Annotated in this window: 47 protein-coding genes and 1 pseudogene (2 of these 48 only partly in view); 28 read left to right on the top strand and 20 right to left on the bottom strand. The window is 69.3% G+C overall.

Annotation, left to right across the window (positions count from 1 at the left end; translation table 11 throughout):
* Nucleotides 1–1,282, top strand: partial view of a S9 family peptidase gene (locus tag G406_RS53200; protein WP_051343407.1) — the 3' portion only. The gene continues 716 nt to the left of window position 1, outside the view; 1,282 of the gene's 1,998 nt are visible here — the last part of the coding sequence; the start codon falls outside the window, past its left edge; the stop codon is at nt 1,280–1,282.
* Between the two features lie 311 nt (nt 1,283–1,593).
* On the opposite strand, the gene G406_RS53195 is transcribed toward G406_RS53200, so the two are convergent.
* On the bottom strand, nt 1,594–2,247 hold the full coding sequence (locus G406_RS53195; protein WP_051343406.1) for a TetR/AcrR family transcriptional regulator: 654 nt from the start codon (nt 2,245–2,247) through the stop codon (nt 1,594–1,596).
* Nucleotides 2,248–2,327: 80 nt separating this feature from the next.
* Here G406_RS53195 and G406_RS53190 point away from each other — a divergent pair, with 80 nt between their 5' ends.
* Nucleotides 2,328–3,803 carry an FAD-dependent monooxygenase gene (locus G406_RS53190; protein ID WP_245607422.1) on the top strand — a complete coding sequence of 492 codons (1,476 nt, stop codon included), beginning with the start codon at nt 2,328–2,330 and terminating at the stop codon, nt 3,801–3,803.
* On the opposite strand, the gene G406_RS53185 is transcribed toward G406_RS53190, so the two are convergent.
* The 3 genes and pseudogenes from G406_RS53185 to G406_RS58075 all read right to left on the bottom strand — a co-directional run.
* Complete coding sequence (locus tag G406_RS53185) at nt 3,759–5,318, bottom strand: glycosyltransferase family 87 protein (protein ID WP_084216835.1); 1,560 nt, start codon at nt 5,316–5,318, stop codon at nt 3,759–3,761. The two genes, G406_RS53190 and G406_RS53185, sit on opposite strands and share 45 nt — an antisense overlap.
* A gap of 360 nt (nt 5,319–5,678) precedes the next feature.
* Nucleotides 5,679–8,162: a transglycosylase domain-containing protein gene (locus G406_RS53180; protein ID WP_245607421.1), complete on the bottom strand. Its 2,484-nt coding sequence runs from the start codon at nt 8,160–8,162 to the stop codon at nt 5,679–5,681.
* 172 nt (nt 8,163–8,334) lie between these two features.
* A pseudogene (locus G406_RS58075) lies at nt 8,335–8,733 on the bottom strand (DUF5318 family protein); the annotation flags it as partial.
* A 214-nt stretch (nt 8,734–8,947) separates the two neighbouring features.
* Here G406_RS58075 and G406_RS53170 point away from each other — a divergent pair.
* The 5 genes from G406_RS53170 to G406_RS0142175 all read left to right on the top strand — a co-directional run bounded on the left by G406_RS53170 (nt 8,948) and on the right by G406_RS0142175 (nt 15,424).
* Nucleotides 8,948–9,541 (top strand): PadR family transcriptional regulator, encoded by a 594-nt coding sequence (locus G406_RS53170; protein WP_037081256.1) that lies wholly within the window; start codon nt 8,948–8,950, stop codon nt 9,539–9,541.
* Nucleotides 9,538–10,644, top strand: a complete 1,107-nt coding sequence (locus tag G406_RS0142190) for an inositol-3-phosphate synthase (protein WP_051343402.1) — start codon at nt 9,538–9,540, stop codon at nt 10,642–10,644. The genes G406_RS53170 and G406_RS0142190 overlap by 4 nt, the downstream gene beginning before the upstream one ends.
* A gap of 608 nt (nt 10,645–11,252) precedes the next feature.
* Nucleotides 11,253–12,008 (top strand): C40 family peptidase, encoded by a 756-nt coding sequence (locus G406_RS59920; RefSeq protein ID WP_051343401.1) that lies wholly within the window; start codon nt 11,253–11,255, stop codon nt 12,006–12,008.
* 652 nt (nt 12,009–12,660) lie between these two features.
* Nucleotides 12,661–13,410, top strand: coding sequence for an SAM-dependent methyltransferase (locus G406_RS0142180; protein ID WP_211241430.1), 750 nt, complete (start codon nt 12,661–12,663; stop codon nt 13,408–13,410).
* A 112-nt stretch (nt 13,411–13,522) separates the two neighbouring features.
* A complete protein-coding gene (locus G406_RS0142175; protein WP_051343400.1) occupies nt 13,523–15,424 on the top strand; it encodes a PhoX family protein in 1,902 nt (633 codons plus the stop codon).
* 54 nt (nt 15,425–15,478) lie between these two features.
* Here the strand turns inward: G406_RS0142175 and leuS are convergent, their stop codons facing one another.
* The gene (leuS, locus tag G406_RS0142170; RefSeq protein ID WP_028938564.1) at nt 15,479–18,370 is read right to left on the bottom strand and encodes a leucine--tRNA ligase; all 2,892 of its coding nucleotides are present in this window, start codon (nt 18,368–18,370) and stop codon (nt 15,479–15,481) included.
* 512 nt (nt 18,371–18,882) lie between these two features.
* Between leuS and G406_RS0142165 the strand changes: the two genes are divergently transcribed.
* Entirely contained in the window at nt 18,883–19,197 is a 315-nt protein-coding gene (locus G406_RS0142165; RefSeq protein WP_028938563.1) for a hypothetical protein, read from the top strand.
* Between the two features lie 319 nt (nt 19,198–19,516).
* Complete coding sequence (locus tag G406_RS53165) at nt 19,517–19,987, top strand: SdpI family protein (RefSeq protein WP_064743179.1); 471 nt, start codon at nt 19,517–19,519, stop codon at nt 19,985–19,987.
* A gap of 14 nt (nt 19,988–20,001) precedes the next feature.
* Here the strand turns inward: G406_RS53165 and G406_RS53160 are convergent, their stop codons facing one another.
* Together G406_RS53160 and G406_RS0142150 are read right to left on the bottom strand one after the other, a co-directional pair.
* Nucleotides 20,002–20,337: a hypothetical protein gene (locus G406_RS53160; RefSeq protein ID WP_037081254.1), complete on the bottom strand. Its 336-nt coding sequence runs from the start codon at nt 20,335–20,337 to the stop codon at nt 20,002–20,004.
* Nucleotides 20,338–20,369: 32 nt separating this feature from the next.
* Complete coding sequence (locus tag G406_RS0142150; RefSeq protein WP_037081252.1) at nt 20,370–20,969, bottom strand: YqgE/AlgH family protein; 600 nt, start codon at nt 20,967–20,969, stop codon at nt 20,370–20,372.
* Between the two features lie 136 nt (nt 20,970–21,105).
* Between G406_RS0142150 and G406_RS0142145 the strand changes: the two genes are divergently transcribed.
* Entirely contained in the window at nt 21,106–22,461 is a 1,356-nt protein-coding gene (locus G406_RS0142145; RefSeq protein ID WP_245607420.1) for an MFS transporter, read from the top strand.
* A gap of 199 nt (nt 22,462–22,660) precedes the next feature.
* Here G406_RS0142145 and G406_RS0142140 read toward each other — a convergent pair whose 3' ends face one another.
* Nucleotides 22,661–24,229, bottom strand: a complete 1,569-nt coding sequence (locus tag G406_RS0142140) for a CCA tRNA nucleotidyltransferase (protein ID WP_084216859.1) — start codon at nt 24,227–24,229, stop codon at nt 22,661–22,663.
* Nucleotides 24,230–24,431: 202 nt separating this feature from the next.
* On the opposite strand from G406_RS0142140, the gene G406_RS0142135 reads away from it, so the two are divergent.
* From G406_RS0142135 to G406_RS53150, 4 genes are all read left to right on the top strand, one after another.
* Complete coding sequence (locus G406_RS0142135; protein WP_028938559.1) at nt 24,432–24,923, top strand: NUDIX hydrolase; 492 nt, start codon at nt 24,432–24,434, stop codon at nt 24,921–24,923.
* Between the two features lie 32 nt (nt 24,924–24,955).
* A complete protein-coding gene (locus tag G406_RS0142130) occupies nt 24,956–27,946 on the top strand; it encodes a DUF6049 family protein (RefSeq protein ID WP_028938558.1) in 2,991 nt (996 codons plus the stop codon).
* The gene (gene murJ / locus G406_RS53155; protein WP_051343398.1) at nt 27,943–29,607 is read left to right on the top strand and encodes a murein biosynthesis integral membrane protein MurJ; all 1,665 of its coding nucleotides are present in this window, start codon (nt 27,943–27,945) and stop codon (nt 29,605–29,607) included. Before G406_RS0142130 ends, murJ begins: the two co-directional genes overlap by 4 nt.
* A 230-nt stretch (nt 29,608–29,837) precedes the next feature.
* Nucleotides 29,838–31,649, top strand: a complete 1,812-nt coding sequence (locus G406_RS53150) for a protein kinase family protein (RefSeq protein WP_051343397.1) — start codon at nt 29,838–29,840, stop codon at nt 31,647–31,649.
* Between the two features lie 105 nt (nt 31,650–31,754).
* On the opposite strand, the gene G406_RS0142115 is transcribed toward G406_RS53150, so the two are convergent.
* From G406_RS0142115 to G406_RS0142105, 3 genes are read right to left on the bottom strand one after another with little or no spacing between them, the layout of a single operon-like run.
* Nucleotides 31,755–32,978 (bottom strand): alpha/beta hydrolase family protein, encoded by a 1,224-nt coding sequence (locus G406_RS0142115; protein ID WP_028938557.1) that lies wholly within the window; start codon nt 32,976–32,978, stop codon nt 31,755–31,757.
* Entirely contained in the window at nt 32,978–33,796 is an 819-nt protein-coding gene (locus tag G406_RS0142110) for an NAD(P)H-binding protein (protein ID WP_028938556.1), read from the bottom strand. The genes G406_RS0142115 and G406_RS0142110 overlap by 1 nt, the downstream gene beginning before the upstream one ends.
* The gene (locus G406_RS0142105; protein ID WP_028938555.1) at nt 33,793–34,221 is read right to left on the bottom strand and encodes a nuclear transport factor 2 family protein; all 429 of its coding nucleotides are present in this window, start codon (nt 34,219–34,221) and stop codon (nt 33,793–33,795) included. The genes G406_RS0142110 and G406_RS0142105 overlap by 4 nt, the downstream gene beginning before the upstream one ends.
* Before the next feature lie 98 nt (nt 34,222–34,319).
* On the opposite strand from G406_RS0142105, the gene G406_RS0142100 reads away from it, so the two are divergent.
* The 6 genes from G406_RS0142100 (at nt 34,320) to G406_RS0142075 (ending at nt 39,219) form a co-directional block, all read left to right on the top strand.
* Nucleotides 34,320–34,931 (top strand): TetR/AcrR family transcriptional regulator, encoded by a 612-nt coding sequence (locus G406_RS0142100; protein WP_028938554.1) that lies wholly within the window; start codon nt 34,320–34,322, stop codon nt 34,929–34,931.
* A gap of 75 nt (nt 34,932–35,006) precedes the next feature.
* A complete protein-coding gene (sigM, locus tag G406_RS53145) occupies nt 35,007–35,561 on the top strand; it encodes an RNA polymerase sigma factor SigM (protein ID WP_064743178.1) in 555 nt (184 codons plus the stop codon).
* A gap of 496 nt (nt 35,562–36,057) precedes the next feature.
* A complete protein-coding gene (locus tag G406_RS0142090) occupies nt 36,058–36,363 on the top strand; it encodes a hypothetical protein (protein WP_028938553.1) in 306 nt (101 codons plus the stop codon).
* 106 nt (nt 36,364–36,469) lie between these two features.
* Entirely contained in the window at nt 36,470–37,465 is a 996-nt protein-coding gene (gene trxB / locus G406_RS0142085) for a thioredoxin-disulfide reductase (protein WP_028938552.1), read from the top strand.
* A 45-nt stretch (nt 37,466–37,510) separates the two neighbouring features.
* The gene (gene trxA, locus G406_RS0142080) at nt 37,511–37,840 is read left to right on the top strand and encodes a thioredoxin (protein WP_028938551.1); all 330 of its coding nucleotides are present in this window, start codon (nt 37,511–37,513) and stop codon (nt 37,838–37,840) included.
* Nucleotides 37,841–38,046: 206 nt separating this feature from the next.
* A complete protein-coding gene (locus G406_RS0142075; RefSeq protein ID WP_028938550.1) occupies nt 38,047–39,219 on the top strand; it encodes an N-acetylmuramoyl-L-alanine amidase in 1,173 nt (390 codons plus the stop codon).
* Here the strand turns inward: G406_RS0142075 and G406_RS53140 are convergent.
* Nucleotides 39,146–39,850, bottom strand: coding sequence for a GNAT family N-acetyltransferase (locus G406_RS53140; protein ID WP_245607419.1), 705 nt, complete (start codon nt 39,848–39,850; stop codon nt 39,146–39,148). The genes G406_RS0142075 and G406_RS53140 overlap by 74 nt on opposite strands.
* 291 nt (nt 39,851–40,141) lie before the next feature.
* On the opposite strand from G406_RS53140, the gene G406_RS0142065 reads away from it, so the two are divergent.
* Both G406_RS0142065 and G406_RS0142060 read left to right on the top strand, forming a co-directional pair.
* On the top strand, nt 40,142–41,452 hold the full coding sequence (locus G406_RS0142065) for an aminotransferase-like domain-containing protein (protein WP_051343396.1): 1,311 nt from the start codon (nt 40,142–40,144) through the stop codon (nt 41,450–41,452).
* A gap of 13 nt (nt 41,453–41,465) precedes the next feature.
* Complete coding sequence (locus G406_RS0142060; protein ID WP_028938548.1) at nt 41,466–42,410, top strand: D-alanine--D-alanine ligase family protein; 945 nt, start codon at nt 41,466–41,468, stop codon at nt 42,408–42,410.
* An 80-nt stretch (nt 42,411–42,490) separates the two neighbouring features.
* Here the strand turns inward: G406_RS0142060 and G406_RS0142055 are convergent, their stop codons facing one another.
* From G406_RS0142055 to rpmH, 8 genes are all read right to left on the bottom strand, one after another.
* Nucleotides 42,491–43,477 (bottom strand): ParB/RepB/Spo0J family partition protein, encoded by a 987-nt coding sequence (locus tag G406_RS0142055; protein ID WP_028938547.1) that lies wholly within the window; start codon nt 43,475–43,477, stop codon nt 42,491–42,493.
* Nucleotides 43,474–44,346 carry a ParA family protein gene (locus G406_RS0142050; protein WP_028938546.1) on the bottom strand — a complete coding sequence of 291 codons (873 nt, stop codon included), beginning with the start codon at nt 44,344–44,346 and terminating at the stop codon, nt 43,474–43,476. The genes G406_RS0142055 and G406_RS0142050 overlap by 4 nt, the downstream gene beginning before the upstream one ends.
* A gap of 197 nt (nt 44,347–44,543) precedes the next feature.
* Complete coding sequence (rsmG, locus tag G406_RS53135; RefSeq protein WP_211241428.1) at nt 44,544–45,254, bottom strand: 16S rRNA (guanine(527)-N(7))-methyltransferase RsmG; 711 nt, start codon at nt 45,252–45,254, stop codon at nt 44,544–44,546.
* 1,404 nt (nt 45,255–46,658) lie between these two features.
* Complete coding sequence (locus tag G406_RS0142040) at nt 46,659–47,201, bottom strand: Jag family protein (RefSeq protein WP_028938545.1); 543 nt, start codon at nt 47,199–47,201, stop codon at nt 46,659–46,661.
* 86 nt (nt 47,202–47,287) lie between these two features.
* Entirely contained in the window at nt 47,288–48,403 is a 1,116-nt protein-coding gene (gene yidC, locus G406_RS0142035) for a membrane protein insertase YidC (protein WP_028938544.1), read from the bottom strand.
* On the bottom strand, nt 48,397–48,708 hold the full coding sequence (yidD, locus tag G406_RS56405) for a membrane protein insertion efficiency factor YidD (protein ID WP_084216829.1): 312 nt from the start codon (nt 48,706–48,708) through the stop codon (nt 48,397–48,399). The genes yidC and yidD overlap by 7 nt, the downstream gene beginning before the upstream one ends.
* Nucleotides 48,705–49,097 carry a ribonuclease P protein component gene (gene rnpA, locus G406_RS53130; RefSeq protein WP_037081250.1) on the bottom strand — a complete coding sequence of 131 codons (393 nt, stop codon included), beginning with the start codon at nt 49,095–49,097 and terminating at the stop codon, nt 48,705–48,707. Before rnpA ends, yidD begins: the two co-directional genes overlap by 4 nt.
* A 16-nt stretch (nt 49,098–49,113) precedes the next feature.
* Nucleotides 49,114–49,257: a 50S ribosomal protein L34 gene (rpmH, locus tag G406_RS0142025; protein WP_028938543.1), complete on the bottom strand. Its 144-nt coding sequence runs from the start codon at nt 49,255–49,257 to the stop codon at nt 49,114–49,116.
* Nucleotides 49,258–49,751: 494 nt separating this feature from the next.
* On the opposite strand from rpmH, the gene dnaA reads away from it, so the two are divergent.
* From dnaA to gyrB, 6 genes are all read left to right on the top strand, one after another.
* Entirely contained in the window at nt 49,752–51,506 is a 1,755-nt protein-coding gene (gene dnaA, locus G406_RS0142020) for a chromosomal replication initiator protein DnaA (RefSeq protein ID WP_028938542.1), read from the top strand.
* A 953-nt stretch (nt 51,507–52,459) separates the two neighbouring features.
* The gene (dnaN, locus tag G406_RS0142015) at nt 52,460–53,623 is read left to right on the top strand and encodes a DNA polymerase III subunit beta (protein WP_028938541.1); all 1,164 of its coding nucleotides are present in this window, start codon (nt 52,460–52,462) and stop codon (nt 53,621–53,623) included.
* Nucleotides 53,624–53,699: 76 nt separating this feature from the next.
* A complete protein-coding gene (gnd, locus tag G406_RS0142010; RefSeq protein ID WP_028938540.1) occupies nt 53,700–54,611 on the top strand; it encodes a phosphogluconate dehydrogenase (NAD(+)-dependent, decarboxylating) in 912 nt (303 codons plus the stop codon).
* 138 nt (nt 54,612–54,749) lie between these two features.
* Nucleotides 54,750–55,904 (top strand): DNA replication/repair protein RecF, encoded by a 1,155-nt coding sequence (recF, locus tag G406_RS0142005; protein ID WP_028938539.1) that lies wholly within the window; start codon nt 54,750–54,752, stop codon nt 55,902–55,904.
* A gap of 38 nt (nt 55,905–55,942) precedes the next feature.
* Entirely contained in the window at nt 55,943–56,626 is a 684-nt protein-coding gene (locus G406_RS0142000; protein ID WP_425414684.1) for a DciA family protein, read from the top strand.
* Nucleotides 56,627–57,212: 586 nt separating this feature from the next.
* On the top strand, nt 57,213–57,671 hold the beginning of the coding sequence (gyrB, locus tag G406_RS0141995; RefSeq protein ID WP_028938537.1) for a DNA topoisomerase (ATP-hydrolyzing) subunit B. Its footprint extends 1,536 nt past the window's final position; the window shows 459 of its 1,995 coding nt (coding positions 1–459); it begins with the start codon at nt 57,213–57,215; its stop codon lies beyond the right edge, outside the window.

Here is a 57,671-nt window from a genome sequence, read left to right as displayed (position 1 = left end):
GTTTCTCTCCGACCGGAGCGGGTGGTGGAACCTCTACCGTGCCCGTTCCGGCTCGGACGTCGAGCCGATGGTGCTCATGGACGCCGAGATCGGCGTTCCCGCCTGGGTGCTCGGCTCCGCCCGCTACGCCCTGCTGCCCGACGGGCGGGTGGTGTTCGCGCGTCAGAGCAACGGCTACGACACGCTGCTGGTGCGCGGCACCGACGGCACACTGACCGAGCTGGACCTGCCGTACTCGTACTACTCCTCGGTGGCGCCGGACCCGGGCAGCGACTCGGTCCTGGTCGTCGCGGGCAGCCCGACGTCCGAGCTGGAAGCCGCCCGCGTGTTGCTGGGCACGGAGCCGGTCGTGACGAGCCTGCGGCCACCACGCGACCTGGCCGCGCTCGGCGGTCTCGACCAGTCCTACCTCTCGGCACCCGAGCACGTGTCGTTCCCGAGCACCTGGCCGGACGGTTCACCGCGCACCGCGCACGCGCTGTTCTACCCGCCGGCCAACCCCGGGCACCACGCGCCGGACGGTGAGCTCCCACCGCTGCTGGTGGTGATCCACGGCGGTCCGACCGCGGCGGCCGTGCCGGTCCTGCAGCTGGGACTGCAGTACTGGACCAGCCGCGGCTTCGCGGTCGTCGACGTCAACTACGGCGGATCGACCGGATACGGCCGCGCCTACCGTGAACAGCTGCTCGGCAACTGGGGCCTGATCGACGTGGCCGACTGTGTCGCCGCGGCGCGGTGGCTGGCCGAGGACAACCGGGTCGACCCCGCCAGGCTGTGCATCCGAGGCGGGTCGGCCGGCGGCTACACGACACTCGCCGCGCTGGTCCTCGACGACACCCCGTTCGCGGCGGGCGCCGACCACTACGGCGTCTCCGACCTGGAAGCGCTCGCCGCCGACACGCACAAGTTCGAGAGCCGCTACCTGGACCGGCTGATCGGCCCGTACCCCGAGGCGCGGGACGTGTACGTGGAACGCTCGCCGCTCACCCACGTGGACAGGTTCCGCACGCCACTGATCGTGCTGCAGGGCAGCGAGGACCGGGTGGTGCCGCCGAACCAGTCGTCGATGATCGTGGACGCGTTGCGCGCGAAGGGAGTCCCCGTCGCCTACCTGCTGTTCGAGGGCGAGGAGCACGGCTTCCGCAGAGCGGAGAACATCCGCCGAGCCTGCGACGGCGAACTCTCCTTCTACTCCCAAATCTTCAACTTCCCGGTGGAAGGAATCCCCCCGGTCCACGTGAGTGGCAAGGGCGTCTACCCCGGAGGGGCGCCGAAGGCGTAGGCGCTCGGAGCACTCACGACAGCTTTTCCGTCGTGAGTGCTCCGGGCGCCTATAGGCGGCCTTGCCACTCACGAGTCGACGGCGAAGCCGAGATGCCTTGGACTCAGCCACAGCGTCTGTGAACTCAGCCACAGCGTCTGTGAACTCAGCCACCGCGTCAGTGGTCCCGACCGCGTGCAGAGAGTGCACTGCCTCTGGGTCCTCGTGAGTGCTGAGGCCGCCTATAGCCGGTCTACGCACTCACGACGGAAGAGCTGTCGTGAGTGCGTAGACCGGCTACGCTTCGCGCCCCTTCGGGGTAGACGGCCTCATCACTCACGAGGTGCGGATGCGTCCTCATCACTCGCGAGGGGGCGGTAGGCGCGGACTATCAGGTCTGCCGCTGATGCCGCGATGCTGCGCAGCAGGGGGCCGGCCAGCTGGTGCGCGCCGTACGCGGTGGCCACCCTGGCCTCGGTGATCATCAGGTAGGTGAACTGCCGGGCGGCGCGCCCCGCGTCGGGAACGTCGAGCAGTCCGGCGCGGTGGCAGCGCTGCAGGTAGGCGGCGATGACGTTGTCCAGTACCGGCTCGGACCCCTCCCGCCAGGCGCGCTGCAGCTCGGGATGGTGGGGAAGCTCGGCGATCGTCAGCCGGTGCAGCGCCGAGACCTTCGGCGACAGGACCACGTTCAGGATTTCCTCGCCGGCGGCCTGGAGATCCGCGCGCGGGTCGCCGGTGTCCGGGACGAGGTTGCCGCCGCCCTTCGGGAAGTACGCCCGCGCATCGTCGACCGCCGCGAGGAACAGCCGCTCCTTGTCGCCGAAGTGTCCGTAGATCGTCTGCTTGCCCACGCCGGCCGCGGCCGCGATGGAGTCCACGCTGGTCCGCGCGTAACCGAGCGCGCAGAACACCTCGACCGCGGCGTCCAGTATCTGCCGCCGCTTGAGCGGGGAGCGGCGGGAGTCCTGCTGATCATCAACCACGATCGCAGTTTAATCACTTCTCAAGACTGGCCAGTCTCGTTTAGGTTAAAGACTAGACCGTCTAGTCTTATAGGAGCGCCGTGAACACCTCGACGGACACAGATGTGCTGGTCATCGGCGCCGGCCCGGTCGGCATGCTGCTCGCGGCGGAGCTGGCACTGGCCGGAGCCAGGGCTCTGGTCGTCGAACGACTCGCCGAACCGAACCCGGACCGCAAGGCCCGCACGATCGGCCCGCTGGCCACCGAAGCATTGCGCCGCCGAGGCCTCGGCCCCGAAATCGCCAAGTTCCACGAACAGGGCACCGCCGACCTACGTCGCGACCACGGCAGCGAACGAGGACACTTCGCCCACATCCACAAGGTCGACCTCACGCCGACCGACGAACCGGACCGGACCCGAGCACTGATCTGGCAGCCCGATCTGGAGCGGGTGCTCACCAAGCACGCCGAGGCTCTCGGCGTCACCGTGCGGCGCGGCTCGACCTTGACCGAGCTGCACACCGGGGACGACTCGGTGACCGCCCTCGTCGACGGCAGCGAGATCAGCGCCCGCTACCTGGTCGGCTGTGACGGCGGCCGGTCCACGGTCCGCAAGCTCGCCGGGTTCGAGTTCCCCGGTACACCCCCGCTGAGCATCACCAGGGCCGGTGAGGTCGAGCTCGCCGACTGGACCGTGCTGCCTCCGCCGGGACGCCTGGCCGACGGACAGCTGATGTACGGCGGTTCGCTGATGGGCACCACCGAGTACGGCCCGGCGGTCGCGGCGCTCGAGTCGAAGGACGCACCGCTGACCGTCGACGAGCTGACCGCGAGCGTCCGGCGGGTCTGCGGCGTGGACGTCACGATCACCTCACTGCGCAACCCTCGACGGTTCCTCGACCATGCCCGGCAGGCGTCGACCTATCGGCGCGGCCGGGTCCTGCTCGCCGGGGACGCGGCACACGTGCACTCACCCAACGGCGGCCAAGGGCTGAACCTGGGCCTCATGGACGCGCTGAACCTCGGCTGGAAGCTCGCCGCCACCGTGCTCGGCCGGGCGCCGGACACCCTGCTGGACAGCTACACAGCCGAACGTCACCCGGTCGGCGAGGCCGTGCTGAACAACACCCGGGCGCAGTCCGCGCTGCTGGCACCGGGTCCGCACACCGATGCGCTGCGCGACATCATGTCCGACCTGATGGACCTGCCGAGTGTCAACGCCTACTTCGGTCAGCTGATGACCGGCCTGCACACGCGCTATGCGCTGCCCTACCCGGACGCGGCGCACCCGGACACCGGCCGGCACCTGGCCGACTTCGCGGTGGACGACACCACGCTGTACGAGCTGGCCGGACAGGGCCACCCGCTGCTGGTGCACACCGATCCGGCCATCGCCCGCATCGCCGCGCCCTGGGCCTCGGCGGTCGACGTGATCGGGGCGACCACCCTCGGGCGCGACGACCTGTCCGCCGCGCTGGTCCGGCCGGACGGCGTGCTCGCCTGGGCGGCGCTCGGTCCCGCGGAGCCGGAGCTACTCCGCGGGGCTCTTCGTTGCTGGTTCGGTCCGGGCCGATGAGTCCTCGGGGGCTGCCTCCCCTGATTTCTCGGGCGCCGGCTCCTCGGCCGCCGGCTCCTCGGGCCACTCGGGATCGTCGGCGCCGAGCCTGCGGACCGGGTCGTCGGCCGGGCGCAGGATCGACCGAACCACCTCGACCATGATCAGCACGATCAGGGCGTCGCGCACCAGGACGAACGCCAGGAAGTAGTCGGCGGGCAGACCTTTGTTGTCGGTGCCCAGGTAGAAGAACATCCGGGGCACCCAGACCAGCGCGTCCGCCGTCATCCAGGCGAACAGCAGCCGCCAGCGGGGCAGCGCCAGCACCGCGAGCGGCACCAGCCACAGCGAGAACTGCGGGCTCCATGCCTTGTTGACCACCAGGACCGCCGCCACCGCCAGGAAACACAGCGACGCGAGCCTCGGTGGTTGCGGCGCGATCCGGACCAGCACGAACAGCCCCACTGCAGCCGCAAGGAGCAGGCCGAGAACGACCAGGTTCAACCGCCACGGGACAGCGCCGGGCGCGAGCGTGCCGTCGAAGCCCAGCCAGCCGGTGAAATAGCTGACCACGTAGTACAGCGAGTCCGGCTCGGCACCGCTGCCGATGCCCACCCGGAAGAACTCCTGCCAGCCCGGCGTGAAGAACACGATCACCGGGGTGTTGATGATCAGCCAGGTCAACACCGCGGCAGGCAACAGCTCACGGTGCGGCGAGCCACCCCGGCGCAGCCCGAGCAGGATCAGCGGGACCAACAGGACCACCACGTACAGCTTCGCGGCGACCCCGAGGCCGAGCAGGATGCCCGCCACCGTGGAGCGGCCCCGACTGAACGCGTACAACGCGACGGTCGACGCGGCCACCGCCAGCGCGTCCAGACCGGTGAACACGTGCACCAGCACCAGCGGGGACAACGCGACGAGCGCCGCATCCCACGGGCGGACCGGCCGCAACCGGCGGACCGCCCACACCACGCACAGCCAGGCGATCGCCAGGAACACCGCGGTGACGTCGAAGAACAGCACCTCCGGCAACCCGGTCGGCAGCCACGACGACGTCGCCGACACGGCCTCGTAGCGCACCGCGACCCGCGCCATCTCCCACAGGAAGAAGCCGGTGAACACCGGATAGTCCATGTAGTGCGGGTTCACCGCCGCCGAGCCACCGTCGGGCTGCGGGTCGGTCCAGTTCTCCCGGTACGGCAGCCCGCCCTGCGCGAGCCGATGATCGCCGTACAGCGTGACGATGTCGGTGTAGCACATGGCGACGTACTGTCGGCCGTTCTGCCAGTCCAGCGCGAGCCCGCCGTTGCCGTCCGGGGTCTGCTGCAGACACGGCGCCTTGCCCAGCCACCCCATGGCCAACACCAGGATCGAGCCGAGCAGCACCACCCGCAGCGGAGTCCAGAACCGCGACCGCCCCACCACCGCATGCCTGCCGAGCGGGCCGCCGATCACCGCGCTGGCGGCCGCGACCGCGGGTTCGGTCCAGGTCGGGATCACTCGGGCCGGTGGAGACATCCGAGCTCTGGTCACCAGCTGTCCTTTTGGGCCTGTTCCGCGCGGAGTTTTTCTGTGACCACCCCGGCTCGCGCAAGCGCTCGCTGGGGTACTCCCAGAAAAACAAGCTCCTTCGTCGCCGGGCGCGCGCTTGTTGTCACCATGGGAGCCGCCCTGGTCGTCGGCGAGGTTGGTTGCGGACATTCACTACGCCGGCCTTCGCCGGAACTCCTTCGGAGACTTGCGGAGCCGGGTTAGCCGTTGCTGGGTTGGGTTGCTCCACCGGGCCTTGCTGCTCGATCGGGCTTTGCTGCTCGATCGGGCTTTGCTGCTCGATCGGGCTTTGCTGCTCGACCGGGGCTCGCTGCTCGACCGGGGCTCGCTGCCCTTCCTTCATCACCAGTCATCGTCGTCGTCGTCATTGTTGTTGTTGCGTCGGTCGTCGCCGTCCACCGGGTCGCCGTTGTCGTCGCATTGGACGAAGTCGCAGGCCTCGCCGTCCTCGCCTCGATGCCTGCGGTGGTGGCGGCCGTCCTCGTCGTCGGCGTCCTCGCTCTCCGACGAGTCCTCGCTGTCGCTGGGCGCCTGGCCGATCGCGTCGAACTTGCTGAACTGCTCGGTCGGCTTGCCGCCCATGCCGGCGTTCATCACGCCCTGCCAGATCTGGCCGGGCACCATGCGCCCGTAGATGGGCCGGCCGGCGGAGGTCTTGATCGGCGAGTTGTCGTCGGTGCCGACCCACACGGCGGTGGACAGCTGCGGCGTGAAGCCGACCGTCCAGGCGTCCTTGTTCTGGCCCTGGATGTTGCTCTGCGTGGTGCCGGTCTTGACCGCGACCGGGCGGCTGCCGGCCAGCGGGATGAGCGAGGAACGGGCGACGTCCATCATCGACTCGGTGACGTTGCGCGCCACCTGCGGATCGATCCGCGACACCGCGGCGGTGTCGTCGGAGCGCAACGGGAACCGCTCGTCACCACTGGAGTCCTCGACCTTGGCGATCATGTGCGGCAGGTGGTAGGTGCCCTCGGCGGCGAAGGTCGCGTAGGCCGAGGCCATGTCGCCGACGTGGACCTCCTGGTCACCCAGCGCGATACCGGCCGTCGGGCTCGCCTTCAGCTCGTCGTCCGGGATTCCGGCCTGGTGCGCGGCGTTGACCACCGCGCCCGGGCCGATGTCCACGGCCAGCTGGTAGAAGATCGTGTTGATCGACTTGGTCATCGCGGTCTTCAGCGAGCACTCGTCACAGCTGTCGCCGTCGGAGTTGGTCACGGTGTGCCCGGCGATGGTCTGCGGTGAGCTGCCGTTGTACTTCTTGCCGAGACCGATCGGCGGGTCCTGCTGCAACGCGGCCGCCATCACGAACGGCTTGAACGAGGAGCCCGGCTGCTTGTCCGCCTGCGCGTAGTCCAGGCCGACACCGTTCTCGCCGCCGTAGTAGGCCTTGATCTCCCCGGTCTTCGGGTCCACCGAGACGAGCGAGGTGCGCAGGTTCGCCGGATTCTGCTTCATGATCTTGACGGCGGTGTCGGCCGCCTTCTTCTCCAGCACCGGGTCGATCGTCGTGGTGACGATCAGGCCGTCCTGGGTCAGGTCGCTCTCGCCGAGGCCGTAGCGGTCCTTCAGCTCGGCTTTCACCTGGCTGTACACGTGGCCGAGATGGTCACCGGGGATACCGACACCCTGCGGACGGGACGCCAGCGTCTCGGGCAGCGTGAGACCGGCCCGGTCGGCCCTGCTGAGCCAGCCCTGGGCGACCATGCCGTCGAGCACGTAGTTCACCCGCTCGGCGGCCTTCGACGGGTTGACCTTCGGGTCCCACCGCGACGGCGACTGGATCACGCCGGCCAGCAGGGCGCCCTGGGCGACGTTCAGGTCCTGGACGCTCTTGCCGAAGTAGGCCTTGGCCGCCGCACCGATCCCGTTGGCGCCCCGACCGAAGTAGATCGCGTTCAGGTAGTCCTCGAGGATCTGGTCCTTGGTATAGGCCTTCGAGACCTTCGCCGCGCCGATGACCTCTTTGAACTTGCGCCACAGCGTGTGCTGGTCACTGCTCGTGGTGATCTTGATGTACTGCTGGGTGATCGTCGAGCCACCGCCGACACCACCGGTGAGCTGGTTCCACACCGCGCGACCGATGCCGGTGATCGAGAAGCCGGGGTTGGTCTTGAACGAGCGGTCCTCGGCCGAGAGCACCGCATCCTGAACCTGCTGCGGGACCTCGGACAACTTGACGTTGATCCGGTTCTGGGTGCCTTCCGGCTTGATCGTCGCCAGCGGCTTGCCGTCGCTGAAGTTGACCGTGGCGACCTGCGCCTTGAACGCGGCGTCGGGTGTCGGCATCGGCACGATGAACCAGCCGATGGCAAACGCCAGGATCGGACCGAACACGAAGAGGCCGATCAGCCAGAACAGGATCCGTCTCACTCGTCGTCCTGTCGGTTTACCCGGCTGCCGGCCTCGACCACCGGGTCCGCCGGGGCCACCCGGGCCACCGCCACGCGGAGGTGGTGGGCCGGGGGGAGCGGAGTGGTGTGCGGGCTCGTCGATCGGTCTCGGTTCGACACGGGTCGGCGCGATGCGCCGGGGCGGCGCGGCCGGCTGTCCGACCGGGCCGACCGAGCGCATCGGGCCGGAGTCGTAATGGGTCAGGAGTTCGGGCTCGCGGCCCGGGTCGCGGTTGGCCGGAGCGCCGTCGTTGTACGCGAGATCCGGATCGACCGGCGGCCTGCCGGGGGCCGCCCCGCCGGGAATGTAGCCACGCCGGTCGACACCACCGGGCGGGACCACCGGCCGCCGCCTCGGCGGCGGGGGCGGTGGACCCGGCGGACCGGCCGGGCGGGGTGGGGGTACCCGTCGGCGGGGATCGCGCTGGTCGTTCACGTCGACTCCATTCAGCGGCGACCGCTCGTTCGGGGACTCGGTCGTCGCTCTGGGTCTCGATCGTGGCACACGATCGGGTGGCACCACGTGTCGGTATCGGTCACTGTGTCCGATCCGAAAACATGTGCGGCTCGTCCGTTGGTCTGCCGTAACTCGGTGGGTAGCCCGCCGCGGAGGCAGTCCGGCGCCGCGTCCTCGACCTGGACACCTCGGGGGTGCCCAACACATAGGACTGGATCAGATGGTTCCAGTTGCAGGTGCGACACACCTCGACCACGTAGACCGAGAACTCCGAGTGCGTGGCACCCATCTCGGTCAGCTCATCCGGTGTCCTGGCCGACCCGGACACCTGCTTGAGGTGCTCGCCGAACACCCAGGACACCTCGGTGACCTTCTCCTTGCGGCAGACCGGGCAGGTCACCTCGGAGGGCGTGCCGTGGAACCGGGCTGCTCGCAGCAGGTACGGACTGGCGTCGCAGACCTGCGCGGTCGCGACCCGACCGGCGTGGACGTCGGCCAGCAGCGATCGCCGCTGCAGCGCGTAGTCGACGACCTGTCGGGGGTTTCGCACGAGCCCAGGGTACGCGGAAGCACCGACAGGGCCTGTCCGGCTGCTCGGTAGCCGTGCGCTATTAGCGCTGGTTGGTGCATTCGAGCGTGACCCACGCCACGGATCTGGTGCCACGATGTATCGGATCGATACAGTGGTGGCGACCATCGTTGCTCAGTACTTGCTCAGTGAACACGGGCCCAACTCAGGGCGAACGACAGGCGGGAGGCATCGCATGCTCGACTTCGCGGTGCTCGGCCTGCTCTACGAGGCGCCGATGCACGGCTACGAACTGCGCAAGCAGCTCGGTGCCCGGCTCGGCGGCTTCCGGGCGTTCTCCTACGGCTCGCTGTATCCCGCACTGCGCCGCCTGGTTCGGGACGGACTCATCGTCGAGGAGACCGAACCACCGCCCGCCGCGACCACCGGTTCCTGGTCACGGCGCAGCAGACGCCGCACCTACCGCATCACCGCGGAAGGTAAGGAGCGGTTCGCCGAGATGCTGGCCGACGCGGGCCCGCAGACCTGGGAGGACGACAGCTTCGGGATTCATCTCACGTTCTTCTCCCGGACGCCGGCCGAGGTCAGGATGCGAATCCTGGAAGGTCGTCGGCGCCGGGTCGAGGAGCGCAGGGAGGGCCTGCGGCACGCACTCGGGCGGGCGGGCGAACAGATCGACCGCTACACCCGCGAACTGCACCAGCTGGGCCTCGACGCCAGCGAACGCGAGGTCCGCTGGCTCAACGAGCTGATCGCTCACGAGCAGGCCGCCAACACCGAACACGAAGCAGACACACGCTCCATCGACGAGAAAACGGACACGCCATGACGCACGAGGAGGACCGGGCCGTGAACTCAGCCGCCCACGAGGTACGAGTCGCCGTTGTCGGCGTCGGCAACTGTGCCGCGTCGCTGGTGCAGGGGGTCCAGTACTACGCCGACGCCGACCCGAACACCCGGGTCCCCGGCCTGATGCACGTCGACTTCGGCGGCTACCACGTGCGCGACGTGCGCTTCGTGGCCGCGTTCGACGTCGACGCCAAGAAGGTCGGCAGGGACCTGTCCGAGGCCATCTCGGCGTCGGAGAACAACACCATCAAGATCGCCGACGTGCCGCCGCTCGGCGTGACGGTGCAGCGCGGGCCGACACTCGACGGTCTCGGCCGGTTCTACCGGGAGACCATCACCGAGTCGGACGAGCAGCCGGTCGACGTGGCGGCCGCGCTGCGCGAAGCACGCGTCGACGTCCTCGTGTCCTACCTCCCGGTGGGTAGCGAGGCGGCCGACCGCTTCTACGCGCAGTGCGCGATCGACGCGGGCGTGGCCTTCGTCAACGCACTGCCGGTGTTCATCGCCTCCGACCCGGAATGGGCGGAGAAGTTCCGCACGGCGGGCGTGCCGATCATCGGTGACGACATCAAGTCCCAGGTCGGCGCCACCATCACCCACCGGGTGCTGGCGAAGCTGTTCGAGGACCGTGGCGTCCAGCTCGACCGCACGATGCAGCTCAACGTCGGCGGCAACATGGACTTCCTGAACATGAAGGAACTGGAGCGCCTGGAGTCGAAGAAGGTCTCCAAGACCCAGTCCGTCACCTCGCAGCTGTCGAACGACATCGGCAAGGACAACGTGCACATCGGCCCGTCGGACTTCGTGTCCTGGCTGGACGACCGCAAGTGGGCCTACGTCCGGCTCGAGGGCCGCGCGTTCGGCGACGTGCCGCTGAACATGGAGTACAAGCTCGAGGTGTGGGACTCGCCGAACTCGGCCGGCATCATCATCGACGCGGTCCGCGCGGCGAAGATCGCGCTGGACCGGGGCCAGGGCGGCCCGGTGCTGTCCGCGTCCAGCTACTTCATGAAGTCGCCGCCGGAGCAGTACTCCGACTCGGTGGCCCGCGACGCGGTGGAGTCCTTCATCAAGGGCGAGTAATTCACCGCGCGCCAAGGTTCTTCCGGTGACTTCGCAGAGCCTCGTGTCGTGTCGCAGACGCTGCAGTGTCTGCGACACAACGCGACGCTCTGCGAAGTAGTCGCTACGCTGCGGAGTTGGCGATCGACAGCGCGTGACGTCTTCGGGCTCCGACTTCCACGGAACATCCGCTAGCGGATGTTCCGTTTTATTTACAAAGGATCCCGTCCGGAAATTTCGGACAGTTGGTTTTAAGTCACTGACGTGGGGAAATACAGTCATGTCAGATTTATCTTAAGAGAACGATCCGTTTCTATTGCAGAGTGAAACAGTTCAAGTGAGCGCGATCACGGAAATATAACGGGATACTGAGATCTCCGTCATAACGAATCGTGTTTGCCGATTCGTAACTTCTTCGAGGCCTTGCGGTGATTTGCCCTTCCGACCTGGAAAGGCACGCAACGGTCGCCGTCGGATCGAACCTGCACGGGTGCCCCCAGCACACGCGCCGGGGGGAGCCGATCGACGGCCGTATCGAAGGAGCCAACCCCGTGACGTACTACCCGTCCGCCCCCGCTGCCCGATTAACTCGAGCGCCCAGACCCATCGCGGTCCCTCGCCCCCGGGCGATGAGCACCGCCACCAAGGCGACCGCGGCCGCCGCGCTCGCCGCCGCGACCCTGTTCGCCAGCTACTCGGCCACCCCGGCCGCCGCGCACCGCGCACCTCAGCCGTCCGCGCTGCCCACCGCCCCCTCGGCGCCGGCCGACTCGGTGCCCGCGCTGGCACCGCCCGCCACGGCGCACCTCCCCGGCATCCCGGCACCGAGGGTGTCGCCGGAGTCCCTCGGCGGCCCGATCGCCGCCGCTCCCGCCGTGCTCTCCTCGCAGCTGCCGTTCGCGGCGCGCTTCACACTGCCGGTCGTTCCCCTGCCACAGCAGAGCAAGGCGCTCAGCGAGGCGATCACCGGTAAGCCGGTCGCGGTCGCCGTCCCCGCTCCGGTGGCCGTGCCGCCGCCGGCGCCCGCCGTCATCGCGCCGTCCACCGGTGCGGTCGCCCTCACCGCCGCGATGACCGCGAAGGGCACGCCCTACGTGTGGGGCGGCACCAGCACCAAGGGCTTCGACTGCTCCGGTCTGATGCTGTGGGCGTTCAAGAAGGCCGGTGTCACGCTGCCGCGCAGCAGCAGCGCACAGAGCAGCGCGGGCCACGCCGTCTCGAAGGCCGACCTGCAGCCCGGCGACCTGGTGTTCTTCTACAGCCCGGTCAGCCACGTCGGCATCTACGTCGGCAACGGCCAGGTCCTGCACGCACCACAGTCCGGCGACGTGGTCAAGATCAGCCCCCTGGCCCGGATGCCCTTCCACAACGCACGGCGGGTCTAGTTCGGCTGGTCTTTTGGTCCTGCTCCGCGCGGACATTCACGACGCAGTGCTTCGCACTGAACCCCCTTCGGGGAGACTCGCGGAGCCCACTTCGCAGACCTTCTAGCCCCACCTCGCAGACCCTCGCGTCGTGTCGCAGACACTGCAGCATCTGCGACGCGACATGAAGCTCTGCGAAGTCACCCAGCCCCCTCCGGGGCGCCCTGAACCCGGTGGGACGCGGCGCAGCCGTGGCTACCCTGGGCGCCACACACCTCCGCCATCCCCGCGATTCTGGCCTGCACTTGGCGTGGGCGGGTGGTGTCAACCCTGAAACCTCGCCCCCGAACGAGCTGCACCAGGAACGCGTGCGAGGCCGGCGTCAGCCGGGGGTTGATACCACCCGCCCACGCCAAGACACTGGATGGCCAGCGGGGACACCCCTACAACAACGCCTGCCCCTGAACTGCCTTCGACCGGTCACCCGACCGAGACCGGCACCGCGACACCTGAGAGCTGCTAATCTCGTCTGGTCGAGCACGCTGCTCGAGAAGCATCTTCTGGAGGACGCCATGGCTGCCCGGGCCATTCACCGGGCGGGGAGCTGACGCTCCTCAGGCTCGGTGACACGACGTCTTGTTTCGTGTTGCACCGCTCCAGGAGAGTGTTCACCTTGATCAACAGTCCGTCTCGCGACTGGCACCACCACTTCTTCACCGAACTGCCCAACGAGTTCTGGCGTCGCGTCGTCCCTCCGGAGGCGACGCTCGCCGAGGTCGACTTCGTCGAGCACCGGCTGGGGCTCGCGCCCGGCTCGCGGGTGCTCGACGTGCCGTGCGGCAGCGGCCGCCACACCCTCGAACTGGCTCGCCGAGGCCATCGGGTCACCGGCATCGACATCTCCACCGAGGCGATCGACCACGCACGCCGGATCACCGCCGGCTTCGAGGTCGAGCTGTCGGTTGGCGAGATGACCGACGTCCCGGCCGACGGCCGGTTCGACGCGGCGATCTGTCTCGGCAACAGCTTCGGCTACTTCCCGCTCGCCGAGACCCGACGGCTGATCTCCGCGCTGGCCGCCGCGCTGCGGCCGGGAGGGGGGTTGGTGATCGACCTCGGCACCACGGCCGAATCGCTGCTACCCGGGTTCACCGCCGGGGCCGAGGTCATGGAGACCGGCGACATCCGGGTGTCCGCGTCCCGCGAGTACGACGTGATCACCGGACTGCTGGTCACCGAGTACGAGTTCAGCCGAGGCCCGCAGCGGCGCCGGGCGAGCGCGCCGTACTACATCCGGACCACGGCGCACCTGATCGAGCTGCTCACCGACGGCGGGTTCGCCGACGTGCGCTGCTTCGGTGACCCGGACGGCTCGCCGTACGAGCTGGGCGATCGCCGGCTGCTGTTGACCGCGGCCAGGTAGCCGACACGGGTGGTGGACTCGCATTCACCTGTTGTTCATGCTGAGATTCTTCTCAGGTCAACCAGGTGCGGGTTAGCTCGCTTCGTCGGTCCACCACCCGTTCGGAGGCGCAGTGCCGATCGTTCCTCTCACCACCACCGGGCGCTCCGCGCTCACCTGCCGCTTTCGCTGCGGCTCCGCGTGCGCGCATCCCGCGCCCAACACCAGTGACAATCCGTACTTCGCCGAGCTGACCCGCCGGGGCGTGCTGCGCGCGGGCGCACTGCTCACCCTGGTCGGGGCGGCCGGTACGGCACTGGCCGGCTGCGCGGACCAGTCGCCGCCCGCTCCGGCGGGGCCGCCGGTCCCCGGCACGAACTTCAGTCCGGTCGCGCCGAACACCGCCGACGCGATCACCGTGCCCGCCGGCTACCGCAGCTCGGTGGTGCTGCGCTGGGGCGACCCGATCCTCGCCGGGGCGCCCGCGTTCGACTTCGCCGCCCAGACCCCCGAGGCGCAGGCCGGGCAGTTCGGGTTCAACAACGACTTCTGCGGTCTCGTGCCACTCGGCGACGGCCGGTGGGCGATGTGGAGCAACCACGAGTACGTCACGCCGATCTTCATGTTCGCCGGCTACGACGAGGCCAACCCCACCGAGACCCAGGTGCGGATCAGCTGGAACGCCGTCGGTGGCAGTGTGGTCGCCGTCCGACGCGACCCGGGCGGAGCGCTCGTCGCGGTGCCGGGTGACCGGCTGAACCGGCGCATCACCGCGCTCACCCCGTTCCGGTTGAGCGGTCCGGCGGCGGGCGGTCCGCTGCTGCGCACGTCCGCCGATCCGACCGGCACGACCGTGCTCGGCATGCACAGCAACTGCTCGGGTGGCGTCACGCCGTGGGGCACGATCCTGTCCGGCGAGGAGAACTTCAACAACTACTTCGCGGGCGCCTCGGCGGTGACCGACCCGACGGCGGCGGCGCGGCTCGCGCGCTACGGCATCACGAAGGGCGAGAGCGAGACGAAGTGGGAACGCTTCGACCCGAGCTCCACCCCCGTCAAGCACACCGCGCTCGGCCGGTTCAAGCACGAGGGCGCCAACATCCGACTGGCCCCGGACGGTCGCGCGGTCGCGTACATGGGTGACGACGAGCGCTTCGACTACCTGTACAAGTTCGTCTCCAGGGACCGGTTCACCCCTGGCGACACCCCGGAGGCGCGGGCGGCGAACAAGCGGTTGCTGGAGATCGGCACGCTGTACGTGGCGACGGTCAGCGGCCCGGCGACCGACCCGCCGGACGGGCTGTTCCACGGCTCCGGCAGCTGGATTCCGCTGGTCATCGACAACACCAGCCAGGTGCCCGGAATGAGCGTCGAGGAAGTGCTCGTGCTGACCCGGGTCGCGGCGGACAAGGTCGGCGCCACGAAGATGGACCGGCCGGAGGACGTGCAGCCGCACCCCAAGACCGGCCGGGTGTACGTCGCGCTGACCAACAACACCGACCGGGGCGCGGCGGGCAAGGCCGCGCCGGACGGACCGAACCCTCGGCCGCGCAACAAACACGGCCAGGTGCTCGAACTGGTGGAACGGGGTGACGACCCGACCGGGCGGGAGTTCGACTGGTCGCTGGTGCTGATCTGTGGTGATCCCGCCGCGCCGGACACCTACTTCGCCGGGTTCGACAAGACGAAGGTCAGCCCGATCTCGTGCCCGGACAACCTGGACTTCGACTCGCACGGCAACCTGTGGATCGCCACCGACGGCAACGCGCTCAAGTCCAACGACGGGCTGTTCGCGGTACCCCTCGACGGTCCGGAGCGTGGCCGGGTCAAGCAGTTCCTGACCGTGCCGGTCGGCGCCGAGACCTGCGGCCCGGTCGTGACGGACGACTTCGTGCTGGTCTCGGTGCAGCATCCCGGCGAGGTCGACGGCGCGTCGGCGGACAAGCCCGCGTCGCACTGGCCGGACGGCGGGACCAGCCAGCCGCGCCCGTCCGTCGTGTGCGTGACCCGCGATTCCGGCCAGATCGGCGTCTAGAACCCGTGAGTGGCGAGTGGTCCTATAGGACCACTCGCCACTCACGGGTTGTTCTTACAGGACGATGTTCACCAGGCGACCCGGGACGACGATCACCTTGCGCGGGGTGCCGCCACCGGTCAGCGCGACGATCTTCTCGTCGGTCAGCGCCGCCGCCTGCACGGCCTCGCGGTCGGCGTCCGCCGCGACGGTGATGCGCGATCGGACCTTGCCGTTGACCTGGATCGGGTACTCGACCGTGTCCGCGACCAGGTAGGCCGGATCGGCCACCGGGAACGGCGCGTAGGCGAGCGTCTCGTCGTGACCGAGCAGCGACCACAGCTCCTCGGCGACGTGCGGGCACAGCGGCGCGAGCAGCAGCACCAGCGGCTCGGCGACCGCGCGCGGCACCGAACCGGGACCGTACTGCTTGGTCAGGTGGTTGTTCAGCTCGATGAGCTTCGCGGCGGCGGTGTTGTAGTGCAGCGCCGTGTAGTCGGTGTGCACGCCGTCGATGGTGCGGTGCAGCAGCCGCAGCGTGTCCGTGCTGAGCTCACCGTCTACGACGATCGCCTCGCCGGTCTGCTCGTCGACCAGGTTGCGCCACAGCCGCTGCAGGAACCGGTACGAGCCGACGACGTCGCGGGTGGACCACGGGCGGGACACGTCGAGCGGGCCGGTCGACATCTCGTACAGCCGGAACGTGTCCGCCCCGTACTGCTCGCACATGTCGTCCGGGGTCACCACGTTGCGCAGCGACTTGCCCATCTTCCCGTACTCGCGCCGCACCGGTTCGCCGTTGTACTGGTAGCCGGTCTTGCCGTTCTCCAGCGTGACCTCGACGACCTCTTCGGCCGGGACGTAGGTGCCGCGCGCGTCGGTGTAGGCGTACGCCTGGATGTAGCCCTGGTTCAGCAGCCTGCGGAACGGCTCCTCGGAGCTGACGTAGCCGAGGTCGAACAGCACCTTGTGCCAGAACCGGGAGTACAGCAGGTGCAGCACCGCGTGCTCGACGCCGCCGACGTACAGGTCCACACCCCCCGGGTCGCCGGGACGCGCGTCGTCCTTGCCCATCCAGTACTGCTCGACGGCCGGGTCGCAGAACGTGTCGCTGTTGGTCGGGTCCAGGTAGCGCAGCGGGTACCAGCAGGAACCGGCCCACTGCGGCATCGTGTTGGTCTCGCGGCTGTAGTGCTTGAGCCCGTCGCCCAGGTCCAGCTCGACGTTGACCCAGTCCTGCGCGCGCGACAGTGGCGGCTCCGGCTGGGTGTCCGCCGCGTCCGGGGGGTAGCTGCGCGGGGAGTAGTCGTCGATCTCCGGCAGCACGACCGGCAGCTGGTCCTCGGGCAGCGGCAGCGGGCCGATCTCGTCGTGCACGATCGGGAACGGCTCGCCCCAGTAGCGCTGCCGGGAGAACAGCCAGTCGCGCAGCTTGTACTGCACGACGGACTCACCGGCGCCGCGCGCGGACAGCCAGTCGATGATCGTGCGCTTCGCCTCGTCGACCTCAAGGCCGTCGAGGCTGATCTCGTCGTTCGCCGAGTTGATCGCAGGGCCGGCGCCGGTGTACGCCTCGCCGTCGAAACCCTCGGACGGCTGCACGGTCCGGATGATCGGCAGGCCGAACCTCGTGGCGAAGTCCCAGTCGCGCTGGTCCTGGCCGGGGACGGCCATGATCGCGCCGGTGCCGTAGCCCATCAGGACGTAGTCGGCGACGAACACCGGGATGGAGCGGCCATCGACCGGGTTGGTCGCATAGCCACCGGTGAAGACGCCGGTCTTCTCCTTGTTCTCCTGTCGGTCCAGCTCCGACTTGCGCCCGGCGGCCGCGCGGTAGCCGGCCACGGCCTCGGCCGGGGTGGCCGCGCCGGCGGTCCAGCGCTCGTCGACGTCGGCGGGCCATTGACCGGCGGCCAGCTTCTCGACCAGCGGGTGCTCAGGGGCCAGCACCATGTAGGTGGCGCCGAACAGCGTGTCCGGCCGGGTCGTGAAGACCTCGATCTCGTCGCCGGTGCCGACGACCGGGAAACGGACCTGCGCACCCTGCGAGCGGCCGATCCAGTTGCGCTGCATCGACTTGATCGAGTCCGGCCAGTCCAGCCGGTCCAGGTCCTCGATGAGACGGTCGGAGTACGCGGTGATCCGCATCATCCACTGCTTGAGGTTGCGGCGGAACACCGGGAAGTTGCCGCGTTCGCTGCGCCCGTCGGCGGTGACCTCTTCGTTGGCCAGCACGGTGCCCAGCCCCGGGCACCAGTTGACCGGAGCCTGGGACAGGTAGGCCAGCCGGTAGGAGTCGACGAGCGCGCGCCTGCCCGCCTCGTCACGCTCGGCCCAGGCGGTCTCGCCCGCCGGGACCGGACGGGCACCGGAGGCGAACTCGGCCTCCAGCTCGGCGATCGGCCGGGCTCGCTTAGCGGCGGTGTCGTACCAGGAGTTGTAGACCTTCAGGAAGATCCACTGGGTCCATGTGTAGAACTCGACGTCGGTGGTGGCCACCGAGCGGCGGTCGTCGTGGGCCAGCCCGAGGCGGCGCAGCTGCGACCGGTAGCGCGCGATGTTCTCCTCGGTCGTCTTGCGCGGGTGCGTCCCGGTCTGCACGGCGTACTGCTCGGCGGGCAGCCCGAACGCGTCGAAGCCCATCGTGTGCAACACGTTGCGACCGGTCATGCGCAGATAACGGCCGAGGACGTCGGTACCGATGAAGCCCAGCGGGTGGCCGACGTGCAGGCCGGAGCCGGACGGGTACGGGAACATGTCCATCAGGTAGGCCTTCGGACCCCTGGCCTCGGCCAGTTCCGGATCGGCCAACGCACCGGCCGTGTTCGGCGACTCGAAGGTGCGGTGGGCGGCCCAGTGGTCCTGCCACCGAAGCTCGATCCGGCCTGCCAGCTCGGCCGTGTACCGATACGGCGGTACCTCGTCCGTGGCCCGCGCGGGGGCGGCCTGGGTCGTGTCGGTGCTCATGTCTCTCCTGGGATGACTCTCGCTAGTTCGGACGGCCGTTTGTCTCCTGGAACCAACTCTGCCCTTAAAACAAAAGGGGCCCTCAGCCATGTCAGGCGTGAGGGTCAGCCGCGCCGGCGTCCACGAAGGGGCTCAGCGCGGCTCGGTAAGCACTAGGCGGGCCGTCCGCATACGTCAAGGGTAGCTCGGTGAACGGATCGAGCCCGAGTGGGTTCACGACGCAAGCACTCCGAGTCGTTGACTTTGGTCCGGGCGCCCGCTAACTTCCCCTCTGCAGGTCTGAAGTCCTCGGTGTGAACACGTCCACCGACGACGGACACCCTGCCCCGGCAGTACCAGCAAGACCCAGTAGGTCTCGGTGTGAATTCGACCGCGGAGATCAGGTGTTTTCCTCCCTGTATTGTTTGCTGCGCTCATTTCGCACCCTCTGACCTGTTCGTCCTCCCTCGCGTTACCGACGCTGAGGTCGAGGTGACAGCGCTTCAGGTGCACCGGGCGCGGCAGCCCCGCACATGAAACGGCTGAATCCGATGAACATCTGCATGCGCTTCATCTCCGACGGCATCCGCGACGCGGTCGCCCACTACCGCCGCGACGACCTCCCGCTGCACCGACTGTCCTGGGAGCTGCACACCAGGATCGACACCCTGGTGCCGCACGCCCCCGCTGTCTGGATCGACCAACTGCGCGACCTCCAGCGTCGCGTCGCCGAGGTCGCCACGACCGGGTCGGGCACTGCCGCGACCGAGCTGACCGAGCTCGAGCACCGCACCCTCGACGAGTCGCTGAGCAAGCTCCAGGACGTCCTGGAACTCGCCAGGGGCTGACCCGAACCGACCTTCCGGCCATCCGGCCAACGAGGTCCACCGGCCACAGCGCGAGCGCGAACTCCACCCGCTCGGCCGGCCACCTGGACCCGGCCAGATGACCGCCCGGCCGCCGGCTCGGTGGCCACCGGCCACGGGCGCGAACTCCACCCGCCCGGCCATGGCCACCACGACCGGCCACACGGCCATGACCGCACAGGTGGCCACGGCCAACACCTCACGGCACCCGGCGCGAACCCCACCCGCCAGGGAGGCCGTGAGTGTTGCGGCCGCCCCCGGGCGGCCTTGCCACTCACGGCCCCGAGCTACCCTGAAACCCATGGTGGGTTCGGCGAGTCAGGTAGCGGCTGTTGTCGTGGCGGCCGGTGGGCTGGCGCTGGTGTCGGTCGGGGTGCTCGGCGCGCGTCGTCGGCTGCCGCGCAACCGGTTCGCCGGTGTCCGGACGGTCAACACCCTGCGCGACGACGAGACCTTCGCGGTCGGCAATCAGGTCAGTGCTCCGCTGACGATCGGTGGCGGTGCGGTCGCGGTGCTGGGTGGTCTGGCGACGCTCGCCGCGAACTCGACCGCCCTGGCGATCACACTGCTGGCACTGACGGTGCTCGGCACGCTCGGGCTGATGGTGGCCGGCGGTGTTCTCGGCGACCGGGCCGCGAAGCAGGTTCCGATGCCGACCCTCGGTGGGTGCAGCGGAGTGTGCACCGGCTGCAGTCTGGTCGAGGGCTGCGGTGGTGGCACCGCATCGAACACCGAACAGGCGGGCACCGAACAGGCCGCCGCGCAGAGCTGACCCGGCCGCTCAGCTCACGGGCCTACCGGTGCACCGGGGCCCTGGACCAGTGGGTCGGGGTTGATGCCCTGCAGCCGCAGTGAGTTGTCGCGGTACATCTCGCAGCCGTTGGTGAGCCTGCCGGAGTCGCACGCGTCCTTGTACTGCTGCTGCCACGCGGTCATCGGCCGGCCGGGGATCGGCTTGGCGTCGAGCGCGACCGGGGGACCCGCCGGGGGCGCGGCGGCCGCTGACGACGGCGGCGGCGCCGGGGGTGCGGTGCTGTCGTCCTGCGTGCTCGAGCTGTTGCAACCGGCCAACGCAAGCGCCAGGCCGGCCGCGCAGATCGGCCACAGCGTCCGGGACCTCATACCTGAAACTGTGCCACAGCCACGCCGCCGGCTCAGTTCCGCGCCACGTCGGCGGGGAACGTGGACAGCAGCGCCAACGGCATCCCCTGGCGGCGCAGCACCCGGCCCCACAGGTCGCCGGTCGCGGTCACCAGTACGTCGTCGGGCAGGGCCGGCACCAGAATCCAGTCGCCCCGGCTGATCTCGCCGTCCAGCTGGCCTGAGTTCCACCCGGCGTAACCGGCGAAGACCCTCAGGCCGCGCATGCGGGGAGCCAGCTCGCCGGGGTCCGCGTCCAGGTCGATCAACGCGACCGGGCCGCGCACCGGAACGACCCCGCCGATCGCGGACGGGTCGTGTCCGGGAAGGAACGCGGCGAGGCACAGCGCTGTCTTCTCGTCGACCGGGCCGCCGACGAACACGGCCTTCGGCGTGCTCGTGTGCGGCGCCCACACCGGCAGCACGTCCTGGACCGCGACGTCACTGGGCCGGTTCAGCACAACGCCCAGCGTGCCTTCGCCTCGATGCTCGATGACGTAGACGACGGTGCGTCGAAAGTTCGGGTCCAGCAGGCCGGGTGCCGCCACGAGAAGCGTTCCCGGCTCGACGTCGCGGTCGGATTCCGCCCGCTCATGCGCCGCCACGTCCCACATCGTTGCATCTTCTCTCGCCGTCGCAACGCTCCGCTAATCAGGTCACTCATAGCGTGTCGCGGTGTGGTGCGGAGTTAACTGGGCCTTTGGGGAATTGCTGTCGGGTCGCCGAGTCGCAGACGTTAGCCTTGGGCAAGTGAGTTCAGCACAGCAGCGATCGACCGACCTTGCCTCCGAGGAGCCCACCGGTAAGTCCACCGGCGAGGCGACCGGGGAGCACGGGCGGGAACGCCTCGGCCTGCGTGCGTTGCTCGGGAACTCCGGATTCTTCCGGTTGCTGCTGGTCCGCTTCACCGCCCAGTGGGGCGACGGCATGTTCCAGGCCGCTCTCGGCGGTGCGGTGCTGTTCAACCCGGAGCGTCAGGCCGACCCGATGGCGGTCGCCGTCGGGGTCGCCGTGCTGTTCCTCCCGTACTCGATCATCGGCCCGTTCGCGGGTGCACTGCTCGACCGGTGGGACCGGCGCCGGGTCCTGTGGGCGGCGAACCTGGTGCGCGCCGTCTGCACGGTCGGTGTCGCCGTACTGGTGGCGACCGGGGTGGCCGGCGCGCCGCTCTATCTCGGCGCGCTGGCTGTGACCGGTGTCACGCGGTTCGTGCTGGCCGGGCTGTCGGCCGCGCTGCCGCACGTGGTGAAGGACAAGCACCTCGTCGAGGCCAACGTGGTCGCCGCGACGGCGGGCGCCGCGATCGCCGCCATCGGCGCGGGATGCGCCATCGCGCTGCGTGGTCTGTGCGGTACCGGCAACTTCGGTTCGGCGATCATCACCGTGATCGCCTCGGCCGGCGGGATCGTCGCCGCACTGATCGCGGTCGGCTTCGGCAAGGGCGCGCTCGGCCCGGACGAGCCGAACGAGGCGCGCCGCGCACTGGTCGCCATCGCACGTGGGCTGGCCGACGGGGCACGCGCCACCGTCGCCGCGCGGACCGTCGCGTCGTCGTTCATCGCGCTCATCTGCCACCGCCTGGCGTTCGGTGTGTGCATGCTGCTGATGCTGCTGCTGTTCCGGCACGAGTTCACCGCGCACGGCTTCCTGCTCAGCGGCATGGGCGGCATCGGCGAGATGGTCGGCGCGGGCGCCGCCGGGCTGGGCGCGGCCGCGCTCGTCACCCCGTGGCTCGCACATCGGCTGGGCCGCCCGGGAGCGATCCGGGTCGCGCTGCTGCTGTGTGCTCTGACGTCACTGGTGCTGGCGTTCAACATCAAGGCGGAGATGGCGCTCGTCGGCGCGTTCGTGCTGACCGGAGCAGGTCAGATCGTGAAGCTGTGCGCCGACTCGTCCGTGCAGAGCGAGGTGCACGACGACGCCAGAGGCCGGGTGTTCGCCCTCTACGACGCGGTCTTCAACATGGCGTACGTGATCGCCGTGATCGCCGCGGCACTCCTGTCCCCGCCAGAGGGCCACTCACCACTCCTGCTGGCGGCAGCCGGCGCTTGCTACCTAGTCGGGCTGACCGGACACGAGCTCGTCCGCAGGGTAAGCAGGCGGTAAAAGCCGGCTCCGCAAGTCTCCGAAGGAGTTCCGGCGAAGGCCGGGTAGTGAATGTCCGCAACCAGGCTCCCAAGCCGAACGGCGGCTCCCAGGGTGACAACAAGCGCGCGCTCGGCCGACGAAGTCGGCTTGTTTTTCTGGGAGTACCCCCGAAGCGAAGCGAGGGGGTGGTCACAGAAAAACTCCGCGCGGAACAGGCCTAAAGAGACGAGTACCAGGCGCGTAGTTCGGCTTCTGCCTGCTCGTGGGTGAGGGGGCCCTTCTCCATGCGGACCGCCAGGAGGTGCTTGTAGGCCTTGCCGACGAGCGGGCCCGGCTTGAGGTCCAGCAGGCGCATGATCTCGTTGCCGTCCAGGTCGGGACGGATCGCGTCGAGCTCCTCCTGCTCACGCAGGGTGGCGATGCGGTCTTCGAGCGAGTCGTAGCTGCGCTGCAGCGCGGTGGCGCGGCGACGGTTGCGGGTCGTGCAGTCGGACCGGACCAGCTTGTGCAGCCGGTCGAGCAGCGGACCCGCGTCGGTGACGTAGCGGCGCACGGCGGAGTCGGTCCATTCGCCGGTGCCGTAGCCGTGGAACCGCAGGTGCAGGTACACCAGGCGGGACACCTCGTCGACGATCACCTTCGAGTAGCGCAGCGCGCGCAGCCGCGTCCTGGTCATCTTCGCGCCGACCACCTCGTGGTGGTGGAAGCTGACCCGGCCGTCGTCCTCGAGCCGCCGCGTCTTCGGCTTGCCGATGTCGTGCAGCAGCGCGGCGAGGCGCAGCACCAGGTCGGGGCCGTCGGTCTCCCGGTCGATGGCCTGCTCCATCACGACCAGCGAGTGCTCGAACACGTCCTTGTGCTGCATGTGCTCGTCGGTCGCCAGGCGCATCGCCGGGACCTCGGGCAGCACGTACTCGGCGAGGCCGGTGTCGACGAGCAGCTCCAGCCCGGCACGCGGGTGGGCGCCCAGGATCAGCTTGCTCAGCTCGGCCTGGACGCGTTCGGCGGTGATCCGGGTGATCTGCTCGGCCATCTCGGTCATCGCGACGCGCACCCTGGGCGCGACGTCGAAACCGAGCTGGGAGACGAAGCGCGCGGCGCGCAGCATGCGCAGCGGGTCGTCGGCGAACGAGTCCTCGGGTGCGGCGGGGGTGTCGAGCATGCGCTTGGCCAGCGCGGCCAGTCCGTCGTGCGGGTCGACGAAACGGTGCACCGGCAGCTCGACGGCCATCGCGTTGACCGTGAAGTCGCGGCGCAGCAGGTCACCTTCGACCGTGCTACCGAACACCACCTCGGGATTGCGGGTCTGCCGGTCGTAGCTGTCCGCGCGGAACGTGGTGATCTCGACGGTCTGGCCGCGCTTCGTGGCGCCGACCGTGCCGAACGCGATCCCGGTGTCCCACTGGCGGTCAGCCCAGTCGCCCAGCAGCCGCTGGACGACGTCGGGGGTGGCGTCGGTGGTGAAGTCCAGGTCGCTTGCCTTGGTCTCCAGGCGTCCGAGCAGCGCGTCGCGCACACTGCCGCCGACGAGGTACAGCCGGTGACCGGCGTCGACGAACCGCTGAGCCAGGTCGTCGGCCAGCGGCGATACGCGCAGCAACTCCACCACAGCATTCTCTCGCGCACGGGTCAGTGCGGTGGACTCCGCGGTTGGCGACACAGCGGCTGGCAAGACAACAGAAGGCACGGCGAGCCAGTCTAGATGAACGGTGCGCAACGCCGCGTTGACGTATCGCTCCACGTATGGGACCGGGTTCCGCCATATGGCCCCTTCGAGCAGTTCCATGATCACCACCGCGTCACGGCTGTTTTTGGGCCGCAAAACAGCCACCAGACGGTGATGATCATGAAAAGCGGTCAACGGGGGGCGATCTTCACCCGTACAGTCCAGCACGGCGCCGCTCCCGCTGTTCGGGAAACGGCGGAACCGGACAGAGCGACACGGCCTAACGACGGCGCATCGTTTGCCACCTCGTTACCATCTCGGCATGTCCCCTTCCCGCGGTCGCTCGGATGGGCGCCGCGGCCGCGGCTCCGATCGTCGCCGCCGGCTGCGTACCGTCGACGAGACCTCGGCCGGTGGGTTGGTCGTCGACCATGCCCTGTCCATTGCCGCGGTGATCGGTCGGCTGGACCGGCGCGGGCGGTTGTTGTGGTCTCTGCCAAAGGGGCACATCGAGGCGGGCGAGACGCCGGAGATGGCGGCGATCCGCGAGGTACAGGAGGAGACCGGCATCCTCGGTGAGGTGCTGGCGCCGCTCGGCACGATCGACTTCTGGTTCGTCGCGGAGGACCGGCGGGTCCACAAGACGGTCCACCATTTCCTGCTCAGGATGCTCAGTGGTGAGTTGTCCGACACCGACATCGAGGTGACCGAGGTCGCCTGGGTACCGTTGGATGAACTCGAGGCCAGGTTGGCCTATGCCGATGAGCGACGGCTGGTACGAAGAGCGACCGCCATGCTGGAGGAATCCGCGTGACACCGGGCCGGCGGCATTGGGGCGCGACCACTGTGTCCACCCTGATTGCGCTGGCCGTTCTCACCGTCGGCCTGCTCAGTCTCACCGCCTCGGGGCACCTGTCCGGGTCGGTGGCCGACGCCGCTCCTTCGCCGGACGCCACGGCCCGGCCCCGCGCGCCGGTGGCCCCGGTGGGAAGCAACCCCATCCAGCTGCGCATCGACTCGATGAGCCCCCGCGTGGTCACCTCGACCGGTCCCGGGGAGCTCACCGTGACCGGGATGCTGACCAACGCCGGCGACCAGCCGGTCGGTGACGTCGAGGTTCGCGCGCAGCGCAGCGACCGGCTGCGGACCGACGGTGACCTGCGCACCGCGTTGAGCGGCGACGCCGCTGATGACGCCATCACTCCCAGCTTCACCCGGCTCGCCGACGAGCTGGCGCCCGGTCAGCAGGTACCGATCGAGCTGACCGTGCCGTTGCGCGGAACCGAGACGGCGTCGCTGGCGCTGCAGCGCACCGGAATCTACGACCTGCTGATCAACGTCAACGGGGTGCCGGCGGGCGGTGACCAGGCCCGCCTCGCGGGTGTGCACGCGCTGCTGCCGGTCCTCGGCCTCCCCGCTGTCGGTGGCCGCGCCGCCGAGACCACCCCGGCCGAGCCGGCGGGCGCCGCCCAGCCGGTCAGCGTCCTGTACCCGATCGCGGACCAGCCGAGACGCCTGCCGACCGGACCCGCCGAGCCGGTGCTGCTCGGTGACGACCAGCTCGGGACGGACCTGGCGAAGGGCGGTCGGCTCGACGGGCTGCTCGACGCTCTCGAGGCGGGCGCCCCGGCCGGTTCGCCGATGCACCAGGCGGTGTGCCTGGCGATCGACCCGGACCTGCTGCGCACCGTGTCCGACATGGCCGGTCCCAACGGCTACCGGGTCCGGGGCCCGAACGGCGCGGAGGTCGACGGCAGGGGCGCGACCGCGGCGAACACCTGGCTGAACCGGCTGCGCACCGACGCCGCCGGTCGGTGTGTGATGGCGTTGCCGTACGCGGACGCCGACATCGTCGCGCTGTCCCGCGCCGGGCTGGGCGACATGACCGCCTACGCCACCCGGGGCGGGGCCCGGATCGTCGCCGACGTCCTGCGCACCCAGGTCCGCACCGACGCCACCTGGCCGGCCGACGGGCTCCTCGACGAACGCTCACTGACCGACTTCGCGCGCGCCGGCGGACGCACCGTCGTGCTGTCCGCCGACGCTGTGTCGTCCGGCAAGGCCGCCCGGGGCGCCACCGGCGGCACCGTCCGGCTCTCCGCGCCGGGCAGCACGACGGTGGGCCTGCTCACCGACCCGCTGGTCAGCCTCGCCGCGTCCGGCCCGCCGAGCAGCGAGGACCGCACGCTGACCAGCAGGCTCAGCTCGGTGACCGGGTCGGACCCGGTCAACCCGACGGGCAGCGGCGGCACGCTGTCCGACCAGAACACCATCGGCGCCGTCGCCTACCGAGCGCTCGGTACCGCCTCGGCGAGCACGCCGCTGCTGGTCGCGCCGCCGCATCAGTGGCACACGACCGGCGCGGACGCGAAGGAGCTGCTCGGCTCGATCGCCACGCTGGTGACCTCGGGCCGGCTCGTGGCCGCCCCGCTCGGCGGCGCCGCGACCGAGGGCGCCGAACCGGCCGGGACGGCCGCGAGCCTGGTCTATCCGCTGCGTGCCGGAGCGCGCGAGGTCCCCACCTCGGTCACCACCCGGCTGCGCGACGACCGCAACGCCACCGAACAGCTGCGCGCGGCCGCGGTCGCGCTGCCCGGCGTCGGTTCCACCCCGGACCAGGTGTTCAACCCGGTCACCGAAGGCATCCTGCGGGCCGGTTCGGCGGTGTGGCGCGGTCGCGGTGAGCTGTCCGAGGCCGCGACCAAGGTGATCACCGACCGGGTCCGGCTGTTGCGTTCGCTGGTGCGGGTGCTCGAACCGCCCAGCCCGTACGCGCTCGGCGACAAGGAGGCGCCGCTGCCGATCACGCTGTCCAACGGGCTGCCGGTCGGCATGCAGGTGCGGGTCCAACTGTCCGACACGCCCGGGCTACGGATCGCCTCGATGACGCCGGACCCGCTGCCGCCGATCCCGCCGATGGGCCGGTTGCAGGTCAAGGCCAACGCGCAGCTGAACAAGTCCGGCACGTTCAGCGTCGAGGCGCGGCTGACCACCCGCAACGGCGTCGTTCTCGGCACGCCGAGCAGGCTGCAGCTGCGCTCGACCGTGTACGGGACCGTCACGCTGTGGCTGACCGGGATCGCGTTCGTGCTGCTGGTGGTCCTCGCCATGCGGCGGATCATCCGGCGGATTCGCGGCGGCAACAGCGAGGAGGACCGCCGGGCACGGACCGCGCCGAGCGAGCCGACACCAGCGGAGCCGACACCGGCCGAGGCGACACCGGCGGAGGCGACACCGGCGGAGGCCGTGGCTTCCGCGCGGTCGATGTCCGGCCCGGCGACGATCTCCACTCCCATCTCGGCCGTCGCCGAGCCCGGACCGCAGCCGGGGCCGCCACGCGGAGCCCGGATCCGGGGCCCGGTGGGTCCCGCCCGCAGCATCAACCCGGTGGCACGCAACAACCTGCTCGGCTACCCGAACCAGCCGCCGCGCGGGAGCACCCCGCAGGGCCCGGTCCGGGGGTTGCCGGGCAACCCGGCGCAGAACGTCCCGCCGCCCACCGGCAGGCCGCCGCGTGCCCAGAACCAGCCTCCGCGCTCTCCCGCGCAGGGTCCGGTCCGCAGCCCGATGCCACCACCGCCCGCTGGTCCGGCGCGTCCGAGACGCGTTGCCCCCGGCGCGAACGGACAGCAGGACCCGAACCGGCAGCCGAACCCGAACGGCCGGCCACCCGCCCCGCCGGCCGGTGAGAACCGGGCGACGGAGCGGCCGGACACCACCGGCGCGGCGCAGGCACCCGACCGACCCGACACCGATCAGCCGGCGCAGCAGGGGGGCAAACCCCGTGCCCGTCGGAACCCGGAGAAAACTATGCCGGTGCACCGGACCCGCCAATGACCAGAACCGACCGCGACGATGTCGAGCAGGACATGACCGACAGCGAACCGGCGCCCCCGCAGTCGAGGTCCTCGCTGCTGCGCGCCGGCAGCACGATGGCGATCGCGAGCCTGGTCAGCAGGCTCACCGGCTTCGCCCGTCAGCTCGGTCTGGTGGCGGCGCTCGGGCTGGGCGTGGTCAACGACTCGTACACGGTCGCCAACACGCTGCCCAACATCGTCTACGAGCTGCTGCTCGGCGGGGTGCTGACCAGCGTCATGGTGCCGCTGCTGGTCCGGGCACAGAACGAGGACGCCGACGGCGGCGAGGCGTACACCCAGAAGCTGCTGACCGTCGCAACGGTCGTACTCGTGCTGGCCACGGCGCTGGCGATGCTGACCGCGCCGCTGCTCACCGCGCTGTACCTGGGCGGCGACGAGAACACCAAGGCCAACCCGGCGCTGACCACCGCGCTCGCGCTGCTGCTGCTCCCGGAGATCGTGTTCTACGGGCTCGGCGCGTTGTTCGGCGCGATCCTCAACACCCGAGGCGTGTTCGGGCCGTTCGCCTGGGCTCCGGTGCTGAACAACCTGGTGATGCTCGCGGTTCTCGGCGTCTACGCCTCGCTGGGCAGGGACATCGACACCGCGAACGTGCGCCTCGACGACCCGATGCTGCTGCTGCTCGGGCTGGGCACGACGCTCGGCATCGTCGTGCAGGCGCTCGTGCTGTTGCCGTCGATGCGCAGGGCCGGGCTGAACTGGCGGCCGCGGTTCGGCTGGGACAGCAGGCTGCGCAACGCGGGCGGGCTCGCGCTGTGGGTCGTCGGCTACGTCCTGATCGGCCAGGCCGGTTACATCGTCATGACCAGGGTCGCGACCAGCTCCGACGCCGGCAGCGTGTCCACCTACAGCAACGCGTGGCTGCTGCTGCAGGTCCCGTACGGCGTGCTGGGTGTGTCGCTGCTGACCGCGCTGCTTCCCCGGATGAGCCGCGCCGCCGCCAAGGGCAAGATCGGCGAGCTGGTCAAGGACTTCTCCCTCGGCATCCGCTACTCGACCATCGCGCTCATCCCGGTGGCCGTGCTGATCACCCTGTTCGGCACGTCGATCGGCGTCGCGCTGTTCAGCATCGGCAAGACCAGCGGTGGCGAGGCGGCGAGGCTGGGCAGCACCCTGGCCGTGTCCGCGTTCGGGTTGCTGCCGTTCGCGGTGACGATGCTGCAGCTGCGGGTCTTCTACGCCATGAAGGACGCCCGGACCCCCACGATCATCCAGCTGATCATGGTCCTGGCGAAGATTCCGCTGTCCCTGCTGTGCCCCGTTCTGCTGGCACCCGATCAGGTGGTACTCGGCCTCGCCGCGGCCAACGGTGTCTCCTTCGTGGTGGGCGCCGTGATCGGACAGGTGTGGCTGCAGCACCGACTGGGCAGCACCGGCACGGTCGAGTCACTCATCACGTTCGGCAAGACCGCTGTGGCGTCCTCGATCGGCGGACTCGCGGCAGCGGGCCTGGCCATCGCGTTGCGCACATCACTCGCCGACTCGATCGGGCCGCAGGCGCAGGCCTGGATCGTGCTGCTCGGCGGAACCGTCGTGGCCCTCGTGGTGACGCTGATCGCCATGAGGTTGGTGCGACTCGCCGAGCTGGGACCGCTGTGGCGAAGGCTGGCACGCCGCTGATAACCAGGTGACGCTCATGTCTCAGCTCGGTGGGAATCCAGCCGATCGGCGGGGGCCTGCCGTAGGCTGGGGTCGGTTGGGGATGCCGACCGGCGAGGGGGTCATGCAAGGTGAGCGGGCACACCGAGCAGCGCCCAGCCGCCATGCGTGAGCGCGCAAGTACCAGCGGGAATGCCGGAGCTGAGCACCCCAGCGAAGACAGCGGTCACGAGGTGGACAGCGAGGGGTCAATGGGAGACGAGGCCACGCCGGAGCTCTTGGCCACCCAGCCAGGGATCCCGGTGACCGTCCTCGAATCCGGGGAGCCGTCGGAGAACGGTGCCGGCTCGTCCGAGCCCGCCGCTGTGGCCGCCTCGATCTCCACCGCGCCGTTCCCCACCCCGACCGCCGCACCGGCGCCGATCCCCGCCGAGCCGGGGACGAACGGCGCCGCCGCGACGAGGCGGCCCAGCCCGAAGCCCCGGTTGACCCAGCCCAACGCCGCGCGTCAGGGTCGCGCGCCCGGCGGCATGATCGCCGAGCGCTACCGGCTGCTGGCCCAGGTCGGCGCGGACCAGTCGGTGCACGCCGAGTTCTGGCGGGCCCGCGACACCGTGCTCGAACGCGACGTCGCGCTCACCCTGCTGCAGGACACCGGCGAGCCCGGCGGTTCCGAACGCGCCGCCGAGATGATCAGCAGGGCGCTGCGCTGGGGCCAGTTCGAGGACATCGGCTGCGCCCGGCTGCTCGACGTGATGCGCAACGACAGCAGCGCACCCGGCGGCCTGCCCGACGACATCTACGGGCTGGCCGTCACCGAATGGGTTCCCGGCAAGAGCCTCGCCGAGGCGGTTGCCAACGGACCGCTGCGCACGGCCGCGGTCCTTGGCATGCTGGATCCGCTGGCCCAGGGTGCTGAGGCGGCACATCGCCAGGGTCTGGTCCTCGGCTGCGCCCATCCGCAGCGGGTACGGATCACTCCGGAGGGCGGCGCCCGCCTGGCGTTTGCGCTGCCGCACCCCGACGTGACACCCGCCGACGACGTGCACGGCCTCGGCGCGACGCTGTATGCGCTGCTCACCGCGCACTGGCCGCTGTCCGGCACGGACGCCGAGCTCGCCGGCCTGCCTCCCGCGCCCCGCGACGTCCAGGACGAGGTGCTGCCGCCCGGCATCGTCCGCCCCGGCGTGTCCGTCGAGGTGTCCGCGCTGGCGCTGGGCGCGCTCGGCGCCGGCAGCGGCCACGGCAGGGTCCACACCGCCGCCGCCGTGCACAAGGTGATCAGCGAGCTGCTCGAGGTCGAGTCGGAAGCGGCGATGCTGCCCCCGCCGGACGACGGCGCGCCGATGACCCCCGACGAGGTCTGGCGCACCGACTCGATCGCCGAGCCGGCACCCGACCCGGTCAAGAAGCGCAAGCTGTCCATCGGCATGGGCGGCCTCGGGCTGGGCATGCTCGCGGTCATCGCCTACGTCGGCGTCCAGCTGGGTTCGCTGCTGGGCGTCACCCCACCGTCCGCACCGAAGATCGTGGTCGGCGGCCCGCCCCCGTCGGTGGCGGCATCGGCACCCGCCGCGCCGCAGGCACCGGCGCCCGGCATGCCCGAGCTGCCGCCTGGTTCGGCGGCCGTCCAGGTGGCGTCCGCGAAGGTCTTCGACCCGACCGGCGACCCGGACAACCCCGGCAGAGTGGCGAAGGCGTTCGACAACGACCCGAACACCAGCTGGAGCACCTACAACTACCGGCAGCCGTTCCCCGCGCTGAAGGCGGGCGTCGGAATCATGGTGTCCTTCGCGTCGCCGGTCCAGCTGTCCTCGCTGGTCGTCACGTCGCCGAGCATCGGCACCAACATCGAGGTCCGCTCGGCGGCCACACCCGACGCGACGCTCGCCCAGACCATCCCGATCGCCACCAGCGACCTGCGCCAGCAGAACACCACGGTGTCGCTGGCCGGCAGCCAGCCGGTGCAGAACGTCCTGATCTGGATCACGAGGCTGGGCGGAGTGGGCGACCAGAACGTCACCGAACTCTCGAACCTGACCTTCGAACGAGTAACCGGCTAGCTCCCGCGCTCCACGGCCACTGTGCACACGTTGGTGCTGCGTCGCACATGTCCGGACGTGTGCGACGCAGCACGTAGGTGTGCACAGTGCGCCCTGGGGCGGAGCTCACCCGGCGAACTGGGCGTCCAGCCAGTCGTAGATTCGGGCGCAGGCGAGGCGCTGGGCCCCGACCTGGCAGTGCGCGTCGGCGCCTTCCTCGGCGGTGAACCGCAGCAGGGTCTTCCGCGAACAGGTCAGGTGCGAGAACAACAGATCAGGCTCGGAGGCCACACTGTCACCGGCGAAGAACAGATCGTCGTCGGCGGCGCACACCAGGGTCGGGCACTGGATCTTCTCCGCCACCTCGTCGAGGAGGTTGTAGTCGAGGAAGGCAGCGACGAAGGCCCGCTTCGACGAAGCGCCCATCACGAACTGACCGTGCCCCATCGCCCACCGCAAGGTCGGGTTGGCCAGACTCGCCTGCTCCAGCAGCTCGTCCAGCTCGTCGTCCCGCTCTGCGTGCGCCCGCCGGTACAGCTCGTCGCGGTCGCCGAACGCACTCACCACGGGTCGAGCAGCGTCGTACACCCCGTCCAGGGCGATGACCGCCGCGATCCGAGGCTCAAAGGCGGCCGCCCGAGGGGCGAGCATGCCGCCGAGGCTGACCCCGAGCAGCGCGATCCGCTCCGGGTCGACGGTCGGCTCGGTGGCGAGCAGGTGGTCGATGACCGGCCCGACGACGTACTCCCAGTCCGGCCGGAACGTCAGCTTGTTGAGGTGGATCGCGCTGGGCTGACCGGGACCGTCGAAGGAGAGGACGTGGTAGCCGCGCTGCACGGCGGCCAGTGCGCCGCCGAAGTGCATCTCTTCGGCGGCGCCGTCGAATCCGCTGTGCATCACGACCACCGGTCGCCGCTCGCCCTCGGCGACCTCGGCGCGGTAGAAGTAGCCGTGCAGCACGGTGCCCTCGTACGGAATCTCCACGGGTTCCGCCTCGGGCACCGCGGCGCGGAAACAGTCGACGGCGCGCCGGTAGGCGTAGGCGATGCGCGGGTCGTCCGGGTTGTCGTGCAGGAAGAACTCGGCGGTCCGGTAGTAGGTGGAGGCGCGCAGGTAGCCGTCCTTGGCGCTGACCGGATGTCCCTCGGTCGCCGCGCCGGCGGCCTCGGCCGCGACACGCTCGGCGGTGGCCAGCCACGCGTCGTGCCAGCTGTCGTAGTCGCCGGAGGTGATGCGGCTCGCGGTCGCGACGACCTCGCCGAAGTCGGAGCCGCCGTACGAGCTGTGCCCGAAGACCCGCAGGGTCTCGAACCAGAACTGGGCGTCGTCGGGGAAGAGTAGTTGCTGCATCAGAGTTCCTTTCGGTTGATCGAATCGAGGACGAAGTCACGGAAGGTGCGAGGTGGACGGCCGGTGAGGCGGGCCACGGTGTCGGTGGTGCGGTCCTCGGAGCCGGCTCGGACGTCGCCGTCCAGTGCCGCGAGCACCGAGGACAGCTCGGACGAGTAGCCGTAGCCGGTCAGCCTGGTGATGAGCTCCGCAGCCGAGACTGGACGGTGCAGTACCGGCCGGCCGGTGAGCTCGGTGATGATCGCGGCGGCGTCGGCGTAGCTCAGCGGCCGCGGCCCGGTGATCAGATGGTCGGTGTTGTGCGGCCGGTCGTCGGTCAGCGCCCGCACCGCGACCGCAGCGATGTCCCCGGCGTCCACGAACGCCACCCGGCCGTCCCCGGTGGCGGTCACGACCTCACGGTCGGCCCGGATTCCGGCGGCCAGCGGGTGCTCGCCGACGAAGTTCTGCATGAACCACGCCGGCCGCAGCACAGCCCACTCGGGCATGGTCGCGGCGATCCTCCGGTGCAGCTCACCGAGCCCGAACATCCCCTCGGCCACCGCGGAGGAGCTGAGCAGCACGATCCGCCGGACGCCTGCTGCCCGCGCCCGGTCCAGGAACGGCTCGGCCAGTACGGGCTCCGAGGCCACCAGGTAGACCGCCCGCGCCCCGGCCACGGCGGGTCCGAAGGTGTCCGGCTCGGTCCAGTCGAACCGGACGTCGTCGCCGCTCACCGGCCGGCGGGTGGCGATCCGCACCGGGTGGCCGAGTTCGCGCAGCGCCGCGCCGACCCGGCTACCGGTCGTGCCGGTACCGCCGAGGACCAGGATCGTCACGGCGCACCGAACGCCGTGGCGGCCTGCTCCGCACCGAGGGCGTCGGCGACCGCCCGCGGGCTCCAGTAGTCGCGGTAGCGCGCGATCCGGCCGTCGCGGATCGTGAGCACCGCGATGTAGCGCAGCCGGTAGGGCCTGCCGCTGGGCACGACCAGACCCTCGGCCCCGAACTCGACGATCACCACCGAGGGATCGACGCTCTGGTGCACCTCGAGGTCGACGATCGCGTGCAGGTCGACGTGCTGGGGATAGTCGTCCAGGTAGTCGTGCAGCTGGGCGTGTCCGACCAGCCGAGTCGGGAAGCCGGGCGCGGCGAACGGGAACTCCATCACGCCGTCGGGTTCCCACAGCTCGACGAACCCCGCCATGTCCTTGGCCAGCAGTAGTTCCAGTGCTCGGTCGACGACCGCTCGATTTTCCGACATGCCTCGCCTCCGTCAGGACGGAACGGTACCGTCCCGACGTGACAGTACGCGGGACGGTACCGTTCCGTCCACCGCTCTCAGTGAGGCAGAGTGAGCACATGACCAGCCAGCCCCGCCGTACGCCGACCGGTGCCGCGGTCCTCCAGCCCAAGGTCACCGATGCGATCACCGAGGCGGTGTTCGCGGAGCTCGCCGAGAACGGCTACGGCCGGTTGGCGATGGAGGCGGTGGCCAAGCGGGCCGGAGTCGGCAAGAGCGCGCTGTACCGGCGCTGGCCGCGTAAGCAGGACATGGTGATCGCGGCGATCACCGACTTCAGCGTGCCGAGGGTTCCGTCGCCGAACACCGGTTCACTGGCCGGGGACGTGCGCATCCTGATCGGCGCCGTCCACGAGTGGCTGACCCACCCGCTGTTCGCGCGCATCCTGCCCGATCTGGTCGCGGAGGCCGCGCGCACGCCCGCGCTCGCGCAGGCGGCGCAGCGGGCGATCGGCGAGCCCCGCCGGGCGCTGGCCCTGGCGCCGCTGCATCGGGCCATGGAGCGGGGTGAGCTGCCGACGGACCTGGACCTGGAGATGGCGGTCGACCTGCTGGCCGCCCCGATCTACTGGCGCATCTCGGTTCGTGGTGCGGACGCGGAGCCCGGCTACCTGGACACACTCACCGAGTTCATCGTCCGGGCCCTGGGCGCCACGCCAGTGGTTCGATAAGCAAATACATGCGTTCGCGAAGCAAATCGGCCGACGAGGCTCACGGATGGTCGCCGCCGCCTAGCGTCCGCGATCGTGACCCTTTCCGACACGCTGACCGACGGCGCGCTGATCCGCGCACATCTGGCCGGCGACCCACACGCTTTCGGTGAGCTGGCCGGCCGTCATCAGTCGGTGATGTGGTCGATCGCCCTCGGCAGCCTGCGCAGCTACCACGATGCGGCCGACGCCGTCCAGGACGCGTTGATCAGCGCGCACCAGAACGCGCACCGCTGTCGCACCGAGGATTCGGCACGCGGCTGGCTGGCGAAGATCGTGCTGAACGCCTGCCGGGACCGCTACCGCCGCACGCAGGCGCGGCCGGACACACCGGTCACGGACGAGATCATCGAACGATTACCCACGCCGCGCGATCCGATCGCCGACCACGAACGCAACCTGGACCTGTGGTCGGCGATGGACCTGCTGCCGGCGCACCAGCGGGTCGTGATCGTCCTGGTCGACATCCACGGCTATCCCGTTCAGGAGGTGGCCGACATGCTCGGCGTACCGGTCGGCACCGTGAAGAGCCGGTGCTCACGAGCACGACGTCAACTCGCCGAGGTACTGGCACCGGAGGGGCAAGCGTGAGCGAGTCAGAGCAGATCGAGGCGATCCGGCGCCGCCTGGCCGCCGAGCCCCTCCCAGAACCGCCCCCCGACCTGGTAAAACGCTGGCACGAGGCCCTGGCAAAACTCCCACCGCCTCCGCCTGTCGCCGCCACCACCTCCACCGAAGCCACCCCAACCCCAACAACCACCAAGCCAGCAACAGCCAAGCCAACAACAGCCAAGCCAGCAACAGCCAAGCCGGCGACAGCTAAGGCGGCGACAGCTAAGCCGGCTCCGCAAGTCTCCGAAGGAGTTCCGGCGAAGGCCGGCGAGTGAATGTCCGCAACCAACGTGCTCGGCTGCCAGGGCGGCTCCCAGGGTGGGCACAAGCGCGCGGTTGGGCGAGTCCTCGAGCCTTTTTTTCTGGGAGTACCCCAGCGAGCGTTTACGCGAGCCGGGGTGGTCACAGAAAAATATCGCGCGAAACAGGCCCAAAAAGACAGCCCGAAACAATCCTGGCTGCGGCTGCGGCCACAGTGACGCTGCTGCTCGCCGTCCCCGGCTCCTCCCCGACCGGTCCCGTACCGGCCGCTCCTCCGCCACAGGCGCTGTACACCCACGATCCCCGGGACATCGGCGACCTGGCGGATCCGGCCAGGATGGCCGGCTGCCTGGAGCTGGTGGGCGCCACCGGGGCCACGGTGCTCGACGGCAGGCGCATCGATCAGGGCGGCGTGCAGCTGGTGCTGCCCGGGGACGTCCCGGGGCGCTATCGGATCGTCGTCGTCACCGAGGATTGCGGCCCCGGCACCGGCCGGTTGCTGTCCGACCGGGACCGCTGAGAGGTGTGATAGCGGCGTGTGTCACCTGCGGGAATGCCGCCTCCTAGGATCGTGTTGAACAGCGTGCATCACAGAACCGGCGACGAGCGCGGAACGGACGGGTGGAATGACTGGCAACGAGTCGGACGTGCGGGACCTGGTGATCATCGGATCGGGCCCTGCCGGCTACACCGCCGCGGTGTACGCGGCGCGTGCCCAGCTGAACCCGCTGGTCTTCGAGGGCAGCCAGTTCGGCGGCGCGTTGATGACCACCACCGAAGTGGAGAACTTCCCGGGCTTCTCCGGCGGCATCATGGGTCCCGACCTCATGGAGCAGATGCGTGAGCAGGCGAAACGCTTCGGCGCTGATCTGCGCGCGGAGGACGTCGAGTCGGTCGAGCTGGCCGGTCCGATCAAGACGGTGAGCGCGAACGGCACGACGTACCGGGCGCGCGCGGTCATCCTCGCGATGGGTGCCGCGGCTCGCTACCTCGGCATCCCGGGGGAGCAGGAGCTGCTCGGGCGGGGCGTCAGCGCGTGTGCGACCTGTGACGGTTTCTTCTTCCGCGACCAGGACATCGCGGTGGTCGGCGGCGGTGACTCGGCGATGGAGGAGGCCACCTTCCTCACCCGGTTCGCCCGCACCGTCACGATCGTGCACCGGCGCGACGAGTTCCGTGCTTCGCGCATCATGTTGGAGCGTGCACAGAACGACCCGAAGATCCGTTGGCGGACCAACGTCGCGGTCGAGGGCGTGGTCGGCGAGAACACGGTCTCCGGCTTGAAGCTGCGCGACACCCGCACCGGCGAGGAGTCGGTACTGGACGTCACCGCGATGTTCGTGGCGATCGGTCACGACCCGCGTAGCGACATCGTGCGCGACGTGCTGCCCACCGACGCGGACGGCTACCTGCAGACGAGGTCGCCGAGCACCTACACCGACATCCCGGGTGTGTTCGCCGCTGGTGACCTGGTGGACCGCACCTACCGTCAGGCGATCACGGCTGCCGGCTCGGGCTGTTCCGCCGCGATCGACGCGGAGCGCTGGCTCGCCGAGCAGCCGGTCGACGCGGAGCACGTGGGCGGCGGCTACGGAGCGAGCGAGCCGGTCTCGGCCCGCTGACCAGCACAGGTCTTTGTAGACAACGACAATCCGAAGGAGTTTGCGATGGGTAACCACACCGTGGACGTCACCGACGCCACGTTCAAGTCGGACGTGCTGGAGAGCGGCAAGACCGTCGTGGTGGACTTCTGGGCCACCTGGTGCGGTCCGTGCAAGATGGTCTCCCCGGTCCTCGACGAGATCGCCGGCGAGAACGCCGACAAGATCACCGTGGCGAAGCTCGACATCGACCAGAACCCGAGCACCGCGCGGGACTACCAGGTCATGTCGATCCCGACGATGATCGTCTTCCAGGACGGCAAGGCCGTCAAGCAGATCGTGGGCGCCAAGCCGAAGGCCGCGCTGCTCAACGACCTGAAGGACTACCTGGGCTAGTACCGGATCAGCAGAGCCCGCTCGACTCCCACTGGGGCCGGGCGGGCTCTTCTCGTATGCCACCCCTGTTTAGGGGTGTGGCACGGGGGGCACTGTCGATACAACAGAACGCGTCAGGGCACAATGAAGCAGCCCAGTAACAGGCGCCACGATCGGGTCCATTACCGGCCTGATCAAGTACGGCACATTGAGCGAGCGAGGGGTGCATGCAGCTACTGCGTACGGGGGACACCGGTCCGGCCGTCGCCGAAGTGCGCTCCGCATTACGCGAGTTCGGGCTGCTTCCGCCCCACGTCCCCAACACCCCCGACGACCGCTATGACGCCCTCGTACAGCAGGCCGTCCGGGCATTCCAGCAGGAACGCGGCCTGATCACCGACGGGATCGTCGGTGCGGCGACCTACCGCGCGTTGCGCGAGGCACGCTGGACACTGGGCGACCGCATGCTCGGGCTGATGATATCGGCGCCGATGGCCGGTGACGATGTATTTGCGCTGCAGGAGCGGTTGTTGGAGCTGGGCTTCGACACCGGCCGTCCGGCCGGGGTGTTCGACGCCCAGACGGAGAGCGCGCTGCGTGGCTTCCAGCGCGAGTACGGGCTCAACCAGGACGGCATCTGCGGTCCCGCGACCCTGCGTGCGCTGCGCCAGCTGGGCCGCAAGGTGACCGGTGGGCGTCCCGGGTTGCTGCGTGAGCAGGAGCGGGTCCGCACGGCTGGTCCGAAGCTGCGAGGCAAGCGCATCGTGATCGATCCAGGTCACGGCGGCCCGGATCGCGGCGTGATGGTCGACCGCATCGCCGAGGCCGACCTGATGTGGGACATGGCGCGCCGGCTGGAGGGCCGCATGGCGGCCACCGGCATGGAGGCGCTGCTGACCAGGGGCGAGCACTCCTGCCCGCCGGAGGCGGAGCGGGCCGCGTTCGCCAACGCCGCGGGCGCCGACATGGTGCTGTCGCTGCACATCGACGCGAACTACAGCATGCACGCGCAGGGTTTGGCGACGTTCCACTTCGGCAACGGCAACGGTTCGACGTCCACCGTCGGCGAGGCGCTGGCCGGGCTCATCCACCGTGAGCTCGTGGTCCGCACCCGGATGCTGGACTGCGGCATCCAGCCACGTACCTGGGAGATGCTGCGGCTCACCCAGATGCCGGCGGTGCGCATCGAGGTCGGCTACCTGACGAACCTAGGTGACCGGCGCAAGCTGCTCGACCCGGTGTTCCGCGACGTCGTCGCCGAGGGGATCCTGGTCGCGGTGAAGCGCCTGTACCTACTCGGTCAGGACGACCAGCCGACCGGCACGTTCACCTTCCAGGACGTGCTGGCTCACGAGCTGGCGCGCGCGGCAGGCCCTGCGGCGCCGGGACGATCTCGGTAGGGACGGCCCCGGTGCTCTGCGCCGGGATCGCGATCTCCTTCAGCAACCGTTCCAGGGCTGCCTCGACGTCTTCCTTCCAGGACAGACCGCTGCGCAGTTCCAGGCGCAGCCGGGGCCAGCGGTGGTGCGGGCGGATCGTCTTGAAGCCGACCGAGATCAGGAAGTCCGCCGGGATGACGCAGTGCGAGTCGGCGGTCGGGGCGGCGTCGCCGAACGCCTCGATCGCCTTCACGCCGCGCCTGGTGAGGTCCTTCGCCACGGCCTGCACGAGCATCCGGCCGATACCGGAGCCCGCCATCTCCGGGAGCACCGCGACGGCGGTCAGCAGCACGGCGTCGTGGCTGATGGGGCCGGTCGGGAACGTCGTGGCCCTGGGTACGGCGGCGGGCGGCGCGTACATCGCGTAGCCGGCGGCGACCTGGTCGACGTGCACGATCTTGCCGCAGGAGCCCCAGTCCAGCAGCGTGCTGGACAACCAGGCCTCTTTCTCCAGCTCGGTGTTGCCGTATTCGGCCGCCTGCTCGGCGGCGTGCGGCGCGAGCTCCCAGAAGACACATCGACGACAGCGCTTCGGCAGTTCGTCGATGTTGTCGAGGGTCACACCACTCACCGAGGAAGGCCCGATCGACACGTGTTCCAGACCTCCAGGCTCGGCGGGTACGTCATCTGACTGCCAGCTTTGTGCCACGCAACGCCGCAGGCCAGTGGCCACTTCCGACAGGCCGTTCCCCGACAATAGAACGGACCTGTAGCGAAGTGACACAGCGCTTCCGCAACCGGTCGGTGAACATCGCCGAAGGGTCCAGCCGCGTGGCGTCCTCGCTTACACTCGCTGGGAAGTGTCCATCTCGCAAGCACTGTGCCTGAGCAATGGAGCGTCAGCGTGTCGGATGATCTACAGCCGCCCCAGTCGGCGGCCCCGATGACCTCGGCCCACAACGATCGGTTCGCAAGCCGGACCGAGGGCATGACGGCGTCGGAGATCCGAGCGTTGTTCGCGGTGGCGAGCCGCCCCGAAGTGGTGTCGCTGGCGGGCGGAATGCCCAACCTGGCCGCATTGCCGCTGGACACACTGGCCGCGCAGGTTTCCGAGCTGGTCGCCAAGGACGGCCTGTCCGCGTTGCAGTACGGCTCCGCGCAGGGCATCCCGCTGCTGCGTGAACAGATTCTCGAGGTTATGGCGGAGGAGGGAATCCGCGCGCACGCCGACGACGTCGTGGTCACCGTCGGCTCGCAGATGGCCCTGGATCTGGTCACCAGACTGTTCTGTGATCCTGGCGACATCGTCCTCGCCGAGGGCCCGTCCTACGTCGGCGCGCTGGGTTCGTTCGCGGCCTACCAGGCGCAGGTCGTGCATGTGGCCATGGACGACGACGGTCTGCAGCCGGCGGCACTCAGCCAGGCGCTGGAGGCGCTCGCGACCGCCGGTCGTCGCGCCAAGTTCCTGTACACGATCCCGAACTTCCACAACCCGGCCGGTGTGACGCTTGCGGTGTCCCGGCGCGCCGAGATCCTCGACATCTGCCGTCGGTACGACGTGCTGGTCATCGAGGACAACCCGTACGGCCTGCTCGGCTTCGACGGCCAGACCTACCCCTCGCTGAGGTCGATGGACCCGGACAACGTCATCTACCTCGGTTCGTTCTCGAAGACGTTCGCGTCCGGCCTGCGGGTCGGCTGGGCGCTCGCGCCGCCCTCGGTGCGGGACAAGCTGGTGCTGGCCGCCGAGTCGGCGATCCTGTGCCCGCCGTCCTTCAACCAGATGATGGTCTCCCGCTACCTCGCCGGGCACGACTGGCGCGGCCAGATCAAGTCGTTCCAGCAGACCTATCGGGTGCGTCGGGACGCGATGCTGTCCGCGCTGAGCACGTACCTGCCGGAGGGTTGCCGCTGGACGCACCCGGACGGCGGGTTCTACGTGTGGGTCACCGTGCCGGAGGGCGTCGACACGAAGGCGATGCTGCCCCGCGCGGTCAGTGCCCGGGTCGCCTACGCGTCCGGCACCGGCTTCTACGCGGACGGGCTGGGCAGCAGGCAGCTGAGGCTGTCCTACTGCTATCCGACGCCGGAGCGCATCACCGAGGGCGTCCGCAGGCTCGCCGGCGTGCTGAACGCCGAGCTCGACGTGCTGCGCACCTTCGGCACGCCCGCTCGAACGTCCATTCGAGCGCTGCCTGGTTCGTCGGTGAACGTCCGGCGCGGGCCGCAGAGCCCTTCCCCGGACACGACCTGAGTACGCTCACCGCGTGGGTGAGCGAACAGTAGCGGTCTTGGCAGGCGGGTTGTCGCACGAGCGCGAGGTGTCCTTGCGGTCCGGGCGGCGACTCGCCGCCGACCTGCGTGACGTCGGAGCGGTCGTCTCGGAGTGGGACGCCGACGCCGGCCTGCTCGACAGGTTGCGGACCGAACGACCCGAGGCGGTCCTCATCGCGCTGCACGGCGGGGACGGGGAGAACGGCGCGGTCCAGAGCGTGCTGGAGATGCTCGACGTGCCGTTCGTCGGTTCCGGCTCCCGGGCGTGCCGGCTGGCCTGGGACAAGCCGACGGCGAAGGCGGAGATCGCCAGGGCCGGTCTGCACACGCCGGACTGGGTCACGCTGCCGCACGCGACGTTCCGCGAGTTGGGGGCGCGCGGCGTGCTGGACGCCATGGTGTCCCGGCTCGGCCTGCCCATGATGATCAAGCCGGACCAGGGCGGCTCTGCCCTGGGTGCCCGGCTGGTGCGCGACGCCGAGGACCTGCCCGCCGCGATGGTGGACTGCCTCGCCTATGGAACCGCCGTCCTCGCCGAGCGCTACATCACCGGGACCGAGGTCGCCGTCTCGGTGATCGCGGACCCGACGCCGCGCGCGCTCCCGGTCGTCGAGGTGTGCGCGAAGGGCGGTGTGTACGACTACACCGCCCGCTACACCCAGGGGGCGACCACGTTCCCGTGTCCGGCCCGACTCGACCCGGACGTGCTGCGCGCCGCCGAGCAGGCCGCGCTGGAGGTCCACCGGCTGCTGGGGCTGCGCGACCTGTCCCGCACCGACGCGATCGTCACCGAGGACGGCACGGTCGTGGTCCTCGAGGTGAACACCTTCCCCGGACTGACCGAGACCTCGCTGCTGCCGACCGCGATGGCCACCGAGGGCGAGCACCTCGGCCAGTTGTTCAGCACGCTCATCGACGAGGCGATCCGTCGGAGCTGAGCGTACGTTTCACGTGAAACAACGACGCCGCACCCATCGATCTCGGGTGCGGCGTCGTTGTGTGTCGAGCGGGGGAGCTGTCAGGCGTCGGGCGGTGTGATCGAAGCTCCCGGGTTCATCAGGGCGACGATGCGCTCCAGGTCGTCCAGCGAACCGAACTCCACCACGATCTTGCCCTTGCGCTGACCGAGCTCGACCTTCACCCGGGTGTCGAACGAGTCCGACAACCGACTGGCGAGCTGATCGATCTCCGGGGGACGGGTGGGCTTGCGGGACGGCCCGGCCGAGCGGGGCCGATCGGGGTCTCGTTTGGCCAGGGTGACCGCTTCCTCGGTCGCCCTCACCGACATACCCTCAGCCACCACGCGGGCCGCCAGCTCCTCCTGACGGCCCACATCGTCTACTCCCAGCAGCGCCCTGGCGTGGCCGGCGGACAGGACTCCGGCGGCGACCCGGCGCTGCACCGCGACGGGCAGCCGGAGAAGACGAATCATGTTGGTCACGACCGGACGGCTGCGGCCGAGACGGTCGGCGAGCTGGTCGTGGGTGACGCCGAACTCGGCGAGCAGCTGCTCGTAGGCGGCAGCCTCCTCCAGGGGGTTGAGCTGGACCCGGTGGATGTTCTCCAGCAGTGCGTCACGCAGCAACGCGTCGTCCTCGGTCTGCCGCACGATCGCCGGCAGCCGCTCCAGGCCGGCGAGCTGCGCGGCTCGCCACCGCCGCTCACCCATGATGAGTTGGAACTTCTCGCGGCCGACCTCGCGGACGACGATCGGCTGCAGGAGGCCGAACTCCTTGATGGAGTGCGACAACTCGGCAAGGGCTTCCTCGTCGAACTGCCGACGGGGCTGCTGCGGGTTCGGTGCGATCGACGACGTCGTCAGCTCGCGGTAGCTGGCGCCCGCCACGGTGCCGGCGACCTCGTCGGCAACCGCCTTGTCCGCGCCGTTCGTCCTACTCGCGATCGGTACCGCGACCCCCGGTCCCGGTTGCGCCGGAGCGCCGTCCGGTGCCGCTGGAATCAACGCCGCCAACCCGCGGCCGAGGCCGCCCTTGCGTGTGTTCACCTGCCGGTCCCCGCGTCCTGTTGCGCCACCATTTCCCGTGCCGCGTCGAGGTAGCTCATCGCGCCCCGCGAGCCCGGATCGTAAGCCAGAATCGTCTGCCCGAAGCCGGGAGCCTCGGACACCTTCACGCTGCGCGGGATGACGGTTCGCAGCACACGGTCGCCGAAGTGCTGACGAACTTCGGTCGTCACCTGATCAGCCAGCTTGGTGCGTCCGTCGTACATGGTGAGCAGGATCGTCGAGATGTTCAGCGAGGTGTTCAGGTGGGCGCGCACCAGCTCGATGTTGTTCAGCAGCTGCCCCACACCCTCCAGCGCGTAGTACTCGCACTGGATCGGGATGAGCACCTCCGCCGCCGCCACGAGCGCGTTGACCGTCAGAAGGCCGAGCGACGGCGGGCAGTCGATCAGGACGTAATCCACGTCCAGCTCGTCGAGCGCCTCGTCGTTCAGCGCCTGCTTCAGCCGCGCCTCCCGGGCGACCATGCTGACCAACTCGATCTCGGCGCCGGCCAGATCGATCGTCGCCGGCACGCACAGGAGCTCGGGGGACTGCGTGCTCTCCTGAACCGCGTCGGCCAGCTCGATCTCGCCCAGCAGTGCCTCGTAGACCGAGGGTGTGCCGCTCGTGTGCTCGACCCCGAGCGCGGTGCTGGCGTTGCCCTGCGGGTCGAGGTCGACCACCAGGACGCGCATTCCGTAGGACGTGAGAGCGGCGGCCAGGTTCACCGTGCTCGTCGTCTTACCGACGCCGCCCTTCTGGTTGGCAACCGTGAGAATCCGCCGCTGTGCCGGTCTCTGCATCTCGCGTCCGTGCGGATGGAGCACCCGCGCGGCACGTTCTGCTTCTTCAGCGATGGGAGTCCACATAAACTCCTCCGATGTCGTGGGAGCCTGCGCGCTGTTCGCGCGCTTGGCTCGGTAGCTGGTGTTCCGGCCCGTCATCGTCATTGCCGGACCAGCGGCCGATGTTTCACGTGAAACATCGGTAGAACTCGCGCCGGTGTTGACGCCGCGATCGGCATCGTCGCCGTAGTCGCTCTGGTGTTCGTCGAACGGTCGGGCACTCATCGCTTCCGCCCCCTCGATGCCGCGCTCGCCGCTCGAGAACCCACTTTCGCGGCCGTCCGCTCCACTATGACAACGGTGGTCGGCGGATCGACAAGCGTGCTCCCGCATTGGACCACGCGCGGTGCCGACCCTCCAAAACCACGCACCGCCGCACGGTCCCGATCCACCTCTTCGGCCGCGGATGCACCCTTCAGTGCCAACATGCGCCCACCGATCCGAGTCAACGGCAGCGCCCAACCGGCCAGCCGAGCCAGCGGGGCAACGGCTCGCGCCGTCACCACATCCGCGCCGGCCCAGTCTCGCTGAACCGTCCGTTCCTCGGCACGGCCCCGGGCGACCGTGATCGGAAGGTCGAGCTCGGCCACGGTCGACCGCAGCCACTCGACCCGCCGAGCCATCGGCTCCAGCAGAACGATCTCCAGATCGGGCCGAGCAAGCGCCAGGGGGATACCCGGCAAGCCGGCCCCGGACCCGATATCGAGAACGCGCGCATCCGGCTCGATCAGCTCCGCCATGACCGCACAGTTCAGTAGATGACGCTGCCAGATTCGACCACCCTCGCTCGGACCGATCAGTCCGTGCGCCACACCGGTGTCCGCCAGCAGGGCCGCGTACCGACGCACGCCGGCCAGCCGATCACCGAACAGCTCCGCCGCCGGCCCCGCCAACTCAGCGGGAACATCCGAGAGACCCAAGTCGGTCATCATCTCCAACTCCCGCCGTGCGACTTACTCACTGTCCCGTCCCCGCTACTCACTAGACCGCTCCGCTTCGCCCGTGCAGATCACTCGCATCGACACGGCGCCGAGTGAAAACGGCGACGCACTGGGGTGACGATCGTGATTGAGGATGGCCGACGACGCGAGAGGCGGGCACAGCCAATTATGCCTTCCGCCCCCGACGCTTCTCGTTCGGCCGAACCCTCCGATGTTTCACGTGAAACCACGCATTTGTTGATCTCTGATCGGTCGTGGGGTCGTTTGGGGCGAGGCGATGAGAGGCTCTGAGATCTCGAGCTTGACCACATCGCTGGGGTCCTACCCGCGGAGCGAGGCGACGTCAGATCTGGCGAAATGAGCGCGCCCTGAGATGGCCGGAGAGGCGTGATCACGTGGGGCCGCGACCGGGGAGCCCGACCCGATCTGGACGCGCCTCCTGGTTGCGACCAGGCGGGCTTATGGCTAATTCATCATACGATGAATTACGGATTCTGGGGGCTGGGGGTGGCCGGTGGGTGAGCTAGCTGTGGTTGGGCAGGGTAGCTCGGGCATGTGGGCCTGCGGGGGTGGTTGGCGTGGGTAGCTCAGGCTGTGGGGCTCTAGCGGTGGGTGGAGGTGCAGGCTGGCTTGTTGGGCCTGTCCCGCGCGCGACTTTTTTCTGTGACCACCCCGGCTCGCGTAAACGCTCGCTGGGGTACTCCCAGAAAAAAAGGCTCGAGGACTCGCCCGGGCGCGCGCTCGGGGGAACCCCGAGAGCCGCCCTGGCAGCTGGGTGGGTGGTCGCGGACATTCACTACGCCGGCCTTCGCCGGAACTCCTTCGGAGACTCGCGGAGCCGGCTTTCAAGACACTTGTACATGCGCAGGCAGTCCTGGTGCGGCTGCACAGCATTCCTGGTGGAGCGCAGGCGTTCGTCGTGGGATGCGGGTCATGTCTAGAGCCCCCTCACCCAGCACCGGGAATGGGGCGACGCACGTTTCACAGGTGGGCCCCGCAAAGGCGCCCGGAGGGGTTCCGCCGAAGGCGGGTAGTGCATGAGGGGCGGCTCCCAAGCCGGGGCACCAAGCGCGCGGTTGGGCGAGTCCTCGAGCCTTTTTTTCTGGGAGTACCCCAGCGAGCGTTTACGCGAGCCGGGGTGGTCACAGAAAAATATCGCGCGGAACAGGCCAGGCAACACAGCCTGCACCTCCACCCACCGCTAAAACCCCACAGCCCGACCTGCAAAACCCACCCACCCCCGCAGGCCCACAACCCAAGCCACCCAACCCAGCCACAGCCAACCCAGCCACAACACCCCCTGCGAGCAGTAAGACCCGACCCCAAGACCCCAAAACAAAACCCGCCCCGGCAGAAACCGGGGCGGGCTTTTGTTTCACGTGAAACCAGGAGCGGCTACTTGGGCGAGATGACGACCCGCCGGCGGGGGTCCTCGCCCTCGCTCTCGCTGGTGACCCCACGAATCGCGGCGACCGCGTCGTGAACGACCTTCCGCTCGAACGGGGTCATGGGTCGCATCCGCACCGGCTCGCCGGTGTTCAGCACGTCCTGTGCCGTGATCTTCCCGAGCTCGGCCAGCTCCGCGCGACGCGCCACTCGCCAGCCTGCGACGTCCAGCATGAGGCGGCTACGTGTTCCGGTGTTCTGCTGAACGGCGAGCCGGGTCAGTTCCTGCAGTGCTTCGAGCCCGGCGCCCTTGTCGCCGACCAGCTTCGTCAGGTCGCCGCCGCCGTCGACGCTCACGACCGCTCGTCCTGCTTCGACGTCGATGTCGAGGTCGCCGTCGTAGTCGAGCAGGTCGAGCAGCCGCTCCAGGTAGTCGGCCGCCACGTCACCTTCACGGATCAGCAGGTCTTCGCCGGACAGCGAGCTACCGCCGCCGGTCGGCTCGCCACCACCTGCGTGGTCCGCCTGGTCAGCCTCCGCAGTCTTCGCCACGATTGCTCCTCTCGCCGCATCTGGGCAGCACCGTACCGGCCGCTGTCACGCGCCACCGGATTTGTTGGATTGGGGGGCGGTCGGGTTCACCGCTGTCTCTTGCGACCTCGGTTACCTGCTCCGCCCGACTGCACGTTGCGACGGTTGCCCGCGCCGTTCGTGCTGGTGGATCCGTTGCTCTGGGGAGCAGAGCCGTTGGTGTCCGTGCCGGGCTGCGCGGCCGGCTTGTCCTCGGCGCTCGATGCGTCAGCCGCGTTCTCGGCGGGCTTCTGCTCGGGCTTGCCCTCGGTACCGGCGGGACGCTTGCTCGGGGTGATCGGCTTGGCGCCTGGCTTCTTCTTGTTCTCGACGATCGGCTTCTGGCCGACCTTCGGTGCCAGAGTGCGGGCGACCTCGGTCTTCTTGGTGGCCTTCTCCGCCTCTTCCTCGTCGATCTTCTTGTAGACGAGGTGCTGCTGACCGAGGGTCCACAGGTTGTTCGACACCCAGTACATGAGGATCGCCAGCGGCAGGAACGGCGCACCGATGACCACACCGATCGGCATGACGTACAGCGTCAGTTTGTTCATCATCGCGGTCTGCGGGTTGGCTTCCTGGACCGCGGTCTGCCGGGCGACGTTGTGCCGGGCGGTGAGGTGGGTGAAGAAGCCGGCCGCGATCATCAGCGGGATCATCACGATGAGCATCTGGCTGACCGTGGTGTTGTACTCCGCGAGCGGCAGCGAGCCCTGCCCGTAGGGGATCAGCGCGGCACCGAGCTTCGCGCCGAACACGTGGGCGCGGTTGAACGACTCGATGTCGGTACGGGTGAAGATGTAGTTGTTCGGGAAGTGCGGGTTGAAGCCCTTCAGCACGTGGAACAGGCCGATGAACACCGGGACCTGCACCAGCATCGGCAGGCAGCCGCCGAGCGGGCTGACGCCGTGCTCCTTCTGGAGCTTCTGCATCTCTTCCGCGAGCTTCTGCTTGTTGCCCGCGTACTTCTTCTGCAGCTTCTTGATCTCCGGGGAGAACTCCTGCATCTTGCGCATGGACCGGACCTGGTGCACGAACGGCTTGTACAGGATCGCCCGCAGCGTGAAGACCAGGAACGTCACGGACAGGGCCCATGCCGCGCCGTTGTCCACGCCCAGCACATAGCCGAAGGCTTTGTGCCAGAACCACAGGATCGCCGAGACCGGCCAGTAGATGAAATTCAGCACGACGCTTGCTCCTCGGTGGCGCTGGTGGTTCCAACCTCAGCTGACGCATCAGCGCGGGATCGACTGGGTGGCACGGGGTCGATGCCTCCAGGGTGCCAGGGTGCGCAGCGCAGTAGTCGCCACACGGTCAAACCGAGACCTCGGACGAGCCCGTGCACCCGCAGGGCTTCGATCGCGTAGGCGCTGCAGCTCGGGTAGAACCGGCAGCTCGGTGGTAGAACGGGGGAGATCCAGCGCTGGTAGCCGCGAAAGAGCAGGATCAGCGGTCTGGCCAGCATCGGAGCGTGCTGCGCGTCCTCGCTCATGACCCGTCCGGGCGGAACGCACCGGGCGCGGGAGGGTCACGGGGGACGTCACGCAGGAGGACCGACAGTGCACGGTCGGCGTCGGCGGCCAGCTTCGCGGAGGTGGCGGTGGCCGATCGGGGGAGTGCGCGGACCACGACGCGGGATCCGGAGGGCAGCTGGGGCAGCCGGTCACGCATGACGTGACGGAGCCGCCGGGCCACTCGATGGCGGACCACTGATCCGCCGACCGCTTTGCTCACCACGAATCCGATCCTCGGCCCATCGTGGTCGGCCGGTTCGGGTAGCAGGATGTGCATGACCAACAAGGATCTCCCTGACCGACGGCCGCGACGGACCACCGCGGTGAACTCATCCCGGTGTGTCAGTCGCGCCGTCGGTGGGAGCATTGTGCGTCCCGCCCGATCAGGCGGACAGCTTCTCCCGGCCCTTGCGGCGACGCCCGGCCAGGATCGCCCGGCCGGCGCGGGTCCGCATCCGGAGCCGGAAGCCGTGGGTGCGCGAACGACGGCGGTTGTTCGGCTGAAAGGTGCGCTTGCCCTTGCTCACTTCTGATATCTCCCGTTCCGAAACGACGTGGCCCACATACGTGAACACAGTGGAGTGTGCACACGCCGTCGACGTTCAACGGATTTCGCCCGGCTTCCCCCTGGGAGGAGGCCGGATGACAGCACGCCACAGCGCGCCGTCTGGCGACGCGGTTAGGTCCAGGGTACGCAGCGCTCTTTCAGGTGGTCAAACCGGGTCGCACCGCCGGTGGTGGTCACACTTTCCCGCGCGTCGCGGCCCAAACACTTGTGGTCGGGTACGACCTGTTGTTAGCGTGCGCAGCCCTACAGTTCGGCCGTGAGTAGGCCACTCTTTCTTACCGGGGCATGGTTGCCGCGGGGGTCAGCCGGAGAGGCCGGTTGCTCCTCGCGTACCGTCCCGCGCACAGGTGTGGATAACTCTGTGGACGGCTCGGGCTCGTCATGGCGTGCGACCAGCGGCGATGCTCAGACGGTACGACCAGCACTCGATCATAGTGGGGGGAGGCGGCGACGATGGCCGATCAATCGCAGGCAAATGGCCTCAGCGAGGTCTGGCAGCGAGTCGTCGCCGATTTGTGTGCCCCCAATCCCGGTGCGTCCGGTGAGCCGGGTGCGACTCTGTCCGCGCAGCAGCGGGCTTTCCTCCGGCTGACCCGTCCGCTGGGTCTGCTCGACGACACCGCGCTGCTCGCCGCGCCGACGGACTTCGCCAAGGACGCGATCGAACGCATCCTGCGCCGCCCGATCAGCGAGGCACTCGGTCGTCATCTCGGGACGTCGATCACGCTCGCCGTGGTCGTCGACCCGGCGGGCGCCGCGAGCGGGACTGAGGTTCCGCACGCCGAGGGTCCGCCCGAGTCCCGCCAGGCCGAGCAGCGTCCGCGCTACACGACGGGCGGATCGAGCATCGGCCCGCTCGATGCGACTGCCCCGATCGGCGCCGGCGGCTACCGCCAGGCCGAACCGATGGACAACGGCTACTCGCCCGAGCAGTCGCACCTGCCGCCGCCCGGTCCCGACGGCCGACCGGATGTCGAGGCCTTCGGCCAGCCCGAGCATCGGGAGTTCCGCGAGCCGCGTGAACAGCCGAGGGACTCTGGCTTCGCCAGGGAGCAGCAGGAGAACTGGCCGACCTACTCGGCGGGCAACGGCTCGGGCGGCCACTCGGTCCCGCCGGTCGGTTCGAACCCCGGCGGCACCGGCTCGTTGAGCGCCCAGGCCAGGATGAACAGCCGGCTCAACGAGAAGTACACGTTCGACACCTTCGTCATCGGTGCGTCGAACCGGTTCAGCCACGCGGCGGCGGTCGCGGTCGCGGAGGCGCCGGCCCGCGCGTACAACCCGCTGTTCATCTGGGGCGAGTCCGGGCTCGGCAAGACGCACCTGCTGCACGCGGTCGGGCACTACGCACAGCGGCTGTTCCCCGGCATGCGGGTGCGGTACATCTCGACCGAAGAGTTCACGAACGACTTCATCAACAGCCTCCGCGACGACCGGAAGGTGGCGTTCCAGCGCCGCTACCGCGACGTCGACGTCCTGTTGGTCGACGACATCCAGTTCCTGGAAGGTAAGGAAGGAACTCAGGAGGAGTTCTTCCATACCTTCAACACGCTGCACAACACGAACAAGCAGATCGTCGTGTCCTCCGACCGGCCGCCGAAACAGCTGGCGACGCTGGAGGACCGGATGCGGACCCGGTTCGAGTGGGGTCTGATCACCGACATCCAGCCGCCCGAGCTCGAGACGCGGATCGCCATCCTCCGGAAGAAGGCGGCGCAGGATCGGCTCGCCGCGCCGGCCGAGGTGCTGGAGTTCATCGCGGCCAGGGTCGAGCGCAACATCCGCGAGCTGGAGGGCGCCCTGATCAGGGTGACCGCGTTCGCGTCGCTCAACCGGCAGCCGGTCGACACCCAGCTCGCCGAGATCGTGCTGCGTGACCTGATCCCGGACTCGCACTCACCGGAGATCACCGCGCCGACGATCATGGCGGTGACGGCCGAGTACTTCGAGCTGACCATGGACGAGCTGTGCGGGCCCGGTAAGACGAAGGCGGTCGCACAAGCACGGCAGATCGCCATGTATCTGTGCCGCGAGCTGACCGATCTGTCCCTGCCGCGCATCGGGCAGACGTTCGGCGGCCGCGACCACACGACGGTCATGCACGCGGACAAGAAGATCCGCAACGAGATCGCGCAGCGCCGTAAGACCTTCGAGCAGGTCCAGGAGCTGACCGCGCGCATCAAGCAGCGCGCACGCAACCAGGCCTGAGTGCTCTCGGCCCTGCGTCGCATCACCCTCACTCGCACCACGCCACACTCTCGTTCGGCGGGTTCGGCGCGCCCGTTCGCCGCGACTCGACGCGCTCTGAGCGCAGCATCCGACGCTGACAGACGGTGAAACAGGCCGATTTCGGCCGTTATAACTGCAAAATCTGCCCACCTCTTTGGATGGGCAACCGGCATTTCGGCGCTGAGCGGGCCTCTGAGCCGTCAAGCGTGACACGCTGAGCGGAGTCGAAATCCGCCGAATCTGGCTGCCGGCCCCGAAAACTCGCGACTCTGGGTAACCGAGCGATGCGTACAACCCACTCCAGTGCGTTGCCCCGAGGTGACCACCGCCTAGCCTCCGACCGTCGTTCCGGTCGCGAAGCGTGCTGGATCTTGAACCCTCCACCCACACTTGGGGATAACTCTGTGGATGGATGTGGACAGACCCGTGGACGAGTTGGCGTAAATCCGTGGATCGTTCGTGGACGGATCGCGACGAGACGGGGGACGGATCGCGAACAACTCGAAGTTGTCCACCCGAGCGCTCACACGGTCGGCCTCGCGACCACCTAGTTGTCCCCAGCCGGATCCGACCGCTGAGCTGGGAAAACACGACCTGTCCCCAGAATCCACAGCCCTTACTACTACTGCTGTATTTCTCTCTTCAAGGGTTCAAAAACAGAAATCAGGCTGTGCACCGAATCTCGCGCCGAGGCTCGGTGCCGGTCGAGAACCCGCCACGAAGCCGGACGGCGAACGGCCGGGCATGACACCGCCGGATGAGAACGACCCGCCCGGCGTGCGGCCGCCGGACCCGACGTTCTACGGTTGTGCCCCCAGCGCCACTTGTCGCAAACCTCTTCGGTCATGACCTCCGGGGAGTTACCGCCGGGTTTGCGACAAGCCGGCCGCTTGGACGTAGGTGGTCTGCCGCACCGGCTGAGAGGGCGTGCGATGAAGTTCCGGGTCGAACGAGACGCGCTGGCCGACGGCGTTGCCTGGGTGGCGCGCAGCCTGCCGGCACGCCCACCCGTCCCAGTGCTCGGCGGCGTCCTGCTGGAAGCCGGCTCCGGCGACAGTCCGGACCAGACGCTGACCGTGTCCGGTTTCGACTACGAGGTGTCGACCAGGGTCGACGTCGAGGCGACGGTCAACGAGGCGAGTCGCGCGCTGGTCTCCGGCCGGTTGCTCGCCGACATCACCAAGTCCCTGCCGCCGCACCCGGTCGATGTCGTGGTCGACGGCTCCCGCGCCACGATCACCTGTGGCAGCGCCCGGTTCAGCCTGCCGACCATGCCGGTCGAGGACTATCCGCGCCTACCGGAGATGCCGCAGCTCGCCGGATCGGTCCGGCCGGACGTGTTCGCCCAGGCGGTCACCCAGGTGGCGATCGCGGCGGGCAAGGACGACACCCTGCCGATGCTCACCGGTATCCGCCTGGAGATCGACGGCAGGAAACTGACCATGGCCGCCACCGACCGGTTCCGGTTGGCGGTGCGCGAGCTGGAATGGGAACCGGGCGACGCCGAGATCAACACCGCGGTCCTGGTCCCGGCCCGGACCCTGGCCGAAGCGGCGAAGACGCTCACCGGCAAGGAAGCGGTGCAGATCGCGCTCGCCGACCGTGACGGCATGCTCGGTCTGTCCGGCAACGGCCGGCAGTCCACGACACGACTGCTGGACGCCGAGTTCCCCAAGTACCGCCAGCTGCTGCCGGCCGAACACAGCTCGGCGGCGATCATCGAGATCGCGCCGCTGATCGAAGCGATCAAGCGTGTGTCGCTCGTCGCGGACCGCGCCGCGCAGGTACGGATGGAATTCACCGAAGGTTCACTGCGGCTGTCCGCCGGCGGCGACGACGAGGGCAGCGCCGAGGAGCAGCTCGTCGCCGAGCTCGACGGCGACCCGCTGACCATTGCGTTCAACCCCGGTTACCTGCTCGACGGGCTCAACTCGCTGCACAGCGAGCGCGCGCACCTGGCGTTCACCACGCCGAACCGGCCCGCGCTCGCCCGCCCCGTCGCGGCCGACGCGAGCGCACCGAGCACCGGTGACGGACCCGCCGGCACCGTTCCCGGATATCTGCACCTGCTGATGCCGGTACGGTTGCCGGGGTAGCACTCACTGCCGTGACGGCACGGAATTCGACCGTGCCTCGGGTGGTCGGCGGGTTTTCCTTCTCAAGGGGTGACGGATGCAGCTCGGACTGGTCGGACTCGGTCGGATGGGTGGCAACATGGCCGAGCGGATTCGCGCCGCCGGCCACGAGGTCATCGGTTTCGATCCACACTCGGACGCGGCGAACGTCAAGTCACTCGAGGAACTCGTGTCCTCGCTGTCGGCGCCGCGCACCGTCTGGGTCATGGTTCCGGCAGGCGACCCGACCCGGGACACCGTCGCCAAGCTCGCCGACCTGCTCGACGAGGGCGACCTGGTGATCGACGGTGGCAACTCGAAGTTCACCGACGACAAACTCAACGCCGAGCTGCTCGGCAAGAAGTCCGTGCACTACGTCGACTGCGGTGTGTCCGGCGGGGTGTGGGGCCGTGAGGTCGGCTACGGACTGATGGCGGGCGGCGCGGCCGAGGACATCGAGCGGGCCATGCCGATCTTCGACGCGTTGCGTCCGGAAGGTCCGCGCGAGGAAGGTTTCGCGCACGCCGGTCCGGTCGGCGCGGGGCACTACTCGAAGATGGTGCACAACGGCATCGAGTACGGCCTCATGCAGGCCTACGCCGAGGGCTACGAACTGCTGGACGCCGCCGAACTCGTCACCGACGTCCCCGCCGTGATCAAGGCGTGGTCGCGCGGCACCGTCGTCCGCTCCTGGCTGCTCGACCTGCTGGTCCTTGCCCTGGAGCAGGACCCGGGACTGTCCGAACTCGCTGGGTACGTCGACGACTCCGGCGAAGGCCGGTGGACCGTCGAGGAAGCCATCAACAACCGGGTCGCCGCCCCGGTCATCTCGGCAGCCCTGTTCGCCCGGTTCGTGTCCCGGCAGGACCAGTCGCCCGCGATGAAGGCGGTCGCGGCCCTGCGCCAGCAGTTCGGCGGCCACGCCGTGCACCAGGCAGGCCCGACCTCCGGTACCGGCTCGGTGAGTTAAGTGCGCCGTGAGTGGCGAGTGGTCCTATAGCGCCACTCGCCACTCACGACCAAAAAGCGGTCGAGAGTGGCGAGGAGGTGCTACGCCTACGGCGCCGCTTCGCGGTAGAACCACTCGCCACTCACGGGGATGTGGGTTATGTATCTGAGTCGGCTGGCCGTGACCGATTTTCGGTCGTGGGAGAGTGCTGAGCTGCAACTTGGGCCTGGGGTCTCGGTGTTGGTAGGGCCCAACGGGGTCGGTAAGACGAACCTTGTCGAAGCGATCGGGTACCTGGCCACGTTCGGGTCGCATCGGGTCGCCACCGATGCGCCGCTGATTCGGCGGGGAGCCTCGAACGCTGTGGTGCGTGGGCTTGCGGTGCGCGGGGGGCGGGAGCTCGCCGTCGAGGTGGAGATCACCGCGGGCAAGGCGAACCGGGCGCGGGTGAACCGGGCTCCGCTGTCCCGGGCGCGTGAAGCGCTCGGGATCGTGCGCAGTGTGCTGTTCGCGCCGGAGGACCTGGCGCTGGTCCGGGGCGACCCGGGTGAGCGCCGGCGGTTCATGGACGAGCTGCTGGTGTCGCGCTGGCCCCGGTTCTCCGGTATCCGGTCCGACTACGAGCGGGTGGTCCGGCAGCGCTCGGCGCTGCTCAAGACCGCGCGCGCGGCGGGAGACCTGCGCACGCTCGACGTGTGGGACGGGCACCTCGCCCGGCACGGTGCCGCGTTGCTGACCGGCCGGCTACGGCTGGTCGCCGAGCTCGGCGCGCCGGTCCGGGAGGCGTACGCCGACGTCGCACCCGAGTCCGCGCCCATCGAGCTGCGCTATCGATGCAGCGTTCCGGAGATGTCCGAGACCGACGCCGTCGACACCGACGCCGCCGAATTGGAGAAGACCCTCGAACTGGCGTTGCTCGACGAGATGGCGAAGATGCGCCGCCAGGAGGTCGACCGCGGCGTGTGCCTCGTCGGTCCGCACCGCGACGACCTGGAGCTGCGGCTCGGCGAAGGTCCGGCGAAAGGCTACGCCAGCCACGGCGAGTCCTGGTCGTTCGCACTGGCGCTGCGCCTCGGCTCCTTCGAGCTGCTGCGCTCCGACCCCGGCGACGTGACCGGGCTGTCATCCGATCCGATCCTCATCCTGGACGACGTGTTCGCCGAACTCGACGTCCGGCGCCGCCGAGCGCTCGCCGAACGGGCCCAGCACGCCGAACAGGTCCTGGTGACTGCCGCGGTGCCCGACGACGTGCCGGAAAAACTGCGCGGCGCCCGGTTCGACGTGACGTCCGGCCAGGTGAGCGGGCCGAATTGACCCGGCCCGACAATGAACGCGGAGGTGTGGACAACGCTGTGGATACTGTGGATAACTCCGGTTCCGTTGGGGACGCCGCTGGTCAGAGACCGCCCGCCGCGGGTCAGCGACCACTCGACCCGGACGGATTGGCGAAAACTGTCCTCAACCCTGGGGATAAGCAAGATCCGCCGCTGAGCGAGCCCGCTTCCCGGGACGGACAACCCCTCACTGGCTCCGACCTGGCCCGGGACGCACTTCGAGCCGCGCAGCAAGCGGCAGCCGCCCGCGGCCGCGCGCCGGGACAGGGCACGAAGCCCGGCCGCGCCAAACGCGGAGCGGTCAGGGGACGGCGGCGGCGCAGCTGGTCCGGGGCCGGGCCGGACGACCGCGACCCGCAGCCGTTCGGACGGCTGATCTCCCGCACCGCGGTCAACCAGGGCTGGAACGAGCGGCTCACGTCCGCGTCGGTGTTCGGCCGGTGGGCCGAACTGGTCGGCGCCGACGTCGCCGAGCACGCGACCCCGCTGAGCCTGCGTGACGGCGAACTGACCGTCGCGGCCAGTTCCACTGCGTGGGCTACCCAGCTCCGGCTGCTGCAGCGGCAGCTGCTGGTCAAGATCGCCGCCGGGGTCGGGCCGAACGTGGTGCGGAAGATGAAGATCCAAGGTCCGAGCGCCCCCAGCTGGCGGAAAGGGCTGCGGCATGCTCCGGGGCGGGGGCCTCGAGATACGTACGGGTGAGTTGGTTGGCTTCTGCAGGTCGGGTTGTGGGCCTCTAGTGCATGGGTGAGGGTGCAGGTGTCTTGTTGGGCCTGTTCCGCGCGGAGTTTTTCTGTGACCACCCCGGCTCGCTTACGCTCGCTGGGGTACTCCCAGAAAAACAAGCCGACTTCGTCGGCCGAGCGCGCGCTTGTCGTCACCCTGAGAGCCGCCGTCCGGCTTGCGAGCCTGGTTGCGGACATTCACTACCTGGCCTTCGCCGGAACTCCTTCGGAGACTCGCGGAGCCGGCTTAGCTGTGCTCGACTCTGCGGAGCAGGTCCGTGGCAGAGCACAAGCCTTCTCAGGGCTTCCTGTGTCGACGATCGGCGTTCTGGAGCACGTTTTCTGGCGATTGGACCCGTCTGGGTCGTTAATCGGGCTTCTCCGTGCGTTCTAGGGGTGTCCTAGGCGGCGTTCTGGTCGGGGGGACCAGTAAGATGTTGGTAGGAGCGTCGCGTTGCACCCGGCATCGAAGCCATGAGTCAGTATCGGCCGCGCGACGTCCCCGGTCGCGGCGCATCCATCGCGCGACCGGTTAGACCTCAGGCAAGGAGACGTACAGGCCCGTGGCTGCCCCGAAGAAGAACGCCTACAGCGCATCGTCGATCACCGTGCTGGAGGGCCTGGAGGCCGTTCGCAAGCGGCCCGGTATGTACATCGGTTCGACCGGTGAGCGCGGCCTGCACCACATGGTGTGGGAGGTCGTGGACAACGCGGTCGACGAGGCGATGGCCGGTTATGCCTCCCGCGTGGGGGTCACCCTGCTCGCCGACGGCGGTGTGAAGGTGTCCGACGACGGTCGAGGCATCCCGGTCGGAATGCACCCGACGGAGAAGGTCCCGGCCGTCGAGCTGGTCATGACGCGGTTGCACGCGGGCGGCAAGTTCGACGACAAGTCGTACGCGGTGTCCGGTGGTCTGCACGGCGTCGGCGTCAGCGTGGTGAACGCGCTGTCGGTCGCGCTCGACGTGGAGATCCACACCGAGGGCACCGTGTGGCGCCAGCACTACGACCGCTCGGTGCCC

Origin of the sequence: Actinospineispora spinosispora DSM 44797 (assembly GCF_000429025.1) — a bacterium.
In the GTDB taxonomy this organism is placed as follows: domain Bacteria; phylum Actinomycetota; class Actinomycetes; order Mycobacteriales; family Pseudonocardiaceae; genus Pseudonocardia; species Pseudonocardia spinosispora.
Note: the sequence above shows the minus strand (reverse complement) of the source record. Positions and strands in the feature narration are given on the sequence as shown.

Excerpts from the sequence above, each read along its gene's own strand:
- G406_RS0142105 (WP_028938555.1), bottom strand. The coding sequence starts at position 34,221 with ATGTCGGAAAATCGAGCGGTCGTCGACCGAGCACTGGAACTACTGCTG.
- trxB (WP_028938552.1), top strand. The coding sequence starts at position 36,470 with ATGACTGGCAACGAGTCGGACGTGCGGGACCTGGTGATCATCGGATCG.
- G406_RS53165 (WP_064743179.1), top strand. The coding sequence starts at position 19,517 with ATGGTGGGTTCGGCGAGTCAGGTAGCGGCTGTTGTCGTGGCGGCCGGT.
- trxA (WP_028938551.1), top strand. The coding sequence starts at position 37,511 with ATGGGTAACCACACCGTGGACGTCACCGACGCCACGTTCAAGTCGGAC.
- recF (WP_028938539.1), top strand. The coding sequence starts at position 54,750 with ATGTATCTGAGTCGGCTGGCCGTGACCGATTTTCGGTCGTGGGAGAGT.
- G406_RS0142075 (WP_028938550.1), top strand. The coding sequence starts at position 38,047 with ATGCAGCTACTGCGTACGGGGGACACCGGTCCGGCCGTCGCCGAAGTG.
- G406_RS0142135 (WP_028938559.1), top strand. The coding sequence starts at position 24,432 with ATGTCCCCTTCCCGCGGTCGCTCGGATGGGCGCCGCGGCCGCGGCTCC.
- G406_RS0142100 (WP_028938554.1), top strand. The coding sequence starts at position 34,320 with ATGACCAGCCAGCCCCGCCGTACGCCGACCGGTGCCGCGGTCCTCCAG.
- murJ (WP_051343398.1), top strand. The coding sequence starts at position 27,943 with ATGACCAGAACCGACCGCGACGATGTCGAGCAGGACATGACCGACAGC.
- gnd (WP_028938540.1), top strand. The coding sequence starts at position 53,700 with ATGCAGCTCGGACTGGTCGGACTCGGTCGGATGGGTGGCAACATGGCC.
- rnpA (WP_037081250.1), bottom strand. The coding sequence starts at position 49,097 with ATGCTCCCACCGACGGCGCGACTGACACACCGGGATGAGTTCACCGCG.
- G406_RS59920 (WP_051343401.1), top strand. The coding sequence starts at position 11,253 with ATGAGCACCGCCACCAAGGCGACCGCGGCCGCCGCGCTCGCCGCCGCG.
- G406_RS0142190 (WP_051343402.1), top strand. The coding sequence starts at position 9,538 with ATGACGCACGAGGAGGACCGGGCCGTGAACTCAGCCGCCCACGAGGTA.
- leuS (WP_028938564.1), bottom strand. The coding sequence starts at position 18,370 with ATGAGCACCGACACGACCCAGGCCGCCCCCGCGCGGGCCACGGACGAG.
- G406_RS53160 (WP_037081254.1), bottom strand. The coding sequence starts at position 20,337 with ATGAGGTCCCGGACGCTGTGGCCGATCTGCGCGGCCGGCCTGGCGCTT.
- G406_RS0142150 (WP_037081252.1), bottom strand. The coding sequence starts at position 20,969 with ATGTGGGACGTGGCGGCGCATGAGCGGGCGGAATCCGACCGCGACGTC.
- G406_RS0142050 (WP_028938546.1), bottom strand. The coding sequence starts at position 44,346 with ATGTGGACTCCCATCGCTGAAGAAGCAGAACGTGCCGCGCGGGTGCTC.
- G406_RS0142115 (WP_028938557.1), bottom strand. The coding sequence starts at position 32,978 with ATGCAGCAACTACTCTTCCCCGACGACGCCCAGTTCTGGTTCGAGACC.
- G406_RS53150 (WP_051343397.1), top strand. The coding sequence starts at position 29,838 with ATGGGAGACGAGGCCACGCCGGAGCTCTTGGCCACCCAGCCAGGGATC.
- G406_RS0142165 (WP_028938563.1), top strand. The coding sequence starts at position 18,883 with ATGAAACGGCTGAATCCGATGAACATCTGCATGCGCTTCATCTCCGAC.
- dnaA (WP_028938542.1), top strand. The coding sequence starts at position 49,752 with ATGGCCGATCAATCGCAGGCAAATGGCCTCAGCGAGGTCTGGCAGCGA.
- dnaN (WP_028938541.1), top strand. The coding sequence starts at position 52,460 with ATGAAGTTCCGGGTCGAACGAGACGCGCTGGCCGACGGCGTTGCCTGG.
- G406_RS53170 (WP_037081256.1), top strand. The coding sequence starts at position 8,948 with ATGCTCGACTTCGCGGTGCTCGGCCTGCTCTACGAGGCGCCGATGCAC.
- G406_RS0142065 (WP_051343396.1), top strand. The coding sequence starts at position 40,142 with ATGACCTCGGCCCACAACGATCGGTTCGCAAGCCGGACCGAGGGCATG.
- G406_RS0142140 (WP_084216859.1), bottom strand. The coding sequence starts at position 24,229 with ATGGAACTGCTCGAAGGGGCCATATGGCGGAACCCGGTCCCATACGTG.
- yidD (WP_084216829.1), bottom strand. The coding sequence starts at position 48,708 with ATGAGCGAGGACGCGCAGCACGCTCCGATGCTGGCCAGACCGCTGATC.
- rsmG (WP_211241428.1), bottom strand. The coding sequence starts at position 45,254 with ATGATGACCGACTTGGGTCTCTCGGATGTTCCCGCTGAGTTGGCGGGG.